The organism is Aliivibrio sp. S10_S31 (assembly GCF_014694495.1).
GTDB lineage: Bacteria > Pseudomonadota > Gammaproteobacteria > Enterobacterales > Vibrionaceae > Aliivibrio > Aliivibrio fischeri.
Map to the genome: position 1 here is coordinate 1 of NZ_JAAUWR010000022.1, position 57671 is coordinate 57671.

At 39.6% G+C, this 57671-nt stretch carries 32 protein-coding genes, 3 tRNA genes and 3 pseudogenes (1 of these 38 running past the window's edge); 16 read left to right on the forward strand and 22 right to left on the reverse strand.

Features of this window, described 5'->3' with window-relative positions:
- Positions 1-39: 39 nt before the first annotated feature.
- The 11 genes from HC728_RS16585 to agaR form a co-directional block, all read right to left on the reverse strand.
- Entirely contained in the window at positions 40-1089 is a 1050-nt protein-coding gene (locus tag HC728_RS16585) for a glycoside hydrolase family 105 protein (RefSeq protein WP_190395770.1), read from the reverse strand.
- Positions 1090-1114: 25 nt separating this feature from the next.
- Positions 1115-1870, reverse strand: coding sequence for a 2-dehydro-3-deoxy-D-gluconate 5-dehydrogenase KduD (gene kduD / locus HC728_RS16590; protein ID WP_005423608.1), 756 nt, complete (start codon positions 1868-1870; stop codon positions 1115-1117).
- 69 nt (positions 1871-1939) lie between these two features.
- Positions 1940-2770, reverse strand: coding sequence for a 5-dehydro-4-deoxy-D-glucuronate isomerase (kduI, locus tag HC728_RS16595; RefSeq protein ID WP_190395771.1), 831 nt, complete (start codon positions 2768-2770; stop codon positions 1940-1942).
- 101 nt (positions 2771-2871) lie between these two features.
- A complete protein-coding gene (nagA, locus tag HC728_RS16600) occupies positions 2872-4014 on the reverse strand; it encodes an N-acetylglucosamine-6-phosphate deacetylase (RefSeq protein ID WP_190395772.1) in 1143 nt (380 codons plus the stop codon).
- A gap of 1 nt (position 4015) precedes the next feature.
- On the reverse strand, positions 4016-4453 hold the full coding sequence (agaF, locus tag HC728_RS16605) for a PTS galactosamine/N-acetylgalactosamine transporter subunit IIA (RefSeq protein WP_005423615.1): 438 nt from the start codon (positions 4451-4453) through the stop codon (positions 4016-4018).
- Between the two features lie 88 nt (positions 4454-4541).
- Positions 4542-5459 carry a PTS system mannose/fructose/sorbose family transporter subunit IID gene (locus tag HC728_RS16610; RefSeq protein WP_005423617.1) on the reverse strand — a complete coding sequence of 306 codons (918 nt, stop codon included), beginning with the start codon at positions 5457-5459 and terminating at the stop codon, positions 4542-4544.
- Positions 5449-6219: a PTS N-acetylgalactosamine transporter subunit IIC gene (gene agaW, locus HC728_RS16615; RefSeq protein WP_005423624.1), complete on the reverse strand. Its 771-nt coding sequence runs from the start codon at positions 6217-6219 to the stop codon at positions 5449-5451. Before agaW ends, HC728_RS16610 begins: the two co-directional genes overlap by 11 nt.
- A 10-nt stretch (positions 6220-6229) precedes the next feature.
- Positions 6230-6730, reverse strand: a complete 501-nt coding sequence (gene agaV / locus HC728_RS16620) for a PTS N-acetylgalactosamine transporter subunit IIB (RefSeq protein WP_065604644.1) — start codon at positions 6728-6730, stop codon at positions 6230-6232.
- Between the two features lie 14 nt (positions 6731-6744).
- The gene (locus HC728_RS16625; RefSeq protein WP_065596991.1) at positions 6745-7914 is read right to left on the reverse strand and encodes an SIS domain-containing protein; all 1170 of its coding nucleotides are present in this window, start codon (positions 7912-7914) and stop codon (positions 6745-6747) included.
- Positions 7911-9212, reverse strand: a complete 1302-nt coding sequence (gene kbaZ, locus HC728_RS16630; protein ID WP_017019584.1) for a tagatose-bisphosphate aldolase subunit KbaZ — start codon at positions 9210-9212, stop codon at positions 7911-7913. Before kbaZ ends, HC728_RS16625 begins: the two co-directional genes overlap by 4 nt.
- A 47-nt stretch (positions 9213-9259) precedes the next feature.
- Positions 9260-10036 (reverse strand): transcriptional repressor AgaR, encoded by a 777-nt coding sequence (gene agaR, locus HC728_RS16635; protein ID WP_005423633.1) that lies wholly within the window; start codon positions 10034-10036, stop codon positions 9260-9262.
- A 410-nt stretch (positions 10037-10446) separates the two neighbouring features.
- Here agaR and HC728_RS16640 point away from each other — a divergent pair, with 410 nt between their 5' ends.
- The gene (locus tag HC728_RS16640) at positions 10447-12003 is read left to right on the forward strand and encodes a sulfatase (protein WP_190395773.1); all 1557 of its coding nucleotides are present in this window, start codon (positions 10447-10449) and stop codon (positions 12001-12003) included.
- A gap of 79 nt (positions 12004-12082) precedes the next feature.
- Complete coding sequence (locus tag HC728_RS16645) at positions 12083-12811, forward strand: oligogalacturonate-specific porin KdgM family protein (RefSeq protein ID WP_012535259.1); 729 nt, start codon at positions 12083-12085, stop codon at positions 12809-12811.
- A gap of 120 nt (positions 12812-12931) precedes the next feature.
- Here HC728_RS16645 and HC728_RS16650 read toward each other — a convergent pair whose 3' ends face one another.
- Positions 12932-15577: a beta-N-acetylhexosaminidase gene (locus tag HC728_RS16650; RefSeq protein ID WP_190395774.1), complete on the reverse strand. Its 2646-nt coding sequence runs from the start codon at positions 15575-15577 to the stop codon at positions 12932-12934.
- 517 nt (positions 15578-16094) lie between these two features.
- Here HC728_RS16650 and HC728_RS16655 point away from each other — a divergent pair.
- Entirely contained in the window at positions 16095-16574 is a 480-nt protein-coding gene (locus HC728_RS16655; protein ID WP_017019587.1) for a DUF1097 domain-containing protein, read from the forward strand.
- Between the two features lie 149 nt (positions 16575-16723).
- Here HC728_RS16655 and HC728_RS16660 read toward each other — a convergent pair.
- The 4 genes from HC728_RS16660 to HC728_RS16675 form a co-directional block, all read right to left on the reverse strand.
- Positions 16724-16799 (reverse strand) — tRNA-Asn (locus HC728_RS16660).
- Positions 16800-16827: 28 nt separating this feature from the next.
- Positions 16828-16903: transfer RNA gene (locus HC728_RS16665), tRNA-Thr, on the reverse strand.
- Between the two features lie 47 nt (positions 16904-16950).
- Positions 16951-17041, reverse strand: a tRNA-Ser gene (locus HC728_RS16670).
- Between the two features lie 158 nt (positions 17042-17199).
- Positions 17200-18099, reverse strand: coding sequence for a diguanylate cyclase (locus HC728_RS16675; protein ID WP_017019000.1), 900 nt, complete (start codon positions 18097-18099; stop codon positions 17200-17202).
- Between the two features lie 166 nt (positions 18100-18265).
- Here HC728_RS16675 and HC728_RS16680 point away from each other — a divergent pair, with 166 nt between their 5' ends.
- Positions 18266-18595 carry an Hpt domain-containing protein gene (locus tag HC728_RS16680; RefSeq protein WP_017018999.1) on the forward strand — a complete coding sequence of 110 codons (330 nt, stop codon included), beginning with the start codon at positions 18266-18268 and terminating at the stop codon, positions 18593-18595.
- 69 nt (positions 18596-18664) lie between these two features.
- Here the strand turns inward: HC728_RS16680 and HC728_RS16685 are convergent, their stop codons facing one another.
- Both HC728_RS16685 and HC728_RS16690 read right to left on the reverse strand, forming a co-directional pair.
- On the reverse strand, positions 18665-20245 hold the full coding sequence (locus tag HC728_RS16685; RefSeq protein WP_190395775.1) for a bifunctional diguanylate cyclase/phosphodiesterase: 1581 nt from the start codon (positions 20243-20245) through the stop codon (positions 18665-18667).
- Between the two features lie 44 nt (positions 20246-20289).
- Complete coding sequence (locus HC728_RS16690; protein WP_155661927.1) at positions 20290-21174, reverse strand: RNA polymerase sigma factor RpoD/SigA; 885 nt, start codon at positions 21172-21174, stop codon at positions 20290-20292.
- A 412-nt stretch (positions 21175-21586) separates the two neighbouring features.
- On the opposite strand from HC728_RS16690, the gene HC728_RS16695 reads away from it, so the two are divergent.
- Together HC728_RS16695 and HC728_RS16700 are read left to right on the forward strand one after the other, a co-directional pair.
- Positions 21587-24181 (forward strand): ATP-binding protein, encoded by a 2595-nt coding sequence (locus HC728_RS16695; protein ID WP_190395776.1) that lies wholly within the window; start codon positions 21587-21589, stop codon positions 24179-24181.
- A 9-nt stretch (positions 24182-24190) separates the two neighbouring features.
- Positions 24191-25909 carry a response regulator gene (locus tag HC728_RS16700; protein WP_190395777.1) on the forward strand — a complete coding sequence of 573 codons (1719 nt, stop codon included), beginning with the start codon at positions 24191-24193 and terminating at the stop codon, positions 25907-25909.
- A gap of 70 nt (positions 25910-25979) precedes the next feature.
- On the opposite strand, the gene HC728_RS16705 is transcribed toward HC728_RS16700, so the two are convergent.
- Entirely contained in the window at positions 25980-26315 is a 336-nt protein-coding gene (locus tag HC728_RS16705) for an Hpt domain-containing protein (protein ID WP_370539794.1), read from the reverse strand.
- Positions 26316-26421: 106 nt separating this feature from the next.
- Positions 26422-41367: pseudogene (locus HC728_RS16710) on the reverse strand (tandem-95 repeat protein); the annotation flags it as partial.
- 939 nt (positions 41368-42306) lie between these two features.
- Between HC728_RS16710 and HC728_RS16715 the strand changes: the two are divergent.
- The 7 genes and pseudogenes from HC728_RS16715 to HC728_RS20150 form a co-directional block, all read left to right on the forward strand.
- Positions 42307-43656 (forward strand): HlyD family type I secretion periplasmic adaptor subunit, encoded by a 1350-nt coding sequence (locus HC728_RS16715; protein WP_190395779.1) that lies wholly within the window; start codon positions 42307-42309, stop codon positions 43654-43656.
- A 3-nt stretch (positions 43657-43659) separates the two neighbouring features.
- Positions 43660-45891: a response regulator gene (locus HC728_RS16720; protein ID WP_190395780.1), complete on the forward strand. Its 2232-nt coding sequence runs from the start codon at positions 43660-43662 to the stop codon at positions 45889-45891.
- Positions 45866-47317 carry a TolC family protein gene (locus tag HC728_RS16725; RefSeq protein WP_190395781.1) on the forward strand — a complete coding sequence of 484 codons (1452 nt, stop codon included), beginning with the start codon at positions 45866-45868 and terminating at the stop codon, positions 47315-47317. The genes HC728_RS16720 and HC728_RS16725 overlap by 26 nt, the downstream gene beginning before the upstream one ends.
- Complete coding sequence (locus tag HC728_RS16730) at positions 47307-48893, forward strand: ATP-binding cassette domain-containing protein (RefSeq protein WP_190395782.1); 1587 nt, start codon at positions 47307-47309, stop codon at positions 48891-48893. Before HC728_RS16725 ends, HC728_RS16730 begins: the two co-directional genes overlap by 11 nt.
- A complete protein-coding gene (locus HC728_RS16735) occupies positions 48890-51028 on the forward strand; it encodes an ATP-binding cassette domain-containing protein (RefSeq protein ID WP_190395783.1) in 2139 nt (712 codons plus the stop codon). The genes HC728_RS16730 and HC728_RS16735 overlap by 4 nt, the downstream gene beginning before the upstream one ends.
- Positions 51029-51177: 149 nt before the next feature.
- Positions 51178-52194 (forward strand): annotated as a pseudogene (locus HC728_RS16740) (hybrid sensor histidine kinase/response regulator); the annotation flags it as partial.
- Positions 52171-52393 (forward strand): annotated as a pseudogene (locus HC728_RS20150) (hypothetical protein); the annotation flags it as partial. The pseudogenes HC728_RS16740 and HC728_RS20150, both read left to right, overlap by 24 nt.
- Here HC728_RS20150 and HC728_RS16745 read toward each other — a convergent pair.
- Together HC728_RS16745 and HC728_RS16750 are read right to left on the reverse strand one after the other, a co-directional pair.
- Positions 52390-52857, reverse strand: coding sequence for a hypothetical protein (locus HC728_RS16745; RefSeq protein WP_190395784.1), 468 nt, complete (start codon positions 52855-52857; stop codon positions 52390-52392). The pseudogene HC728_RS20150 and the gene HC728_RS16745 overlap by 4 nt on opposite strands.
- 15 nt (positions 52858-52872) lie before the next feature.
- Positions 52873-54987, reverse strand: a complete 2115-nt coding sequence (locus HC728_RS16750) for an LruC domain-containing protein (protein WP_017018994.1) — start codon at positions 54985-54987, stop codon at positions 52873-52875.
- 415 nt (positions 54988-55402) lie between these two features.
- Between HC728_RS16750 and HC728_RS16755 the strand changes: the two genes are divergently transcribed.
- The 3 genes in view from HC728_RS16755 to HC728_RS16765 are tightly spaced (at most 48 nt apart) and all read left to right on the forward strand, a layout consistent with a single transcriptional unit that may run on beyond the window.
- The gene (locus tag HC728_RS16755; protein ID WP_012535320.1) at positions 55403-55720 is read left to right on the forward strand and encodes an STAS domain-containing protein; all 318 of its coding nucleotides are present in this window, start codon (positions 55403-55405) and stop codon (positions 55718-55720) included.
- 48 nt (positions 55721-55768) lie between these two features.
- Positions 55769-56593: an OmpA family protein gene (locus HC728_RS16760; RefSeq protein ID WP_012534757.1), complete on the forward strand. Its 825-nt coding sequence runs from the start codon at positions 55769-55771 to the stop codon at positions 56591-56593.
- A gap of 4 nt (positions 56594-56597) precedes the next feature.
- Positions 56598-57671, forward strand: partial view of an SLBB domain-containing protein gene (locus HC728_RS16765; RefSeq protein ID WP_017018993.1) — the 5' portion only. The gene runs 1038 nt beyond the window's last position; only the first 1074 of its 2112 coding nucleotides appear in the window; its start codon is at positions 56598-56600; its stop codon lies beyond the right edge, outside the window.

The window sequence follows — 57671 nt, forward strand, 5'->3', positions numbered from 1 at the left end:
ACATGATCGGCTTTTCTATTCAACATTTCTAAGAAGTATTTATTCAGCTAACTTCGCAACCTCTGTTGCTGCAAGCATGAAAGCACCCGCACCATAATCGATGTTATGCTCAAACTTAACGTCACGTGGATTAAAGGCTGGTAGCTGTACCCAACCAATCATGCCGTTATCGTGAATACATTCAAGTAAAGCTGCCCACGATTTTTCGATAACTGGTAAGTAAGTTTCTTTATCTAACTCACCAGTATTAACGCCCCATGCTAAACCATAACAAAACAGAGCAGTTGCACTGCTTTCAGGTGCAGGGAAGTTTTCAGGAGCTAATAAGCTAGTACGCCAAAAACCATCGTCTTGCTGGTATTTAATGACTTCAGCCGCTAAATGTGTAAATAGAGTAATGTACTCTGAACGATTCATATAGTCTTCAGGCATGTTAGCTAGAATACGAGGAACCGATGCTAATACCCATCCAATGCCACGGCTCCAAAAGACTTTATTGCCGTTTTCTTCTCGTAACTCTTCACCATTTCCATTTGGAATATAACGATAGTCACGATAATACAAACCCGTTTCTGTATCTAATAAATGCTCAGCTGAATCCCAAAAAGCAGTATTCATGTAATCCAAGTATTTTGAATCGCCTGTTTGCTTTGATAATGCAACAAAAGCTGGTGGTGCCATAAATAATGAATCACACCACCACCAATCTTTACGGCCTAGCTCTGGCTCATTAACCATAATATCAAGCGCTTTAATGGTTGGCTCTAAGGCTTCGGGTTGATTAAATTCAGGATAAATATCAAGGTAGGCTTGGCAACAAACATGGTCATCAGCAAAACGAGCATTAGGTCCAGTTCTGAATCCAGTATGTAGAGCGTAATTTTTTACACCATCCAAATATTCAGTGTCTCCCGTTGCTTTCCATGCAGCGGCAGTACACGACCAAAAAACACCACGCTCCCAATCAGTATCTTTAATAAAACGGGTTTTGCCACTGCGTCTTACTACACTTCTTGTTTGGTTTTCAGCTTGGTAACGATAAACTCGCTTCATCGCTTGTAATACGTCTTGCTTTGTTCCTAATGTCATTTTGCTGTTCCTTCTGTACTTTAGATTAACGAGCTAACCAACCACCATCAACCGCAATCGTATAACCATTAATATAGTCACTTGCAGGTGATGCTAGGAAGATTGCAGGCCCTTCAAGATCAGAAGGTAATCCCCAACGATTTGCAGGAATACGTTCTAGAATCGCGGCATTTCTGTCTTCATCTGCACGCAATGCTGCCGTATTATCCGTTGCCATGTAACCCGGAGCAATCGCATTAACATTGATATTATGTTCTGCAAGCTCAGTCGCTAGGGCACGAGTTAACCCCATAACCGCTGATTTACTTGCAGTATAAGAAGGAACGCGGATCCCTCCTTGATATGACAACATAGAAGCAATATTGATGATTTTGCCGCCATTTCCTTGCTTAACAAATTGCTTAGCGACTTTCTGAGAAAGGAAGAATAACGTCTTTTGGTTAATATTAATTACGTCATCCCAATCTTGCTCTGAGAATTTGAGTAAATCTTCACGACGAATAATACCTGCATTATTAATTAAGATATCAACGTGACCCATCACCTCAACCGCTTCAGCAACGAGTTCTTCTAATCCTTCTTGCTTCATTAGATTTGCAGTAATGTAATGAAATTTACGACCTAATGCTTTCACTTGCTCTTCAGTTTCGGGAGCGGCTTGATGACCAACACCAACAATATCTGCCCCCGCTTTCGCTAAACCAAGTGCCATACCTTGACCAAGACCCGTATTACACCCTGTAACAATGGCAACTTTGCCTGTTAAATCAAAAAGTTTCATGTTCTTTCCTACTATTCTTGATATATGCTGCCGATATACACCAGCAACATAATAATAAAATTAAAATGACTATTTAATATCTGTCATTGCTACATGGTCCATATCATGGAAAGTTTGGTTTTCACCAACCATGCCCCAAATGAACGTATATGACGATGTACCAACGCCTGAATGAATTGACCAACTAGGGCTAATAACGGCTTGTTCATTTCGAACGACCATATGACGTGTCTCTTGAGGCTCGCCCATGTAATGGAAAACAATGTTGTCGTCTTTCATATCAAAGTATAAATACACTTCCATACGGCGTTCATGAGTATGACAAGGCATGGTGTTCCATAGACTACCAGGTGCTAATTCAGTCATTCCCATTAATAGTTGGCACGTTGGTAGTACTGATGGATGCAAGTATTTGTAAATGGTTCGAACGTTGCAGTTTTCTTGATTACCCAATGTTTCAGGAGAGGCTTCTTCACGTGTAATTTTACGAGTTGGATAAGCATGATGTGCTGGCGCGCAATTTAAATAAAAACGAGCAGGATCTTGTTGATCAACACTTTCAAAACTGATCTCTTCAGCTCCCATGCCTACATACATGGCTTCACGAGCAGCAATATCATAAGTCACACCATCAACAATCACTCGCCCAGCTTGCCCAATATTAATAATGCCTAGTTCACGGCGTTGTAAAAAGAAATCCACACCAATTTCTTTTCCACCTTCAAATGGAACACTTTCCGATATAGGTACAACACCACCAACAATAATGCGGTCAATGTGACTGTATGTAAGAGTAATTTGGTTTTCTTGAAACATCCCTTCAATAAGGAATTGTTCACGCAATCCAGCTGTATCTAACTGTTTTGCGTGATCGCTATGAATCGGTTGACGAATTTCCATTTTAAACCTCTAAAACATTGTTTTGTGTTATAGCTATCTAAATAATTCATTATTAGATGTTTATTTAGATAGCTATGAATTTTTAATAAAAATGGCGAGAGTTAATAAACCCACTTACCTTTAATCATGGTGTTCTGAACAGCGAAGTCTTGATTTACGACCACAAAGCTTGCTTCCATGTCTGGTGCAATGCTTCCTAAGCGATCATCAATACCTAAATATTTAGCAGGAACTGATGTTGCCATTTGTACCGCTTCCCATTCTGGTACTTCACTTAGCTGAATCATATTTCTTAACGCACTATCTAAACTGCATGTGCTTCCAGCAAGCGACCCGCATTTTGTTCTCGCTTCCCCTTTAGTTACAGTGATGGTTTGTGCGCCAAGTTGGTACTCACCATCCTCTAAACCACCAGCTCGCATACAGTCTGTAATAAGTGCAATTTTCTGATATCCTTTCATGCGATAAGCGAGCTGCATCATTACAGGATGAACATGCACACCATCAGCAATTAATTCAGCAAGCATGTCATGATACAAAACAGCCCCTGTACAACCGGGTTCTCTATGATGTAAACCACGCATACCATTAAACAAATGGACACCACAATCGGCACCTAATTGATGTGCTTGGGTAACTTGATCAAACGTCGAATCTGTATGAGCAACAGAGGTTTTGATGTTTTGACTTTGCAGCCATTGAATGGCTTCCATTGCACCATCAGCTTCAGGTGCTATTGCTACTCGTAATAGTGAATGCGCCGCTACGTCATAAAGTTCTTCTAACTCTTGAATGCTTGGTGATTTTAAATAAGCAGTTGGATGTGAACCTCGATGCACTTCTGTAAAATATGGACCTTCTAGAAAGCTACCTAATAACTCAGCACCACACTGTTGAGGTTTATCTAACCACGTTTTTACAATACCAACTGACCTAACAATACTATCCCAAGGTGCCGTTACCGTTGTTCCAACCCAAGCAATAACCCCAGTTTGAAGCAAAGCATCAGAAATGGTTTGCAATGCTTCAGGCGTCGCGTCCATAACATCAGCCCCTGCTCGCCCATGAATATGAATATCGATAAACCCTGGCAGCAAGGCTTTCCCTTCTAATGGTAAAATCTCGCAATCTGTTGGTTCACATGCTGTTATCGCTTCTATTTCCCCATCATTCACTATGACGTAATGATGTTCTTTAATACCGTCAGCAACAAACACACGTTGTGGATATAAAGCGTAACGCATATTACAACCCATCTTCACATTCAGGTTCTGGTTCCATGAACAATTCAAGCTGTAATCGCATGTCTTGCATACATGAAGAGCCTATTTCTAATAATGTCGTTACTAACTCTTTTACTGTTGTATCATCACGTTCAAATGCAGCATTTGCTATCATTGGTAGATTTGCACCACCAATCAACTCAACATTTTCAGTATCCATTAAAATGGTTAAAGCACGATTTGCAGGTGAGCCACCAGGGATATCAGTTAAGAAAAGTACCCCTTCACCAGAATCAACACGCTTTGCAGCAGCTCGTAAGGCTTGCTCTAATTCATCTGTCGACATAGATTCAACAAAATCGACAAACTCCATTTGTTCTTGTTCACCAGCAATGGCTTTTACTGCTGACTCAACCCCTGTAGCAAAATTAATATGGCCTGAAACTACAATACCAATCATGATTTAATCCTTGTTACCAATGCTTTTATAATGCTTTGAAATTAAGGGGATGGGAGAATCCCCTTATACGACTTCATTTCTTTTTGTGTTACAAAATACCTAGGTAGTGACCAATAACACCACCGGCTAACGTTGAGAAAATCAACACAGGAGGTTTCGCCCAAAAACCAGTACCTTTCACCATTTTCAACATGAAGAACACCAATGCTAATGGCAAAATATTAGGCATTATCTTGTCAAACAGTGCAGTTTGAAGTTCAACGACTTTCCCTCCGAGTTCGAGAGATAAGGTGGTTTGAACTTTAATAAAGGATGCTGACAATGCACCAATAACAAAGATACCCATGATATTCGCTGCTTTGGCTAATTTCTCAGTCGCATCGCTCATGTTAACCATGGCTGCAGTACCGGCTTTATATCCCATAAACATCAAACCGAAATACACAAAGAAGTGCACAATTTGATACAGAATGAAGAAGACAAACGGTCCTGCAATAGAGCCTTGCATTGCAATTGATGCACCTAACGCCAACGTTAACGGCATAAGAGTCATATGGTCGATTGCATCACCAATACCGCCAGTAGGTCCCATACCCGCGACTTTCATTACATTCACTGTAGATGGTTTTTCCTTGTTTTCTTCCATTGCAATGGCAGTACCTAGCAGGAAGGTAAACAGTTTAGGACTCGCATTAAAGAACTGAAGATGGTTCTTAGTTGCCGTTGCTAAATCACGTTTGTTATTACCATGAATCTTCTTCAGTGCAGGAACAATTGAGTAAGCAAAGCCACCACCTTGCATACGTTCAAAGTTGAAGTTCCCTTCCATGAAAAGGCCACGAATCGCACATTTCCAAAGATCTTTTTTCGAGATAACTTTACGAACTTCTTTGTCTTGATATTCGTCGATACCATCAACCAAGCTCTTAGGATTCGCCACTTGAGTACCTTGAAACTCATCAATGCCGTCAATTAGAGCGTTTGGATTTTCTGTTTTAGATACCATCTTCAAAGTCCTCAAATTCTTGATTTGAATTTTTGTTTCCATTTCCACTAAAGAAGTAATATAGAGCGGCTGCTGATGCTCCTAAAATTGCCACGGCCATGATCGGAAGCTGTAAATACGTAGTCATTACAAAACCGATAAAGAACACACCCGCCACTTCTTTTGACCACATGATTTTCAATAGCATTGCAAAACCAATTGCAGGAACCATTTTCGCGCCGATACCTAATCCTTCTAACAATGTTTTCGGAGCATTAGCATCAATCCAAGCGGCGCCATGTTCACCAAAATAAACGGTCAAGAAGGCAATCACCGCGTAGAGCATTGAACGCATTGTAATGGTGGAAAGTAAGAGAAAATCAATGCCATTCGTATTTGCTTCTTCAGCGTATTTATCTGCTTTACCCATGGTAAATGAGGTCATAGCAAAGAAACCGATAACAAGCATTTGCATTAATACTGCGATAGGCATACCAACACCCATAGCAACTTCTGGTGATTGTCCTGTCATTACAGCAAATGCAACAGCGGCAATCGTACCCATAGTTACATCTGGCGGCTGTGCCCCAGCATTAGGCACTAGGCCTAACCATGCGAGTTCCAGCGTTGCACCTGCGATTAAGCCAATTTGCATATCGCCCATAATTAGACCAACAACAGGTCCTGTGATAAGTGGTCTATGGATATTCAACGCGACATCGTATTTATCGATACCACAGAAGAATGCCCACACTGCCACTAAACTTGCTTCAAATAACATAAGTACCTACCTAGGCTGCTGTTTTTGCTAGTTCAAGAACGTTAATTGGTGTTTGATCTGGTGTATTTTGAACCGTGCATGTCACGCCCTTTTCCACCATTTTTTCAAACGCTAAAATATCGGTTTTATCTACAGAAACGGTTTTCGCAATTTGACGTTTGCCATCGTGGTAATGCATATTGCCTACATTACAATGTGTAATTGGAACGCCACCTTCTACCAAACGAGCAACGTCAGTAGGGTTATTACATAAGATAAAAATCTTCTGTTTTGGCGATGCTTTATGAATCACATTAATGGTTTTTTGAATTGAAAAGAAACGCACCGCATATTCACCACCAGCAGAGGCTTTCATTCCAGCTTGCATAAACGCAGCATTAGGGCCTTCAGCGGCATCATCATTAGCAACAAGAATCAAATTAGCTTCAGAATGTTTTCCCCAAGTAATTCGAATTTGTCCATGCAGTAAACGCTCATCAATACGCGTCCAAACGATTTGTGGTCCAGTCATAATATTTCCCTGCTTTAATCTTTATTATTAAAAGTATGAATATTGACGCCTTGAACAACACGATTAACTTCACCTGTAGGGCACGGGTTGTCAGGAGTATTTCCTAGTGCAACAGAACGATGGAATGCGTAAGCTTGAGCAAACAACATGTAAGGAAACAGCAACTCAACATCTGACGCGTTTTCCATCATAGGTACACGAATTACGTTTTCATCTGCAACTACATCATTAAGTTGAGCGGTAATTGCGATAACTTTTTTAGCGATATTGTCACGACGAAGTTCAGCTAAAAGATCTAAATCGTATTGACGGGTGTATGGGTCATTAGAAATGAAAACAACAATCATGGTTTCATTATTAACAATGGACTTTGGACCATGACGAAAGCCAAGTGGAGAATCAAAACAAGCAACAACTTTACCCGCTGTTAGTTCTAATAATTTCAAAGCAGACTCTTGTGCTAATCCTTTCAAACCACCGCTACCTAAATAAATAACCCTACTAAAATCATGGGAAGCAGTATCTCTGACATTGGAATTAATTTCTTTGATCAACTCCTCAGAACACTTACAAATACTTTCGATTCCTTTCGAATTGTTATTTTTGTGCGTTAAAACAGAAAAACAAGCTAAAGTCATTGACGAAAAACTAGAGGTCATTGCGAATGACTTATCATTAGTTTCTTCTGGCATCAATAACACAAGGGCGTTCTCTTGATGTTGAAATTGAGTAAATAACGCCCCTTCACCATTGCAAGTTAGAATAAGATGATGACAGTTGGATAAACATTGATTGGCTAAATCGACTGCCGCAACACTTTCTGGACTATTACCTGAGCGAGCAAAAGAAACCAATAACGTGGGAACATCTTCAGCAAAATACTCCGCCGGATTAGAGACAAGATCAGTCGTTGAAATCGCTTCTACACGTTGTCGCAATACTTTTGATAATGCCGGAGCAACCGCTTGTCCAGCGAATGCTGAAGTACCCGCTCCCGTTAATATAATTCGACGTTCAGAGTTCGTATTCCACTTATCCATAAATGCTGAAATATCTACGATATTGTCTTGAATAATTAAATCTGTTCCACGCCAACTTGTTGGTTGTTGAGTGATTTCTTTCGCAGTCCAAAAACCAGAAAGCGTTTCTAATTCTGATTCTGTGTAACCAAGGTAGTGATTCATAATGCAACGCCTTCTTCTTTATTTTGTTTGCAAGCCTTCGCATAACTACGAAGTGTTTGACGGATCTTATCGAGAACAAGTTCTTTAGGTTCTAAACTCAATTGGCCTTCACGAACTGAGCGAAATTGAGATGATAAATGTTGGCTAAGTAATGGAAGCGGAATGCCATTACGAGATAAATTAGTGAACAGAGTATTCTGCGCCTGATTGATCTTTTCATCTGGCCAGTAATAGCGAATGCGATCACTAAAGCTGTAACTACGAGAGAAACGCTGTTGGGCTTCATTACCTTGGTAATAGGGTTGCCAATATTCAGGAGAATCACACATTTCTTTTTCGATATGTTCACGTAAATCTGAACAGTGTGCTTTTGGTATCAATTGCTCTTCGATATCGCATAGGTTGTATAACGCTTCACGCAAAGCAAAAGTAAGCGCTGGACCTACTTTCAAAATAGCAAAATGATCTCTTACAAGAGCTTGATACGCTTTATCTGTTTGATAATCTGTAGAATGTGCTTCAAAAACCATGTGCTCAAAGTCATCAACCACTTTACTTAACTCTGAAGCTTCTTCTGAGCGATAATCAATCACACCAGTATGATCAAATTCAACACCTGGCTGTACAACTAAACCAACTACACGTTGCCAACAGTCAGCTACGCCAGCTCGTTCAAATGCAAATTGATGAGATTGAATGGTTTTTCTTGCTGCCTCTGGTGAAGTAACTTGAAGTGTATCTAGCTCTTCAGCTGCACCACCCGGTACCGGCACTTCTGTACCAATAACATAAACAAGATCGCTATGACCAAAAGAAGAAATTGCCGTATCTTCTGCTATTTTAGCCAATCTAGCTGCACGTTCGGCGACAATTTCATCAGATAATGGCATTGGATCATCTGCACAAGACATGCTGCAATCTAGGTGGATCTTCTTAAATCCAGCAGCGACATAAGCGGCAATAAGATCATCTGCATTCACCATTGCTTCTTCAGCTGGTAGTTTCTGCCAACGATTTGGACCAAGGTGATCGCCACCAAGAATGAGTTTTTCGATTGGAAAGTTGAGTGATTTTGCTAGCTGTAATACAAAGTCTCGAAAATCAGCTGGCTTCATTCCTGTATAGCCACCAAATTGATCAACTTGATTAGAAGTTGCTTCAATTAGTAGCAAGGAGTCATCACTTAAAGCTTGAGAAAGCGCCGCTTCGATAACTAACGGATGAGCAGAACAAACCGAATAAATTCCGTTTTGTTCACCCGCTTTATGACGCTGTACAAGGTGTTGAAAGGTGTTCATTTACTAACTCCATACTGCATCCGAATGCAGCTATGGAGTTAGGTCGGTTACTTTTCTTTTTCGACGATGATTACTTCAACTTTCATTTCTCGAAGACCTTGTAGGTACTCTTCAGGAATATCAGAATCAGTAACTAAGATATCAATATTTCCGAATTCTCTGATCATATGACAACTGCGTTTACCAAATTTGGTTGAATCTGCAACTGCGATCACTTGCTCTGAAATATCACACATAAGTCGGTTGAGACTTGCTTCTTGCTCATTATGTGTAGTGATACCCGATCTCAAATCAAAACCATCAACACCTAAAAACACTTTATCGAAACGATAATTTTTTAAGCTAGCTTCAGCTTGAGAGCCAGAAAAAGAGAGAGCTTTCTTACGAAGAACTCCACCCGACATCAGTACTTCTATACCAGAAGCTGATGCTAATTCCATAGCTACATCCAGACCATTAGTCATGACTACTGCTTGCTCTAACGACTTTAAGTTAGATGCAATTTCTCGCGTAGTCGTACCAGAATCCAGAATAACGGTGTCACCATTTTCAATCAGCTGTGCTGCTGCGTAACCAATAGAAGACTTTGTCCCAATATTTTGATGACGCTTTTCATGAACCGTAAGTTCAGCAATCACACCAGTATTTGGAATAGCCGCTCCATGAGAACGAACAACATACCCATTCTTTTCTAAAAAGCTCAGGTCACTGCGAATAGTGACACTAGAGACATCAAATCGTGCAGCAAGGTCCTCAACACGTGCTTTACCATCTTGGTTAACCACGTTTACGATTTCCATGCGCCTTTCGACAGCACTCATCATTTTTTACTTGTCTCCTTAAATCAACGAAATCTCTTTCGTTTGATTTCGAATTAACCTTACACCTAAAAATTATTCCTACAATATGGAAGTATGAAACTTTTGATCTCTTTCACATTCTTTCGATAATCTTCGCTTTGTTTTTATCTTACGTTGTTTTTCGTATTTCTTCATATATTACTCTTTGAAAGCAAAAATACCAAATAAATCCCATAGTTAATGCGACTTGCCTTTCATTTATTTTTAGAACTGTAAAAAAAGAAAATAGTGCCCGGTTAAAAATCCATCAGCACTCTCAGGTTTTGTGATCACTAACACAGCAAGTTAACTTTCGATCACTTACGATCCGCAAGCTTTCGAAGAAAAATAAACAATAACGAAAACCCTACAATTCAATTTAGTAAGGAGACTCAATGTCTATTACACGCAGAGACATATTGAAAGGTGCAGCCGCAACAGGAGCTATTGCTGCAACATCAGTATTGTCTGGTTGCCAAAAAACAGGCTCAGTTAACTCAATGGCCGACTTGGCACACAAGATTAAACGTCCAAATTTATTAATCATATTTCCAGATGAAATGAGAGCACAAGCTCTTGGTTTTATGGGAGAAGACCCATCTCTAACGCCAAATTTAAATCGATTTGCTAAAGATAGTGCTGTTCTCAAACAAGCTGTATCTAATTTTCCGTTATGTACTCCATTTCGTGGGATGTTGATGACCGGACAATATCCTTACCGCAATGGGATTCAGGGAAATAGTCATACACCCACACCAGGAATGTTTGGTGGTAAAGATTTCGGTATTGAATTAAAAAAGAATCAATCTACATGGTCTGATATTTTAAGCCAACAAGGCTACAGCATGGGTTATATCGGCAAATGGCATTTAGATGCACCAGAAGCCCCTTTTGTTCCGAGTTATAACAACCCAATGGAAGGTCGTTACTGGAATGACTGGACAGCCCCAGATCGTCGTCATGGTTTTGACTTTTGGTATTCATACGGAACCTATGATAAACATTTAACACCAATGTATTGGACGAACGATACACCTCGTGATCAGCCTCTTCATATCAATCAATGGAGTCCTGAACATGAAGCTGACATAGCCATTAAATATTTACGTAATGATGGGGGCAATTATCGTGATAATGACAAACCATTTACGCTTGTCGTTTCGATGAACCCACCTCATTCTCCTTACGACCAAGTGCCTCAAAAGTATCTTGATCGATTTAAAGATAGCTCAAGAACGTTAAACTCTCGTCCAAATGTTCAATGGGATAAAGAATATCTAGAAGGATATGGCCCCGAATATTTCAAAGAATACATGGCGATGGTCAATGGTGTTGATGAACAATTTGGTCGTATCATCGATGAACTAGACGCCTTGAATCTTACGGAAGACACTTTGGTCGTTTTCTTCTCTGACCACGGTTGTTGTATGGGTTCAAATGGCAACCCGACCAAAAATGTACATTATGAAGAAGCAATGCGAATTCCAATGATGTTCCGCTGGCCGGGGAAAATTGCACCCAAATCCGATGATCTTCTTTTTTCAGCACCTGATATCTACCCAACCCTATTTGGATTAATGAGTATGGACGATTTAATTCCGGATACCGTAGAAGGCTCTGATTTCTCAAAAACAGTTAGAAGTGAAACAGGCGATACAAAACCTACCTCTCAATTTTATACCTTTATGCCTTATGGCGGACAATCTTACGGTCGTCGTGGAATTCGAAATAAGCAATACACTCTGATGATCGATAGAAAAATAGGTAAGCCATTAACTTATGTTCTTCATGATAATCAAGTAGATCCTTATCAAATGAAAAACATTGCTGAGCAACAACCTGAGCTCATCTCTCAATTAATTCAGAACGAACTCATGCCTTGGCTTGAGCATACTGGTGACCCATGGCGTCCAACAGAAGTACCTAAAAACACAGCCAATGCGTACACCTAAATACACATCTAAAAAGTAACAATGAACACAAATTCAAGATTTAGCAGTGAAACACCCATAACAATAAATAGGGAATATTATGAAACAATCTTATAAAGTTATTATCGCTTCTGGTTTAGCAATATTTGCAACACAAGCCCTAGCCAATGACTATAAAACAACAGTGGAATATCGCCATGAATATAAAGATGGCAATAATAAACATGCAGACAGAGTTAAAATGTTCTTAGATACAGGGAAGAATATCGGCTTTGAATTGGATGCAAGATACAACAATAAAGATCAAGACCAAATGTACGATGAAATGAGTATGAATGGTTCAGAGCTTTCGATTTTCTACTACGATAAAATAGCAGAAAACACGACGGGGCTATTGGGTTCATCACTCGATTTTAACCCTGATGGTTTAGTGTATGTTCCATATGTTCGTGTAAACCACTCTTTTGATAATGGTTTTAGAGCGCAAGCACGTTATAAATGGAAAATTTGGGATTACACACAAACTAACGCAGCAGGCGAAAAATACACATCTAAAATCCAAGAGTTAGATACATGGCTTGGCTACAATACGGGGAAATGGGATTTCCAATACGAGTTTCAAATTTGGAATGAAACCGATGATGATGCAAAACCTCAATTTGATAATGAAAGCTACGACTATCTCCACAATTTCCGCATCATGTATAGTTTCGTAAACCCTGATGGTACGAAATGGCGCCCATTTGTTGAAGTGGGTAATGTACGCCAAGACAGCTACAGCGATAACCGTCAAACTCGTTACCGTGTTGGTATCAAATACACATGGTAATTATCGATTTAAGTAAACACATAATATCTTTGTTTATTTAAACTAATAAAAAACGGCACCTCTTAAAAAAGAAGTGCCGTTTGATTATTTAATGACTGAATTTAATGTGTCTAACGTAAATTATTTAACGCTAGTTACTCGGCTAACACGCTCGCCAGTAAATGATGCTGAACGAATTTGAACGTCACCCGTTACTTTTGGTTTATTTGCATTATCGTATTCAGCCCACGTTTTACCGCCATCTACAGAGTATTGTAGCGTTACACCTGGGAATGAAATGTTCATGCTTAGCTCACCGTTCACAACTTCTGCACCTGGGATAGGTAGACGGTAATCAATACCCGCTCTTTCAAGTTTAGCTAACTCACGTTGACCCATTGTGTTTGCAAACTTAGTCCAATCAGCTAATTGTGCTTTCTTATCTACTAGGTTTGTTTGTAGAGAGTACTTAACACCCGCTTTGTATTCATTTTCCCAAGATGCTTCATGCCATGCACGCTCAGCCGCGGCGATAACACGTGGGAACACCATGTATTCATATTGCTCATCAGTACGTACGGTTTCAGACCAAAGTTGAGCAGATAGACCATAGAAAGGTTTCTTAGGTGATACTGTACCCGCACTTTCAAAGCCATTACCGTCACGATCTACAGATGTTTCCGCATTTTGAGGTAGGTTTTCTGGTGCAAAACCAAACATCTTACGAGTATCTGTTGCACGAGTTGCCCAGTAGTAACCACGCTCTTTTGCATCGACTTCGTATGGGAAATCCATGTAAACGTAATCTGGGTTAGAGATAACTACATCGTAACCTTTTTCAGCCCATTCGTAAGCTGAAGCACCGCCGCCCCAGTACAATGTATCCCAGAAGTTTGCACGTACTGATTCAGTTGCGAATGCATTTGCATCTTCAGAGTGTTTTAAACCATCTTGCCATGCTTGGAAGTGTGGAATGCCTTGCTTAGCAACGATCTTAGATACTTGCTCTGCGAAGTGACTTGGTAAATGTTCGAAATCAGCAACTTCACCGGTTGCAATCAGAGACTGACATTGTGGCGATTTAGCAAATGGGAAATCTTGTTTAGATAGATCTAAATCCCCTTTCCATGCAATTTTCTCTTCATCGTTAATGTCTTGGAAGCCAGCGTGAAGTTTGATGTTTTTCGCTTCATCACCACCGAAGTGCCATGTTGATAGAGGAACACCCGCCGCTTTGTGCATTGCTGCAACCTCTGTGATTACTTTATCTACGAACGTTGCAGATGAATCTAAACATGGGTTAATGAAGCTTTGTTTGTTGTAGAACTGAACCGTAGTTACGTTTGATTCATCTTTTGGATCCATCAGACGGTATTGGTTCGCTTCTTCCATCTTACCTTCAGCAGCAAGACGAGCATAACGTGCTTCCATTGACATAACTGCTGCACGTGAGTGAGCTGGCATATCGATTTCTGGAATCACTTCAATGTTACGGTTCTTAGCGTAAGTTAAGATTTCTAGGTAATCTTCTGTTGTGAAGTAACCAGAACCAAAGTTATCTGAATCAGCACCAGAACCTAATTGAGGTAGTAGACAAGAAGTTTCTGTCTCATCAAAACAACGATTACCACCAATATCCGTTAGCTCAGGAAGACCAGGGATCTCTAAACGCCAACCTTCATCATCAGTTAAGTGAAGGTGTAGTTTGTTTAGCTTGTATGCCGCCATTTGGTCAACCGTCGCAAGAATCGCTTCTTTTGAGTGGAAGTTACGAGCGACATCAACCATTACACCACGGTATTCAAAGCGTGGAGCATCTTCTACGTTTAACGTTGGGATTTCTGAGTTATCTAAACTTACTAGAGCAAGTAAAGATTGTACGCCGTAGAATGCACCTGCTTGGTCAAACGCGACAACCGTTGCTTTGCCTTCAGTCACATCTAATTTGTATGCACCAGATACGCCATCTTTAAATTGTTTCTTATCAACAGAAACTGACACTGGATATTCACCCGATGTTTCAAGACCAAGCAGTTCTGCACGTTGATTTAACGCAGCAAGTTGGTCAGCATCAATACCGTTTGCAGTAATAGAGATGCCTTTAGCTAAATCTACCGTTTTGTTCGTTAGTGTTGTTTTTAATGGTGTTGGAATAATGTGAGAAGCCACGTTTTCTTCAACTACATCTGCGTTTTTCTCAAAACGAGTGTTTGCCGTTGCAACAACGTTATTATCAGCAAGAGTACGTTTTAATTGAACACCGATGATTTCATCTACGTATTCGCCAGTATCTTCTGTATCTAAAGAGATGATATTACGAGCTTCTGCACCTGGAGCTGTTACAAATGCACCTGGCATAAAGTCAGTTTCGAATAACTGCCAGTATTCAGCTACCAGTGGAAGAACTACTTCTTCGCCAGCAGCAAAACCATCAAACTTATCTGTTGGTTCAAGTTTGTGTAAATCACCCGTTACGCGAGTAATTTTAAATTGGTCATTTTCAACATCTAAAATTAAACGGATGCTGTGGAAATAAATAGTCCAATCTTTTGAATCAATAGCTTCACCAGTGTTAGTTAGCGTCATGTTTACTTTGTTACATGATGCCCATTCAGCTTGAAGCTCTTTACATGCAAGACCGTCATCAGCACCTTGGTTTGTAATAACTGTGTAGTTAATATCTAGGTTTTCAGCTAGTTGATTAACAGCAGACTGCTCAGATGATGTTGATGAACAGCCTGCAAGGCCAGCTAGTATTAGGGTTGATAAAAGCGTTTTCTTAAACATGATATACAATTCCATTATGAGTAATTTAATTTCTAATCTGGAATTACAATACGAAACTTTTTTGACTTTACAAATTAAGTAAATCCGCAATTTTGCTCTAAATCACACTTATTTTTATATTTTGCGGTATAAATTATTTTAATGCGATTCACGTCAACTTATAACGGAATGCAATTCCATTTAAATATTAAAAATATAACTATCATTATGTGAAGCAAAGCACATTTACTATTAAGTTAGTAATTATCAATACAAATTTTTACGACAAACGCTGCATATAATTGGTGTTAATAGACTTAATTCACTTTGAAATAAAGTTTTACAACTATATGAAACTTTATTCCAAAATAACTCAATATATTCATAAATTAATTTAAAACCCGCAGTAATCGATTGCTATCTCAATTTAAAAGAAAACAGATGTAAGCATAACCATTTTAAGAGATTTACATCACTAAAATAATTTCAAGAAATCACTATTATTACTAATTAGCAAACAGACAACACAGGCAAAGTTATGAGCACATTGATTGCAATCGCAATTACCACAGGTATTCTTTCAGGAGTTTGGGGCTGGGTAGCCATAAGCTTAGGTTTATTAAGTTGGGCCGGATTTTTAGGATGTACTACCTACTTCGCCTCCCCTATTGATGGCATTAAAGGTATAGGATTAAGTATTGCGACAAATTTAAGCGGTGTTTTTTGGGCTATGGTGATCATAAAATTATCATCCATGATGAGCTTAGAGATCCTTGGTTATATCATTACTGCCATTGTTGCTTTCTTTATGTGTGCTCAAGCTAAAAAATCATGGCTAAGCTTTATTCCTGGTACCTTTATTGGTTCTTGCGCTACTTTTGCTTCCAATGGGAATTGGCAGCTTGTCATTCCATCATTAATTTTAGGTGTTATATTTGCTTACGCGATGAAAACATCGGGCTTATGGTTAAAAGAAAAACTAGAAACAAACAAATTAACTGAAGCCAGTAAAAATTAGTCACTTTAGTACTATTGATTAGATACAAAAAAGCCTCTTACATATGCGAGCAGTAAGAGGCTTTTTTATTTGTTCTTTATACCAATGTAATAAATGGCTTAAATGCAAAAACGCCGCTTGATATAACTATCAAGCGGCGTTTTCAAATGTGGCTCCCTTTGCTGGACTTGAACCAGCGACATACGGATTAACAGTCCGCCGTTCTACCGACTGAACTAAAAGGGAACAGATTGTATCTCATAGAGAGAAAAGATGGTGCCGACTACCGGAGTCGAACTGGTGACCTACTGATTACAAGTCAGTTGCTCTACCTACTGAGCTAAGTCGGCACACTTTATCTTTTTACTATCAAGCTATAAGCTCGACAGTGTAATAGTGGCGGAGGGATAGGGATTTGAACCCTAGAAGGGCTATTAACCCTTGCCGGTTTTCAAGACCGGTGCTTTCGACCACTCAGCCATCCCTCCGCGGGACCATCTGAAGCAACTGCCTCATCAAGTGATGTCGCGCATTATAGAGAAAATGAGATCGGGCGCAAGTGTTTTTTGAAAAAAAATGTTTGTTTGATTAAAAAAAAGCCAAACTGATGTAATTTACGCAAAATTGAATGAATTATATCCATTTATCAATTACTTATTAACGATACACAGTTACGCCCCTGTTTTTTTGCTTTATATAACTGCTGATCGGCGGTTTCTAATAAAAATTGTTCCGATTTAATAGATTCCGCATTAATCAAAGCAGCGCCAACACTGATACTTACTCTACCATACGATGAAAATTCATGCGTAATGTTTAAATCATAAATACATTGACGTAATAACTCCGCAGTCTGTCTTAACTGTTCAAGATCGGTATCAAATTGAATTAAAGTAAACTCTTCACCACCGTACCGGTAAACTCTGTCCGTTTTCCTTTGTAAGGTTCTCATTAAAGCTTTCGCGACTCTAATAAGCACCTCATCCCCAGCTGAATGCCCATAGTTATCATTAAAAAGTTTAAAATGATCAATATCAAATATAATTAATCCCAGATTACCCTTTAAGCGTTGGCTTTCAGCCCATCGATTTTCTAAATCAAAATCGAACATACGACGATTAAGTAAATTCGTTAACCCATCTAAGGATGCATGTTTCTCTAATAAATCTGATTTGAGTTTAAGCGCAAGTTGGTTACGAATACGTTTTTGTAAAATAACAGCGTGAAATGGTTTAGTTACAAAATCAACAGCACCAAGATCTAAGGCACGAATTTCATCTTCCGTAGATTGATTCACAGTAATAACAATGATTGGGATATCTTTTGTTTCTTCATTATTCTTAAGTCTTTCAATTACCTCAAAACCGTCCATGATAGGCATATGGATATCCAATAACACCAAATCGATACGCTCTTGGTGAATAACATCAAGAGCTTCCTGTCCATTTGTAACTGAAATACATGTGAATGCCTTTAATAACCGCTGCAGTACAAGACGGCTCACAGGTTCATCTTCTGCAATTAAAATTTTTTGGTCAGTTAACATACATCACCAACTTCCATAGTAAGAACCTCTGCTTTATTGATACCATAATTTTCATAGAAAGAATGTGATTCATAAAAAGAAATCTTAACCTATTGTTTATAAATGATATGTTTTTTATTATTTATCTTCTATAGTTAAAATATATAAAATCAATAGGTGAGTAATAGTGATTAATATTAGCATATTAGAAGAAATGTTTGATGGGGATAAAGAGATCCTCCGCCAATTGTTCGAACTCTATCTAGAAGAACATTCAGCACTTTCACATACAATAGAAGACCAATATAAAAATAATAAATTACCTGAATTATTTCGTACTTTTCATACCCTTTTTGGGGCATTAAGTAATTTATGTGAAGAAGATATTTTACCTTTAGTTAAAACAATTGAAGCAAGTTGCAAAAATCATGAAACGCCGTCTCAGCACTCTATAGATTCAGTAATAGCTGAACTAGCGAAAATAAGGCAGCAAATGATAGATTATTTAAATGATTAGCATCAATTCTCCCATACCAATTAACGATATGGGAGAAGAGTCGTACATGACTTGTACTGAGCAGTCATACTAAGCGATAGCTGACATTTTTTCTCTTTCAATTAACTTTAATGACCAATTTATAATACTGTCAATATCCTGAGGCTTACTAATGTAATAACCTTGGACATAATCACAACCTAATTCTTGCAATTCAGCAAATAAATGTTCATCTTCTACCCCTTCAGCGACCACATTACAGCCTAAACTATGTGCAAGATAAATCGTCGATGCCACTATTGCATAATCACTATTACCAACAGCCATATTCCTAATAAATGATTGGTCAATTTTAATTTGATTAAATGCCAATATTCTTAACAGAGATAAAGAAGAGTACCCTGTACCAAAATCATCAATACTGATGTAAAAACCCAACTCTGATAATTTAGATAACATCAAATAGGCCGCATCTACATCAGACATTAAGGCACTTTCCGTAACTTCTAAAATCATACTCGATGGTTCAAGATGCTTATTTGCTACCATATCAAATAACTGGTTATACAAATCATCATCATATAGATCCAATGTAGAGATATTGATATGAACCTGAAAGTTTAAATTATCATTTTTTAATCGAATAATATCTGAAGCTACTTGACTCACAACCCACTGAGTAATGCCTTTGATATAATTGTTTTTTTCAGCAATTGAAATGAATTTATCTGGAGGGATCATACTGCCATCTTTTTGTGGCCAACGAATCAATGCTTCATAACCATGTAGAGTTTTATCTATACTATTCACAATAGGTTGATAATAAAGCTCAAACTCTTTATTCGGAATAGCATGAACTAGTTTGCTCAAAATATCGACTTCATCATTAATAGATTGCGCATAATTTTCTGAATAAAAATCAATAACTAAACCCAATTTTTTTGCTTTATAACAAGCGATATCTGCTCGTTTAAGTATTTCATCTGCGTTATCAATATCATTGGAGTAGATTACATTACCTATAATAGGTTGCAGTATGAAATTTTTGCCTTTCATTTTAATAGGTTGAATAAGTCGCTCATATACCTCTAAAGCAATACTGTAGATTTTGTCCTTATTCGTTAAATTTCCAATAATTATAATTTCATTGTTATCGTAAAAGATAGAAACATTTCTATCATTACGATGTTTCTTAACCAATAGGGAAGCATAAGATAAAATGCTATTAAATGTTTTATCTGAAGAATATTCAATTAATGTTCTGTAATTTTGTATTTTAATCTTTGTTAAGTTAAACAATTCACCATTATTTATTTTTTCTTCAATAAGAGTTTTATAAATTTCTACTTTATTGGTTATAACTTCTGTTTCATCATTAATAGATACCGTTTTCACTATCTTGTTTGTTATCAATATAAAAATGAATGCTAATTGAGTAAAAAAAGTAACACTAATTAACATTGAGATATCTACATAGTCTCTTAGCCCTTTTTCTAAAAGAATATTTTCAATATATACAAACCCAACAAAGTATATAAACAAAAGTATATAAACTAATATTCTCTTCGAAAGCTCATTATTCTTAACAAGATCATAGATTCCTTTAGATAACAAAACCAAAGAAACAACATTAGCAAACAACAATAATTTTAAAATAACGCCATCATCCATATAAATACAACCTCAAAATCCATGACATTAAATATGAAACAAAATCAACCTAGTGCTATTTCTAAATCCAATTTGTTTTTCTTAAAAATAGTATTCAATTTAATGAGTGTTTCAGATTGTATTTGTCGAACTCTTTCTTTTGATAAATCCAAATCTTTACCTAAATCTTCTAATGTCTTAACCTTACATCCAAACAAACCATATCGATTGATGATGATCTCCTTCTCTCTATAATTTAAAGAATCAATCCAAGATGACAAATTCATTTCTAAGTTATCTTGAGATAAAGAGTTATCAGGTTCTAATGCTTTATTATTTGATGAAAGTTCAAAAAAATTAGGGGATAATTCATCACTACATGCTGAGTGACAAGTCAGTTGGTTAGGTATCAAGCTTATAATCTTACTTACTTTAATTTGTTCCTCTTCACAATAAGTAGAGATGTCTCTAATTGATGGTTCACGTTTTAATGATTTAGATAATTCACGAGCAGCTCTAAGATAAGTATTTAGTTCTTTCGTTATATGGACAGGGAGACGAACGGTTCTAGAATGATTAAATAATGCACTTTCAATGGATTCTCTGATCCACCAAACAGCATAAGTTGAAAAACGATATCCTAATTCCGGGTTAAATTTATCAATGGCTTTGATTAAACCCAAATTCCCTTCTTCAATAATATCTAAAATTGCCAAATCCGTTTGATTTCTTTTTCGATACTTATTCGCAACTTTAACAACAAGCCTCAGATTTGACTCAATTAATGTATTCCTTGCTGACAGATCCCCTTTTTTATACAGTCGGCTATAAACCAACTCCTCTTCTGCAGTAAGTAACTGATAGCGATTTATTTCCTTTAAATATAAAGAATATGAATCTTTTAAACCCTGCTCTTCACAGGCTCTCATATCTAACTTTGCATAAGCCATAACATATCCTTGTACCTAGCTGTTTTATATTTATTGTTATCAACTGTTTTTTCAGTTGTAAATAAACTATGGTACAAACACTAACAAGCAGCAATACCGTAAATTAATTTTCATAAAAAAAAATAAAGATTTGTAGGCAAGGTCACAAGTAATTCAACTATAGTCTCAAATATAAGGTGACAATATATTGACACGTAACTACTTACAATATAAACAATAAAAATATACTGTAGATAACAACATTTAAATAACATATTTATCAATATGAATTCTGATATATTCAATCTTAGTCCAATATCAAATAAACTATTAATTAATGTTTAAAAACAAAAGATAATTACTTGTTCTTACTTTTTCATCCTATGCTTTACTTATAGGTTGGCACTTATGCCTTTATGAACAAGGATTGTTTATGTCACTACTAGATCATTTTTCTATCAAATCAAGAGTTTTGGTCATTACTTTTGTCCCTTTAATTCTTATCTCTCTCTTTTTTAGTAAGGAAACATATGATCATGTTAAAAGTAATAATAACCTACACAACATCAGCGCTAACCTTAAATTAAGTCAATTGTTATTTTCATACATAAACACCATGCACATGGTACGAATGAGCTTTCTTTCAGAAGCAAGCACATCATCAGAAAGTTTGGACTCTGACATTTTGATAAATCGCATGCTATTAAAGACTATAAATATCGAATCAGCTAAGTTACATAAAGAAATAAGCAAATTAGATAGTACAGTAGAACGAGAAAACAATACATTAGATACAATAGTTCATAAAAATGAATCACAGATCAATAGCCTCAATAATGTGTATAGACTTTTAATAAATACTATTTCCACCTCTAGATTTGAGTCCATCAGCCAAAAGCTAACTTTGCTAAATCAACTAGAACTAATACACTATTGGGCTCTAAATGAAAATTGGTACACTCAACTATATTCTCGTTTTCCATCTCAACAATTTGAAAAACAAATAGACCGTTTTTATTACCAACAATACCTATATATTACTGATTTAATTCAAATAGAAGAGTTAAACTCAGATTTTAAAACATTAAAAGCAGCGTTTGATGCAAAACAATCATCTCAAGCTAATACCAATAATTACCTTTCCCAAATCGAAGTAAATAGGAATACAGTATTCTCTGAGTTAGAACAACAAGTTACAAATAAAATAAAAAGCTACCAGCTTGCTATTGCAGGCTACAGCATCTTACTCATTTCCTTATTTATACTCATAATAGGTATTGGTTTATCGTTATCATCACGAATTCGTTCATACTTAAAAATGGTGTCTTTATCAATGAATAATATTGAGAAAAACCATGATTACAGTATACAACTATCCGAAAATGGAAAAGATGAACTCACTGTTTTTTCTAACGAAATGAACATTCTCATTGCCAAACGACACCAAAATGAGAAAAAACTAATCAACGAAAAAGAAGAGGCTGAAAATGCCAATAAAGCGAAAACAACTTTTTTAGCCAATATGTCACACGAGATAAGAACGCCACTCAATGGTATTATTGGTATGTCTGGCGTTCTCGCAGAGACTAAACTAACCCCTATTCAACTTGATTATCTCAATACAATAGAAACCTCATCACAAACCTTGCTTGTTTTGATTAACGATATTCTTGATTTATCAAAGATCGAAGCTGGAAATTTTGCCATTTATTCTCAGCCAAGTAATGTACGTGAAGTGATCTTTGATACGCTTTCAATCGACATTGCTAAGGCAACAGAAAAAAATCTAGACCTACATATTCACATATCACCTGACGTTCCAAACTTCTTAACTCTTGATGAGCATAGGATTAAACAGGTGTTGATGAACTTAACATCGAATGCAATGAAGTTTACACATAGAGGCTTCATATCTATATCTGTAAGTTTTTCACACCGTGTTGATAACGAAGGGTATTTAACTATTGCAGTCAAAGATTCAGGCATAGGTATAAATACTAGTGCAAAAGAAAATATACTTAACCCATTTATACAAGGCGATAGTTCCATTACTCGTCGCTTTGGAGGCACAGGGTTAGGATTAACAATAACCAACCAATTAATTGAATTAATGGGAGGGGTTCTTGATATTGAATCAGAGCAAGAAAAAGGAAGCCGTTTTTCCTTCCGTATAAAAACCAATATTGTTAATAAGAAACTCCCAATCCCAGAAAAACTGGAGAAATTAACAATAATATTAGTTGATGACAATTCTGGTTTATCACGCCCATTAACGGAAGAACTACATCGTTACCGTATCAACAATATCATAGTTAAAAAAGAAACAGATAAAATCACTATTTTTGATAGTAGCAAAGCCATTATCTTATATTGTGTAACCAGCTGTTTAGAAGATAATTGCCGAGAAAAACTAATCAGCATTCATAACAAAAATTTGAACACGCCTTTAATCCTCGTTCAAAAACATAAAAGTCGTATTACTACCCTTGATTCCATCATTGATGGATTAGTCACGTTCCCTATTTTAGGACATCGTTTTATCAAAACCTTGGAGAATTCATTAAGTATTCATCAAGAAAATCAAATATCTATTAATGATGTAATGCATTCACCACCATTACACTTAAAAGCACAAAATGAACAAATTAGTGTAAACAAGGAACATATACTCATTGTTGAAGATAATTTGGTAAACCAAAAAGTTGCATCATTATTTCTTGGTAATTCAGGATACACTTTTGATATTGCGAACAATGGACAAGAAGCGGTAGAAAAGTTCACCGATAGTGAAGCATACAATATCATTTTGATGGATTGTATGATGCCAGTAAAAGATGGATTTACAGCAACTAAAGAGATCCGAAAAGTAGAAAAAAATCAAAAGCGCAAAAAAATACCAATCATAGCGTTAACTGCCAGCATTCTGGATCAAGATATATCAAAATGCTATGAATCAGGAATGGATGACTTTATTGCAAAACCATTTAAAAAAGAAATTTTATTAGAAAAAATCATGACGATAAAATAAGGACGATGCATGACTTCGGTTTTTAATCCAACATCAAATAATTTTAAGCAGTCAAACTTTGATATTCTCATTGTCGATGATTGTCAAATATCGTCCATGTATTTATTTCAGTTGATTAAACAGCTTGGTTTTACACAGATAGATAAAGCGTATTCATACCAAGACGCTATAAAGTGCTGTGCAAAAAAAAGATACGCATTACTTTTCATCGACTTCCATCTTGAACAAGCCATTAATGGCTCTGAATTACATGATTTACTAAAAGAAAAAGGGTTTATATCTCCTTACGCAAGAGTCATAACTGTATCAGGCGACAACACAACACAAACAGTCCTTGGCACTCTCTCAAAAGGTCGAGGGGATTATTTATGTAAGCCAATAAGTAAAGCGACACTCAAAAATAAAGTACAAAATGCTTTTTCAGAGTACAAGTTATTTAAAAAACTCTACACACTTTTAGAACAGCATAAATATGAAGAATTGATATCTAAAACGATATCAATCGCATCTCATAAAAACATTGTTGAACTTGACATGTTTCTTATCGATTTTTTATTTAAGCACGATAAGGAACTATTATTAAAACTGACTCAAACTCCCTCATTTAATAGCAGGAAAAATTACGTTCTTGCTCGTCTAAAAGTTCAAAATGACATTAAATCCGCTACTTCTGATAATCTAATACAGACAACAGTGCAACTGTGTGAAAAATACCCACTATTCGTTCAAGCTTTTGATTTTTTAAGTTTATTACAAATGAATGCTCAACATTATGAGGAGTCATTAAACACAGCATTAGATGCACTGACCCTAACAGCAAGAGATCCACATCGTTCATTATTAGTGCTAAAGCTGTCTTTAATATGTAATGACAAGTGTGAATTTCTGAAAGCAAGTCATCTACTAGCAAATCATTTACCAATTGCCTCTCCTAGCTGGTGTTCGTACCTCTCTGAATGTTTAAGTTACTTTGATAGCTACATCCAACAAACGACATCAGAAGTAGACAAAAAACAACTGATTTTGGAACAAAAAAATTTCGTTCGTCGTTGCGAATATCGTTTAACAGACAAACAGAAAGTGCAGTTAAATATTTTATACAATTATTCAATCAGTAAGCGTTTAATTGAAGAAGGGCATATATCAAAAGCAAAAAGACTGATCTTAAAAGCAACCTCTTCTTTTTATGATAATCTGCACCAACTCAATACGATTGTATTGATCGAACTAGTGTACTTACTGTCTTTTTTGGGTGAACTTTGGCTTATAGCTAAGGTCAATGCAGTATTAAAAACAAAAACAAATTTAGATAATTATTGCCGAGATTGTCTTAACGTATTAAAGAATGATGCAGAGTTAATTCAATCTATAACCCAATTATCCGTTACAATAGAAAAACTTTCAGGCCCTGAAGTTGAACAACCAACATTTGAACAACTCTTGAACGAATTGCAACGCCATCCCTATTCTTCTGAATTGTGTATTAACTTTTTAGAAAAAATTATTAAATTAAGCCAAGATCTTCCTAATAACTTAAACAAAACAATAGATTTAATTAACGAAATGCCGCTTTCATTAGAGCTAAATCTACGTCGTGATACGATATTAAAACAGTTACATGCTCATATTGATATTGATAATGAATTACCATCGCACGTATCTAACCCACCTTCGGCTTTGAACATCCCGTTATTTGTTGTAGACAAAAAACTAAAACAATTAACATAAAAAAAGCCACGTAGTACTACGTGGCTTCTAAGTTGCTCGTATAAATAATTTTTTCACTGAAGTGTAGTGGTCAACCCAAATTGGTCAAATGACTCTCCATTTGCTCTTTTATATTATTTAATCCTTCGACAATTGTATTTATTGTATCTTTATTTGGTCTACTTTCTGTTTTCGCTGCAGCTTCAACCTCTTGTATCGCCGATAAAATATCCATCTCACATAAACTCCCTAAAGCACCAGAAAGCGAATGTACGGTATGGAATAATCCTGATAAGTCATTTACTTTATATTGTTCGAGTATTATGCTCCCCATTTCCGCATTATCGACAAGATATAATTCAAAAACTTGTTGAGTTATTTCTTTATCGCCATCGAACATTTCTTCTAACATTTCTATATTAATCACTTCTACTAACCTATTAACTCAACACATATAAGCACTATAAAACAACGAAAACAAATGATTACATAGTTAATAAGAGTGGCATTACGCCACTCTTTTATCATTTTAATTAAATTGACGTATCAATATCATCGCTATGCTCGGTTCCTGCTTGAGAATCTGAATCGAAGCTTCCAGAGTCGTCCGTGAAGTCAACACCTTGGTCTTGACCACCTGAACTTGTCCAGTCGCTGCCACCAGATTCCATACCCGCCATGTCTGGTTGCTGTTCTTGCGTAGAACCTTGCATGGTGTATTGATCATCGACCTCAACTTCAACAGAACCGCTAGCACCGTCTATTGAGCTACCCAATTCGTCGTAACCTTGGAATTGGATCTCGCTAGTACCTTCATAACCTTCTGGAAGTTCAACGGATACAGGCTGCTCTAGGTTGCCACTGATTGTGAAGCTACCATCACCGTTATCCAGTGCGTTACTCACAGTTACGCCCTCAGGTAAGCCAGACATATCAGCGTAATCAACCGATTCGTTACCACTCACCTCATCTGGAATCGAGATAGAGATGGTATCGCCCGGTGCCGCGGTTACATCTGCTGTACTGTCTTCAGTTTCAGCATCTTGAGCTTGGTCATCAGCTTGTTGAGCCACTTCCACTTGTTGCTCTTCTGTTGCTTGAGCAGCTTGGACTTGTGGTTCATCACTTTGTACTAAATCATCTTCCACTTGGATGCTTAAGCTGTGACTTGATACTTCACCGCCGTCGTTAACTTCAACATTCATCGCTAAGTTGCCATCGAAGTCTTCGTTCGGCCAGTAAGTCCACTCACCTTCACCTGATTCGGCAAAGAAGCCAGCATCGTTCGCGTCTGCAACATCAACAACTTGTGCAGAATCACTCACGCCCAACTCATCCACCAGCTGTGCATCCGTGATAGTTAGTGAACCATCATCAGCTAAGGCATAACCTTCACTCGCCGCTGCTTCATCTCCGCCTTGGATATCCACATTGAAGAAGCTTTCGATGCGATTTTCGCCATCGGTCGCTATAAATCCAACTTGAACATCACCGGTGTAGTCTTCAGCAGGTGTGAATTGATAGTTACCTTGGTTATCGCTCTCAATTACGCCCTGACCTTCCATCAAGCTCACTGACTCAATGCTCAAGCTATCGCCTTCTGCATCGCTCAGATTCGCTAACATGTCTTCATCAGTGAACGACAAGGTTGCATCCGCTGCGATTTCCGTCGTCGTGATGCTGTCAACTTCTGGTGCTGCATTCTCTTGTGAGTCACCTTCTTTCACGACTACGCCAGTTTGCTCATCATGAAGCACGCCATCTTTATCAACTACGTACGCAATGTCTGCTTCGCCAGTAAAGCCTGGTGCTGGAGTGAAAGTCCAAGTGCCATCGCCATTATCGACAATCTCACCTTGGCTGCGGTCGGCAAGATGAACCAGTTTCACTTCATCATCGCAGTCAGCATCCACATTCTCAGCCAAACCGATTAGGTCGTCCGCCGTTAGGATGATGGAATCACCCGCTACGGTTTCGAAATCACCAGAATCGATGCCATCTTCAAACGCTTCCGGCTCATCTCCGTAATCAACCGTTGTTGCGCTTACGGTTACGAAGAACTCACCATGGAAGTCTTCAGGAGGCGTCATTTGAATGTTTGAGATATCCCAGTCGAACAGGTCGATGTATTGACCCGGCTCAGTGATCATCACGGTGTTCACACCATCGGTTACCTCGAATCCAACAGGGAAACCTGTCATCACTAGGTTACTTAGTGTTTCTGAGTCGTCGACTAGGCCAACGTTCAGTCCCAAGTGACCCGTTTCATCTTCACCGAAGACTAGCGGACCGTCATGGTCCGTGGTAATTACCGCGCCATCCGCAACAGGACGAACGTACACAGGAACATCGAGAACCGTTTCAAACTCACCATCACTTACGACAACTTGCAGGTCTGAAACGCCTGCAAAGTCACCCGTTGGTGTGAATGTCCAAGTGCCATCGCCGTTGTCTGTTACTTCTCCGCCATCTTCACCGTCGGCGGTGATAATGCGTGAAACCACAAGGTCAGCCGTATCAATGTCACCGAACAAGTTCATCAAGTCGCCAGCATCGAAGGTGAACGCGCCATCTTCGTCTGTGGTCATCATTGCGTTACCGACATTAAATGGAGCGTCGTTAACTGGAATCACATCCACATTCAGCGAACCATCAACCACCTCTTCACCATCAGTTGCTTGATAACCCAGTTCTACCAAGCCATTGAAGTCTTGAGTAGTCACTAAGTGATACATGCCATCTGGCTGCTGAGTTAAAGTCGCATTAGCTGGAGCACGAACCGTAATGCTTTCGATGCTGATCTCGTCACCATCTAAATCCGTCACTTGATCCGCGATGTAAGCTGGGTCAATCACCATGACCACATCTTCTTCGCCTTGCATCTCAATCGTAGGCGCTTCAGGGGCATCGTTCACTGGCGTGACGTCGATGTTGCCGTCGACTGAGATCGTCTCTTGGCCATCGCTAACGTTAAACGTCATTGGCACATCGCCATTGAAGTTTTCGTTTGGCGTGAATGACCAAGTACCATCTTCGTTGTCCAGCAACTCACCCAAGCTAGGGTCGATTTGTAGACCAGATGCTGACAGCTCATCTGCAGTGTTATCAATGTCGGTAGCTTGAGCTAACAACATGTCTTGTGTGATAAGAATGGTGCTATCTTCGGCTGTGGTTAGTTTCACATCCTCCGACTCAGGTCCATCATTCACAGCCAGAACTTCAATACCTGCCGTTGTTGTTGCAGTTGCACCGTCATCGTCGGTTACAACCACATCTAGGCTGATATCACCGTTAAAGTTCTCACTCGGCGTGAAGGTCACAGAACCATCATCGTTTTGAACCAATGCGCCGTCAGAGCCAGTGTAAGTCACGCTTTCAAGCGACACTTCACCATCAACGTCTGAACTGTTCGCAATCAACTGCTCAGGGCTGATTGTAATCGTGCCATCTTCGTTCATTTGGTAAGACGTTGAACCCGCCACTGGTGCACCGTTAATGTCAGTTACGGTCACATCAATATTGGCATCGACTGTCTCAGTGCCATCAGACACTGTGAAGCCAAGGTTTACATCGCCATTGAAGTTCTCGTTTGGAGCAAAGCTGTAAGTGCCATCACCGTTATCAGTGAACACACCCTCTGCGCCAGTGTAAGACACGTCCGTAATAGACAGGTCATCTCCGTCGATGTCTGCAGCGCCTGCTAGTAAGTCTGCATCCGTGAAGGTTAGCGTTCCATCTTCCTCAACAGTAAAGTTTTGGTCTTCTGCTGTTGGTAGGTCATTGACTGGGTTAACCGTTAGGTCGACTCCAGCTTGAACAGTTTCAAGGCCATCTGACACATCGAAGCTCAAATCAATGTCACCGTTGAAATCAGCATCCGGAGTGATAGTAAATGAACCATCTTCGTTCGCTGTTACGGTCGCATTGTCACCTGCAGATAGGTTGCTTGCGGTTAGTGCATCACCATCAACATCGGATGCGTTAGCCAGCAACTGCTCTTGAGATAGCGTAATTGAACCGTCTTCATCAACCGAGTAAGCCACGTTTCCGGCCACTGGTGCGTCGTTAACTGCAATAACTTCAATACCAGCGGTAGTCTGAGCCGTTGCACCGTCGTCATCAATAACCGTCACATCAAGGTTGATGTCGCCGTTAAAGTTTTCGTTTGGTGCGAACGTTACCGACCCATCTTCATTTTGAACCAAGATACCGTCTGCACCTGAGTAGCTCACGCTATCAAGCGACACTTCACCGTCCACATCGGAGCTATTAGCAATCAACTGCTCAGGGCTCAATGTGATGGTGCCATCTTCGTTCATTTGGTAAGACGTTGCGCCTGCCACTGGTGCATCGTTAACGTCTGTTACCGTTACGTCGATGTTAGCATCGACCGTCTCTGTACCGTCAGATACTGAGAAGTCTAGGCTTACGTCACCGTTGAAGTTCTCGTTCGGTGCAAAGGTGTAGGTTCCATCGCCATTGTCGGTAAACACACCCTCTGCGCCAGTGTAAGACACGTCGGCAACTGAAAGCTCATCACCATCAATATCAGAAGCACCTGCTAGCAGTTGCTCGTCCGTAAAGGTAAGCGAACCGTCTTCTTCAATGGTGTAAGCGACATCTTCTACAACTGCGATGTCATTCACTGGATTCACAGTAAGGTCAGCCGTTGCAACAACCGTTTCAGTACCATCAGAAAGGTCGAAGCTTAGGTCAATATCGCCATTAAAGTCAGCATCCGGGGTAATGGTAAATGAACCATCATCGTTTGCCGTAACGGTCGCGTTATCACCGGCGGTTAGGTTGGCAGCGGTAAGATCATCGCCGTCCACATCCGATGCTTGAGCAAGCAGCTGCTCTTGGCTTAGTGTGATTGAACCATCTTCATCCACTGAGTAAGCCAAGTCACCTGACACTGGCGCGTCGTTGACTGCGATAACATCAATACCCGCCGTTGTTTGAGCGGTTGCACCGTCTTCATCTGCAACGGTGACATCTAGGCTGACATTGCCGTTGAAGTTTTCATTTGGTGCGAAGCTGTAAGTACCATCACCATTGTCAGTAAAGATACCGTCTGCGCCTGAGTAGGAAACGTCGCTAACGGATACATCACCTTCAATGTCTGAGCTGTTCGCAAGAAGCTGTGCTTCAGAGATGGTAATCACGTTATCTTCGTCAACGCTGTAGGTCGTTGAACCTGCAACTGGCAAGTCATTAACGGCAATGACGTCGATACCTGCGGTTGTTTCAGCGGTTGCGCCATCTTCATCCATAACAGAGACATCAAGACTGATGTCACCGTTAAAGTTTTCGTTTGGAGCAAAGGTGTAAGTACCATCACCATTATCAGTGAATACACCATCAGTGCCGCTGTAGCTTACATCGCTGACAAACACTTCCCCTTCAACATCCGAGCTATTCGCTAGAAGTTGTGCATCGCTTAGGGTGATACTGCCGTCTTCTTCAACACTGTAAGTCGTAGAACCCGCTACCGGTACGTCGTTGATTGGAACCACTTGAACATCAATATTCGCCGATACAACATCTGTACCATCACTCACATCGTAAGTTAGGTCGACATTACCATTGAAGTTCTCGTTTGGAGCAAAGGTATAAGTACCGTCGCCGTTATCCGTGAACACACCGTCTGTACCTTCGTAGTTAACCGACTCGACAGAAAGGTCATCGCCATCAATATCCGTTGCACCAGCCAATAGCTGTTCATCGGTAAAGGTCAGCGAACCATCTTCATTAATGGTGTAGTCGTGGTCGTAAATTACAGAAAGGTCGTTAACTGCTGTTACGGTCACGTCTAGTTCCGCTGGAGTAACCCCACCGTTGCCATCGTCTACGTTGTAGCTAATCGAGAATTCACCATTGAAGTTCTCTTCCGGTGTAATGGTGTAAGTACCATCACCATTGTCAGTGATAAGAGCGTTCTCAATGGAAACATCTCCAACACTTGGTTCGTTACCACCCGTTTCACCAGAATCATCACCTTCCTCGCCGGTTAGCAATTCAGAGATATCAATGCCGTTTTCATTCGCGAGCGCTTCTTCTGCCGTTGGTAAATCAAACGCATTCTCGCTGCCTACATCTTGGCTTGGAACAATAACGCCGTTCACGATATCAAATACATGCCAGTGGTCACCCGATGGGCTTTCAGATAAATCAGGGCTAAAGGTTTCAACCAATGTATCGCCAACAAATACCTGAACCTGTACATCTTCAACACCATCTACATCCCAACTTCTGCTGGTGTAGTTGTGTACTGAATAGTGCATGTCAGCATCTTGATAATTTGGAATAGTGATGGTTTCAGGACCACCGCCATTCGTGTCATCTACATCTTGCTGAACGACATTACCTTCACCCAAATCATGGCTCATGTCGCGATAGTAAATATGGTCTAGCTCACTGCCATTCTCTGTATCGTAGAGCCATAGGTGGTTGTCCATATCACGTGGACTGTCACCCCATGTGACCACGATACGCATATCTGTTTCTTCAAGGACTTCAGATATTGCAGTCACGCCACCATTGGTATCTTCGCCTGCTGGAACTAGGAAGCTGCTAGTAATTGAGCCTTCTTGTTCAATCGTAACGGTACCTTGGTCAACAACTGGACCGCTCACAGAGTAGTTACCAGATTGATCGGTCACCGCTGTGTAAGAATGACCTGCGTTGTCGGTTAGCGTAACATCCGCACCTGCGATTGGATTGCCAGTTTCAGCATCCAACACTGTACCGGTTACGGTTGTTTCATCGCCCTGCTCTCCGATAATTGCGGTCATGTCATCGTCTTCGATGTCAGTCGCGAATTGTAGGAGCTCTTCTTGAGTAATGGTGTATGAACCGTCTTCTTCAATGGTTATCGCCACATCAGCAGAAACAATTGGCGCGTCGTTAACTGGGTCAACGGTTAAGCCTAAGTTAGCGGCAATTGGTGTGTCGCCATCGCTGATGCTGTAGGCAACATCGATGTAGCCATTGAAGTTTTCGCTTGGAGTGATTGAGAACGTGCCATCGCCATTGTCGACAATCGTTGCATCGTCGCCCACTAAGGTTAAGTCGGAAGCGACAAGGTCATCGCCCTCAATATCAGCGGCATTCGCAAGTAACTGCTCCTGCGTGATAGTGATGACATTATCTTCATCAACGTTCGCATAAACATCAGATGTCGTTGGCAAGTCGTTGACTGGGTTTACCGTCAGATCGGCGTTCGCCACAATCGACTCGGTGCCGTCCGAAATATCAAAGCTTAGGTCGATATCGCCATTGAAGTTCGCATCTGGCGTTACCGTAAAGGTGCCATCGCCATTATCAACAACGGTTGCATTATCGCCTGCGCTTAAGTTGCTTGCGGTCAGATCATCGCCATCCACATCAGATGCTTGAGACAGCAACTGCTCTTGAGTCAGAGTAATCGAACCATCTTCATCAATGCTGTATGCCAAATCACCCGATACTGGTGGATCATTAATTGGAAGAACATCAATACTTGCGCTGGTGGCTACTGTCGCACCGTCTTCATCTGTCACCACTACATCAAGATTTACATCACCATCGAAGTTTGCGTTTGGCGCGAAGCTGAACGTTCCATCGCCATTGTCAGTAAAGATACCGTCAGCGCCAGTGTAGTTAACGCTATCAATCGCCACTTCACCTTCAATGTCTGAGGAGTTCGCCAACAGTTGTTCAGAACTGATGGTGATAACTTCATCTTCATTCACTGAGTAACTCGTTGAGTCTGCGATTGGTGGATCGTTAACCTCAAGAACGGTAATTCCAGCTGTAGTCGCTTCGGTTGCACCATCTTCATCGGTAACAACAACGTCAAGACTTACTTCACCATTGAAGTTTTCATTTGGTGAGAAGGTGTATGTACCATCACCATTGTCTTGGAACACACCATCACTGCCAGTGTAAGACACACTGTCTATCGCCACTTCACCTTCAACATCTGAAGAGTTAGCCAATAGTTGCTCGTTACTGATGGTGATTGAGTTGTCTTCGTGAACCGTGTAAGACGTGCTGCCTGCCACAGGAGGATCGTTCTCTGGTGTCACGCTTACATCAATATTGGCCTGAACTGTATCTGTGCCATCTGACACATCAAAGCTAAAGTTGACATCGCCATTGAAGTTCTCGTTTGGTGCGAAGCTATAGCTGCCATCACCATAATCAGTAAGCACACCATCGGCACCTGTATAAGTCACACCTTCAACCGATAAGTCATCCCCATCAATATCGGTAGCACCCGTTAGCAGGTCTTCATCTGTGAAATTCAAGATACCGTCTTCGCCAATGCTGAACGTTTGGTCTTGCGGTTGTGGTAAATCGTTAACTGGATTCACCGTTAGGTCTGCGGTAGCAACAAGAGTGTCTGCACCGTCGTTGATGTCGAACGTTAGATCAATATCACCGTTGAAGTTCGCATCTGGTGTAATGGTAAAGCTACCGTCATCGTTAGCGGTAACTGTCGCATCACCATCAACCATTAAGTTGGAAGCCGTTAAGTCATCCCCCTCCACATCAGATGCTTGGGCAAGTAACTGCTCTTGGCTTAAGGTAATTGAACCATCTTCTTCAACGCTGTAAGCCAAGTCACCCGATACTGGTACATCATTAATTGGTAAGACATCTACCGTAATGTAAGTATCAACTTGAGCACCGTCTTCATCTTGAATTGTTACATCCAACTGCACTTGGCCGTTGAAGTTTTCATTCGGTGCAAAGCTACATGTACCATCTCCATTAATTGAGAAGATGCCGTCAGGACCATCGTAGTTAATCTCAACAAGTTCAACATCGCCTTCAATATCTGACGCGTTAAGCAGTACTTGAGATTCATTAAATGTCAGTACAGAATCTTCATCAATTGTGTAAGACGTTGGACCTGCAACCGGCGGATCATTCACCTCAAGAACAGTAATGCCTGCAGTAGTAGCTTCAGTCGCACCATCTTCATCCGTCACTACAACATCTAGGCTAACTTCGCCATTGAAGTTCTCATTTGGAGAGAAGGTGTATGTTCCATCACCATTAATTTCAAGTACACCATCACTACCACTGTAAGTCACGCTATCAATCGCCACTTCACCTTCAACATCTGAAGAGTTAGCTAATAGCTGCTCGTTACTGATGGTGATTGAGTTGTCTTCGTGAACCGTGTAAGACGTGCTGCCCGCCACTGGAGGATCGTTCTCCGGTGTTACACTCACATCAATATTGGCTTGAACTGTATCTGTACCATCTGACACATCAAAGCTAAAGTTCACATCACCATTGAAGTTCTCGTTAGGTGCAAAGCTGTAGCTGCCATCACCATTATCAGTAAGCACACCGTCAGCGCCTGTGTATGTCACGCTTTCAACCGTTAGTGTGTCACCTTCAACATCCGTAGCTCCCGTTAGTAGGTCTTGGTCAGTGAAGGTTAATACGCCATCTTCGTTTACTGTGAAGGCTTGATCTTGCGCTTCAGGACCGTCATTCTCTGGTGAAACTGTTAGCTCTAGGTTGGTAGAGACAACATCATCACCATCAGACACATCAAACGTAAAGCTAACATCGCCATTGAAGTCAGCATCTGGCGTTAATGTGTACGTACCATCACCGTTATCTGTGATAGTTACGCTCTCATCATCGGTTGCTAAATTCAGAGCTGTCAGTTGGTCGCCATCGAGATCACGAGCATTGGTTAACAAGTCTTCTTGCGTAATGGTGATAGAACCATCTTCTTCTACTGTTGCTGCAACAGGAAGTGCTTCAGGTGCGTGCTCAATGTGCGCGCCTGTCGCGTTAATGTAGATGGTTTGAGAGACCGTTTCAGAATCATCATTCGATAACTCTGTTGCGGTTGCAGTTACATGAACTTCAAGCTGTTCGTTGAAGTCTTCTGGTAACTGGATCTGTAGCGCATTTTCGATAGCCGTTGTTGGTAAGTTCACCGTACCATCAGGGCCAACCGTCACTTCACCACTGTAGATTTGGCTGTTCACTTCACCGACATCAATTGTGAAGTTGAAGTCTGAATAGTCAGCATCACCGCCGCCATACAAATCTTCAAATCCGTAAACGAGCTCGCCATCTTCATTAACCGTCGTGCGAGTATGCTCGATACCATCTTGGTTTAGCTGAGAGCTTGAACCACCATGGAAGATCGCATCACCATTCTGCCCTTGAACTACAGTTTCAGTGCCATCGGCAGCAACAAATACAAGTTGAGGATCAACCGTATCCATGTTCGCAGGTGAACCATCTTCAGCACGGAACTCGTACTGACCGTCTTGCATCGCGTCAAAGTCATTGTGCTGATGTCCGTTTGGAATCAAGAACAGATTGAAACTTTCACCTTCTTCAACTTGGAAGCTGAACTGGTCTTGTCCTGGAACAAGGTCACCGCCGCCGCCAACTTGTGACGCGTTTTCGTAAACAACTTCAACACCCGTAATGTTGCCGTCTTCATCGACTTTGTAGTAACCCGCTGCGTTTTGGTAACCTGCCGTTTCACCTTCAAACATTACTGTAATTTCTGTGTCGTTGTAACTGGTGATACCGTTTCCTTGGTCATTCAGAACGCCTTCATTATCGTATTGAATAACCGAGCCTTCTGGAACACCATCTACCGTTACCGTCAGTGTTTCTGATAGATCTTGGTCTACCAGTGCCGCCGCAATGTTCAGTTCAACAATGCCGCCTGGCTCAACCAAAATAGCTTGGTCATCAACGTTAACGCCGTCGCCATCGGTTATCACAAGATCCGGCGCATCCGCGACTGCTTCAATATGAACGTTAAGGTCTTGTTCAACCTCATCCGTACCGTCTGTTACCGTAAAGCTGAACTGCAGATCACCACTGAAGTGCTCTTCAGGAACGAAGCTGAACGTGCCGTCACCATTGTCGGTGACTGTGCCTTCATCGCCAGAGTAATTGATGCTAGTAACGCTTAGGTCGTCGCCATCAATATCAATCGCACCACTCAACAGATCTTCTTGAGTGAACAGGATGCTGCCATCCTCTTCGATGTGGTACATGCCTGGGGCAACAATTGGAATGTCATTCACCGGATTCACGGTCAATGTCATATCATTAGACGTGCTCAGCTCACCATCGCTCACCTCATAAGTGAATGCAATATCACCGTTGAAGTTTTCAGAAGGTGTCACTGTGTACGTGCCATCACCATTGTCTACAATGCTGGCGTTCGGATCATTGGTTTCAAGCGAAGAAGCAAATAGCTCATCGCCATCTTGGTCGCTCGCGTTCTCCAACAGCATTTCTTGTGTAACGAGGATTGAACCATCTTCGTCGACATCTGCCACCATCGGTGTCGCTTCTGGCGCATCGTTGACGAACTCAACTTTTAGGTCGATGTTTGCGGCAACCACATCAGTGCCATCGCTCACATCAAACGCTAAGTCAACATTACCGAAGAAGCCTTGCTCTGGTGTTAATGTGTATGTTCCGTCACCATTGTCTGTGACTTCTACCGTGTCGCTTGCGCTCGTTACATTCACAACTGACAGTTCATCACCTTCAACGTCTGTCGCTTGTGCCAGTAATTCAGCTTCGGTAATAGTAATCGCTTGACCATCTTCCGTAGCGAAAGACATGTCAGGCACGTCTGGGGCATCATTGATTGGATTTACGGTTAGGTTAAGGTCGGCTGCAACTGTCTCAATAGCATCTGTCACATCGTAAGTAAATTCAATCTCACCAAAGAAGTCTGCGCTTGGTGTGATAGTGAAACTGCCGTCGGAGTTTTCTACGATAACCGCATTTGAATCGTTGGTTGCTAAATTAACGGCTTCAAGATTGTCGCCATCGATATCCGTTGCGTTCGCTAACAAGTCTTCTTGCGTAATGGTGATTGAGCCATCTTCATCAACCGCAGCTTCAATTGGGCCGCTCACTTCAGGACCTTCGTTGACAATCTCAACGTCGACTTTTGCAGTGCTTGGTGCGCTTTCTTGACCGTCACTGATATCGAAGCTCAGGTTCACCTCACCATAGAAATTCTCAGCAGGTTCGAAGGTGAATGTGTTGTCACCATTATCTGTTAGCGTACCTTGCGTTTGGTCTGTAAGTATCAGGTTTTCGACATGGAGAATGTCGCCATCAACATCGGTCGCACCAGACAATAGGTCTTTCGCTTCGATGATCATGGAACCGTTTTCAAGCATTTGGGTGTGTAGCGGTTCACCTGGAACTGGAACATCGTTAACAGGTACAACCGTTAGGTCTAGGTGCGTTGCTACTTCATCGGTACCATCGAACACCTTGTAGTCGATGTCGATTTCACCGTTGAAGTTCTCATTCGGCATGAAAGTAAATGTACCATCACCATTGTCGACTAAATCACCGTCATCACCACCGTATGTGATGTCAGAAATAGATAGCGTATCGCCCTCTACATCTGTGGTGTTCGCCAACAAATCATCTGCGCTGAACGTGATACCTTGATCTTCATCTGTCGATAGTACAATCGGGCCAGAAACGATTGGCGCATCATTCACTGACTCGAAATTGATATTAATGATGTTGTCATCAGTTAGCTCACCATCACTAACTTGGTACCCTAGCTCGATTTCACCGTAGAAGTTTTCATCCGGTGTTACTGTCCAAGTACCGTCACCATTATCTGTTAGTGTTGCATGCTCTGAGTTTTCACCCACCAGCTCTAGATTTTGAATATCAAGATCATCACCATCAATATCTGACGCTTGAGCTAGTAATTGTTCTTCGGTAATGATTACAGAAGCAAACTGAGCTGAATCTTCAGTATCAACAGTTATATTTGGAAGATCTGCCGTTAACTCGATTTCGTTATCACCTGCGCGGATATTCAATTCTACCGTTTCAGTAATTTCAGAACCATCAATACCAATTGAAGTAAACACCGCTTCATCATCACAAGTTTGCGATACCGTCATATTTTGAACCACGTAAGTACCGTTACCTTGTACGGTACCAAGTTCAAAGTAAGACACTGGTTCACTTACCGTAAGGGTATAGTCGGTCTCGTAATCACTTCGGTCTTCTTTATGGTAAGTCATCGAATCGATTAACTCACCATCGTCGTTGAAAGCTCGAATTTCTACTTCCGTAAAGTGACGCGACTCTTCCATGAACCAACCACCCAAACCATCGAGGTGGAAGCTGATTTCATTGATGTCTTGTCCTTGAACGGAAACCGTCAGTTTCTCATTACCACTCAGCCCTTGACGGTCAGTATCACCAATACCATGACCAATGTGCGTATTACCATTCCACGCACCAAGCGGATCATCGTTACTTTTCACCGTAACCGTTAAATCGCCATCCGAGAACTCGCGAGTGTATGGGTCAACTTCTGTACCCCAGTCGTCCACGCTCGCATTATCATCGAAGGTACCAATTTGTGTAGTATGCGTACCGTTCGCTAAAGCGTCTTCACTTGGTACAAAGCGTACTTCTGTATCAGCAGGGACTTCTTGTCCAACTTCCAGTACTACCCACTCATTATCAAGATTCACTTCGATAATGCCATTTTCTGGCGCTTGATCTAGACGCAGTGCAGGCTCTTCACGAAGCGTCACACCAACCGTTTGGTCTTCTTGTGCTTGAATGAAGATCTCTTCGCCTGCTTCTGGCGCATCATTGACAGGATTAACGGTTAGATCAAGTGTGGTCAGAACTTCATTTTCGCCATCACTCACACTATAGGTGAAATCCAATTCGCCATTGAAGTTCTCAGTGTGCGTGATAGTGAATGAACCATCGTCATTAGCAACAATCGTCGCGTCAGGGTCGTTGGTTTGAAGATTAGACGCCGTTAACTCATCACCTTCAACATCGGTCGCATTCGCAAGTAACTGCTCTTGAGTAATGGTGATCGAATTATCTTCGTCGATTTCAGCCTGAATACCTGACGTTTCAGGACCGTCGTTCACAGCAATAACATCAATGCCTGCTGTGGTAGTTGCAGTAGCGCCATCTTCGTCAACGACAACAACATCCAGTGAAATGCCACCGTCGAAGTTTTCAGTTGGTATGAAGGTGTATGTGCCGTTACCGTTATCAACGAATGAGCCGTCATCACCAGTGTAACTAACACTTGATAGAGCAACATCACCTTCAACATCAGAAGAATTCGCTAATAACTGCTCATCACTGATAGTGATTTGGCCATCTTCTTGCACTGTGTAAGACGTTGAGCCCGCAATTGGCGGATCGTTCTCTGGCGTTACTCTAACATCGATGACAGCAGGGGTTACGTCTGTACCATCAGAAACGTCGAATGAGAATTGAACATCACCATTAAAGTTCTCGTTTGGTGCAAAGCTGTAAGTACCGTCACCGTTGTCACTAAGAACACCATCTGCACCTGTATAGAGCACGTTTTCAATCGACAGTTCATCACCATCAATATCCGATGCTCCAGCAAGTAGATCTTCATCGGTAAACAGTAATGTGCCATCTTCTTCAATGGTGAACTGTTGATCTTGTGCTTGTGGCAAGTCATTAATTGGATTTACGGTAAGGTCTGCGGTTGCTTGTACCGTATCAGTACCATCAGTAATATTAAATTGAATATCAACATCACCGTTGAAGTTCGCATCGGGTATAATAGTAAAGCTACCGTCATCATTTGCTGTTACTGTCGCATTACCGTCAACAGTTAGGTTAGATGCCAATAGGTCATCGCCATCAACGTCACCCGCTTGAGCAAGTAACTGCTCTTGGCTTAAGGTAATTGAACCATCTTCGTCCACGCTATACGCCAAGTCACCCGATACTGGAGCATCGTTTATTGGTAAAACATTAACATTGATAACGGTGTCTACTGTCGCACCATCTTCATCTTGAATAGTAACGCTTAACTGTACTTCCCCATTAAAGTTTTCATTGGGTGCAAAACTACATGTACCATCACCATTAATTGAGAAGACCCCATCAGGGCCATCGTAATTAATACCAACAAGTGATACATCTCCCTCAATATCTGAGGCATTAGCAAGAACTTGAGACTCATTGAAGGTAAGTACACTATCTTCATTAATAGTATATGTAGTTGAACCTGCTACAGGGATATCATTAACCGCATCAACAGTCACATCAATGTGTGCTTCCGTTGTGGTTATGCCATCGCTAACTGAAAAACTTAAATCAACATCACCATTGAAGTTCTCATTTGGTGCAAAGGTATAAGTTCCGTCACCATTATCAGTAAACACACCGTCAGTGCCAGAATAAGAGACATCAGAAACAATTAGATCATCGCCATCAATGTCCGAAGCTCCTACCAATAATTGTTCATCAGTAAAGGTTAGTGAACCATCTTCTTGGATCGTATACGCCACATCATCGACAACGGCAGCATCATTTTCAGATTCAACTTGAATTTTAAAGGTTTCACTGATTGTCGTTGAGTCAAAGTCGTCTTCCACTTCAGAGACAGTAACATCACTTGACTCTTGCACATCAACTGCAAAGGTTTCTTCAATAGTTTCGGAATCAAAATCATCAACACCTTGTGACATTTCTGTATCAGAAGAAGGGCTGCTTTGAACTGCAGAGGTTTGAGCAGTTTGAGCTTGTGCATCATTTCCTTCAGCATCAGTTCCTGAGCCAGCACCAGATACATCACCACCTACCGACTGAGCGCCTGTTCCATCAGTAGAACCACCACTACCTGAAGCAGTCTCTTCATCCGCAGTTTCAGCAGCTCCGCCCACAACATTAGATTGCTCAGCATCCCCACTTTCATTATTAGGAGTCCCTTCTTCCTGAACAGCTCCACCAATTTCTCCAGATTCAGAGTCATCATTTGCACCAGCACCACTTGGATCATCGGTCATCGCTTGATTAACTTCATCCGCAATATCAGTATTTTCAGCACCGGTGGCGATGGTAGATGCAATAGAGTTTTGCTGATTTTGTTGATTCTGCTGTTGTGAAGATGAACTAGCCTCATCCGTTTCCGCTTGCTCTACAGCTTCATTAAGATTTTGATTATTTTGATTCTCACCTGCCATTACAGCCTCCGATTCCATTTCCAACTGATGGGTTTTATATTAATTACGCTAGATGTTTTTATATTTACTATCCTTAATTAAAAGCAAAATTAACCCTGCTCAAAGCTATTAAAGGATAAAAGTTTCAAAAATCAATTTTTTAATTAATTAAATTCTCATACTGAATCTCAATCAAACTTATTAAAAATAACCACAATAAATTCTTGTTATATTTGCTGAACTACCATAGGTTAAAAAGAAAATTGCACTGTAGTAATAATTAAAATAATCCATTAGAAAAAAATAACTAAATATCCTATAACTTAGATATTTAGGTAATATTGAGAGAAAAATTCAAATCTAAATATATGACAATTTCCTAAGCGCTTACTTCAAGACAGCAAATGAATAGAATGAATCATGAATAACAAAAAAATTGAACACCACTTAAAAAAAGCACTCGTATCTAATAACGAGTCATCTAATGTGACCGCAGACGACAACATTGTCCTTGCGAGTGCGATGACGAGTGTGCATAAAACCTTGTTAATCATTTTTCTTGTTTCTATCATTTCTATTGCCGTTGCCTCACAGGCTCGTATCGATATTGTTGTCTCAGTCAGAGGGGAGTTATTGTTGGAATCCGATGTTGAAAAAGTTCAACATTTAGAAGGGGGGATTCTAGATGAAATGTTAGTCAGAAAAGGAGACGTAGTTTATGAAGGGCAACCTATTGCTCGTATACGTTCACTCGACCGAAATACACAACTTGATACCGTAGAAACTGAAATTATCCAATTAGAGCTAGATAAACTGCGTTACGAAAGTTTACGTGATATGAAAGAACCTGACTTCACTTCCTATCTAGATAAATACCCAGAACTCGCACAGATAAATATTAATACATGGAAACAAGAATTTTCTAAAAATCAGTCAAACGAAGATCTCATCACTCACGATATTAAACACAAAAACTCTCTAATTAAATCAATGCTGAAGCGTCGAATAAGTTCTAAAAATCAACTCTCTTTGATCCGAAAACAACTTAATATCAAAAAGACTCTGTATAAAGAAGAAATGGCCTCTTATGTCGATGTTCTGAGTATGCAAGTTCAAGAATCTAACATGGTACGAGAAATTGAAAACCTCGACGAGTCCATTATGAATGAACGTTTCCAACTTGATAAACTTGAGAAACAACACCATGACCTAGTCACAAATCGTAATTCAGAATATCAAGCACAAATTATTCAAACGAATAAAGACCTTAAACTGAAACGCATTCTTCTTCCTCAACACTCAGATAAAGTTAATCGACTCATTGTGTATGCTCCAATCAATGGTGTTGTCGATAAAGTTCACTTCAATTTTCACTCTGCCGTTATCCCACCGGGTGAAAGTATCGCAGACATTGCACCAATTAATAACACATTACACGGCGAAGCTAAGATCCCGCGTAAAGACATGGGCTTTGTAGAAATAGGTCAAACGGTCAAAGTCAAAATGGACACTTATAACTTTGCTAAATATGGTTTTTTAGACGGACGAATTGCTTCAATAAGCCGATCTTCTTATGAAGAAGAAGACGCTGAATTCTACTTAGCAGAAATTCAAATTAATCAAAATTACCTCGAACGAGGAGGCACTCAATACAAACTTTCACCCTATATGGAATTTACTGCAGATGTAAAAACTGGCTCACGTCGAGTTATCGAATACGCTGCAAAACCTGTTATGTCAGCTATCGAAAATGCATTCGATGAGAGGTAATGTGTGAAAGTTAAAACATCACATAACATAATCATTCCTGTTATTCGTCTAAGTATAGCTTTTAGCATAGGGCTAGCTGCCCTCGCCATTTATTTATTTATTTCATGGTCTCGCTCCGATACTGTGGAACAAGTACAAAGCGCCCCTTTGTTAATACAAGCTAAGAAGCTTAATCAAACAATAGAAACTAACATCAATATGCTTCAGAGGTGTTTAACGCTTCTAGATTGCAATATCAATACATTAACACTGGGTAAGATCAAAAATGACTTATATGAATTTAAGTCTCTCGCTTCCTTAAATAAAACTGAATTCAGTCTTGTTGGCGCTACTGAATACATACAACTTGAACTCGCTATTAATAGATTTGAAAACAACTCTATTACAGAGAGCAACATACAGGTTTTATACCTTGCTCTTACTACCAATTTGGTCCAATTAAATGAGAACTACCAAACTATGTTTAGTAATCACGCTAACAATATTATGGTAGAACGAAACCAATACTTTATTTGGCTGACCATTGTCGTTATCTGCTTAGCCCTTATTGCCATCATTTCCAATCTTATTGCTGTATCTAAACTTAAAAAGTCCAACACCAATAAACATGCTGTTGATCTAGAACTAAATAACTTAGCTAATGAATTAGAAAACTTAGATTTAGAAAAGCTCAACGCACTTTTGAATGACGTCAGTACCGCACCAAAACAACGCCGTATTTATTCAAGCCTACAACAAAAATTTACCAAATTAGAAGCTCAAAAACGTAATAACGACCTTTATAAACAGCTATATGTATTAATCGGTTATGAAATCAGAGGTATCACTAATACCATTCAAGGAGGCGTTCAATACCTTGTCCAAGAAACTGACGAAAGCGGGGTCTTAATGGCACAAGATATTACCTCTGCGGCAAATACTCTTTCAGAATTAGCCGAAAACTATAACCGATTAATATCACAAGGAACGGAAAGTAAAGCCAAAGACTTCTCGCTATTAAGTTTACTGTCTGAACTTATGATTCATTTAAGTTCAAAAGTACAACGCAACGAAAGTCAATTAGACTGCTTCTTCGCCGATAACCTTCCTAACCGAGTAGAAGGTCAGTCTACAAGCCTATTCTGGGTTTTGTTTTTACAACTTTCCAATGCGATCCAATTGAAAGCCACTCATAAACTATTAGTTACCATCAAATCAGGAGCAGCGCTTGATATCGAAAACACACGCTTAACTATTAACCTTAATTTTCTAACTTCACTAGATATACCGCTAGCAAAACTGAATAAACTTCATTGGAGTGATCACAAAGAGTATTCAACGAACAAAGACAGTTTAGCAAAAAATTTATTGAACGATGACAGACACTATGAAAGCCGTTGGTTCCAATCTGGCAATCAAGAACGGTTTCAAATTGAACTCGATCTCAAGGCAAAAAATTTCTACACAGAAAAAACACGCTTCGATAATAAGCGCCTGCTTCTATGTGCCAACTCTCAGTTACGAATAGATATCATGAGAAACATGCTAAGTAACTTAGGACTAGATATCACAACAGTAAGAACACCAAATGAACTGTTTTCGTTAGCAAAAACCTTTGGTGAATATGACGCAGTTATGCTTACCGATACCTTTGAATCAAACAAACTTCCATCACTCAGCAAAACAGTTAAATCACAATTGCGTAACCACCCTAACACCAAATTATTGTTATCAGTGACCAACACAAAGCAAGCGCAAGAGAGCCACAACTTCGTCGATAAAATTATTAATTCACCCGCTATTCCCCATGAGTTTATTCCGAATCTACTCACAATTATGGAAGCAGAAGCAACAGAAGATCAATTGGGAAATAGCTCATTCCTCATAGTCGAAGATGATCGCGTTCAGCAGTTCTTGCTAAAACGGATCTTAGTGAAACAAGAATATGACCCTGAGACAGTAAATGATGGTGCTGATGCCGTAGAGCACTTCATGAAGCATCGCTCAGATATTATTTTTATGGACTGTATTATGCCAGGTATGGATGGCATGGAAGCAACAAAACGCATACGTGAATACGAACAAAAAAACAACCAAAAACCCTGTACGATAATAGGTGCAACCGCATTGACCAGCAGTAATGAACATCAAGCCTGTATTGAAGCAGGGATGGATTACGTGATCAGTAAGCCTTATAAAAACGAAGAAATCATAAAGGTGATCAATAAGTATGTTGCAGTACAAAAACTTAACTAATAGTGTATTCATTGTCTTAGCACTTAACATAGCCCCTTTAGCAACGGCTGCAACCCTGCTTGAGGCAGTTACACTCGGCCTTGAAAACAATCTATCTTTACGTGCGAGTAACAAAGGCGTTGAAGAGAGTCAAAACAACATTGGTATTAGCCGCTCTAAGTTTTTACCTTCACTTAACGGTGCAGCCGATACCGCATGGAATGAAAATGAAACCATATTAACTAGAGAAGCAAACACTACATCCAGCTACAACTCAAACAGCTATAGCCTTTCTTTAGCACAAACTTTATTTAACCTTGGTGATATATTCAAATACGGTACAGCTAAACTTGATTTCAATATTGAAGAAATCAAACACCAAAATAAAATACAAAGTACCATTTCAGAAATCGCAACTCAGTACTTTGAATACCTTAAAAACAATGCTCAAATTAAAGCAACTAAAGTGGAACTCAAATCCTCAAAAACCCGAACTCGTCAGATGCAAAGAAATGTAGAGTTAGGTAATACCGCAGCGAGTGAACTATACGAAGTGATAGCTCAAAAAGAAGGGATTGCAAATCGATTAAGAACGCTACAAAAAGATCGTCGTGTCATTCTTAATACTCTCTCAATTCAAATTCAGTATCCTATTACCCCCTCACAAGACATTTATGAAAGTGTACCTTTGTTAGCAATAAGTGACTCAGAACAACGCGCGATTCTCGAACAAGCTTTGCGACTCAATAACGATTTATTAATCGCAAAGAAAACCGTAGAGCGAAGCCGTAGAGCACTTAAAGAAAGCAGCTCAAATTTCTTACCCACCGTCTCTCTTTCAGCGAACTACCGACACGATGATACAAATAATTATGACAGAGCCGACCCAAGTGCGACTGGTGAAAGTAATTCATCAAACGTAAAACTTAATTTAGCGGTACCAATTCTATCCGGGGGCTCTGATTACTACGATTACCAAAAGTCATCATCAGCTATCGATAGAACCGAGCTGCTTTATCAAGACTCTCTGTTCTCTACTCGCAATGACGTTAATAACTCTGTTCTAAACATTAATGATTACTCTCAATCAATTGAAAGTTATGAAAATATTATTCGCGCTAACTACTCTTCCTATAAAGGCATACAGCGTGCCTACCAATTAGGTACTCGAACCATCACTGATTTACTGTCTGCTGAAAGCAAACTATTTAGTGCGCTGCGAGACTACGAAAGTGCGCGTTACGATTACATTATCGAACTCATTAGGCTTGAACAGATCAAAGGGATTCTAACCATTTCATCAATTGAACGTATCATGGCATTAATGGGTGATATTGAGGGACGAGATAAACAAGATTTAATTCCTAAGCACCTACTGACTAACAGAACGAATCAAAGCAGTACAAAAAATGGAACGAAAAATAATGGTGACTTAAATGCAAACTGAACTGTTTTCGCAAAAAATTAATCTTGCGGATAAGTGTTACCTTGTCTTCTCAACGGTCATTTCAACTCTATTGGCTTTGGTATTGCCCTTCTCAATCCTGATCATTTTTGACCGCGTATTACCAAATCAATCACAAGATACCTTATTCTTACTGTTTGCTATTATCTTGTTCTCCATTTTTCTCGATTATCATATTAAGAATCAAGAAGAAAAAATCTCATCGGTCATTATGAAGCAGTTTGAAACCAACCTAACCAACAAGGTGTTTCAATCCATTTGCTTAGCGGAAATTTCCAAATTTCGAAACCTAGAATCTGGAGAATACCTAGAGCGAATCGCAACTATTCCAGAAATTAAATCATTTTTTGGTGGTGAGTCTGTTCGAGCCATAATTAACCTTTCTGTCAGTGTCATAACCATTCTACTAATTGGCGTCATCAACGTATGGGCTGGTTTAACGCTTCTGGCTGCATCCTTAGTGTTACTCATTTTTGCCTTAATGCTTTCTAAGCAAAAAATCGACAGCTTGCAGAATAAATCTGATATCGAAGGTTTAACCACATCCAAAATCATCGAAATCATTTCTAGCCCACTCGATATAAAAGCTCGAAACATGGAATACCGAGTCGAAAGTTTAATGACTCAAATGGTTGAAGAACGAGAAGTTGAAAGCATCAAATACGAACAAATCGAGTCGAATTTCAATTTGATCTTAGCACTCATTCAACAGCTTTCTATTGCAGGTGTTGTTGTTGTTCTAGCGATAGCTGTCATCAATATGGAATCAAGCCAAGGTATCATGGCCGCCATCATTATGCTCACCAACCGATACTTTGCCCCCTATCAACAGGTAATGCGCACTATAGGCCGCTGGAAACTAAATAAACTGCAAATTCAACGTATCGCAGAACTCTTAGAGCTAGCCGCATCAGTCGACCAACAACATGCAACCACCGAAGTTGAACATATCTTGGTAAAATATTCAGAAAAACAACGAATTGAGTTTGAACGAGGACAGGCATATCTGCTTACAGGAGAAAGTGGCAGCGGCAAAACACATTTAGCAAACTGCATTACTCGCCAAACTGCAGGTCAACAACTCGATATTTTAATCAATGATATTCCACTCACTAATATCAATTATAACGTTTGGCGTAATAGTGTATTAATGGTTGATAAAACCAGCTCTTTTGTCGAGGGTACAATCATTGATAATCTGACTTGTTTTCGTCCGAGTCTCAATAATACTGCTTTTGCCTTATGTGAAACGATGAACATCAAAACCCAAATTGATGCTCTACCTTCTGGTTTCTACACTGAGCTTAAAGGTCATACGAGAAACCCTTTTTCACGCCAAGTCGGTTATGCACTTTTACTGGTACGCGCTCTACTTGCCAATAAACAAGTGTTAATCTTCGACGACATAGACTGTGTATACGATGATGATTTTGCACGACTGATACTCACCAGTACTGCTTATCGAGCAAGCGATAAAGTCTTCATTATCATCAGTAATAAAATAGACAAGCTCAATCATCGCCTTAAGCGTGTTAAACTCTCAGGATGCAACCAATGAGTATTTTAGTCGATTTCAGTAATATCATTCAGCGACTACAAGATTTTGATTCGCCAAGTTATGACGAGCGCTATGCTCAATCTCCATTAATTCACGGTTTAGCTTATACGTTAATCGCCTTAGAATGGGAAGGGACCCCTGAAATCCTAAGTGATGCATTTATTTCAAAATCAAAAGATAACGACAGCTTTATCGCCACAATGGAGCGCCTTGGCTACCGCTGTGAGACAACGAAACTCAAGACCTTAGAAACTATCGAAGCTCACCCCCACCCTTGCTTTATTGAAATTGAAAATCTCACCGCAATTTATTTAGGTACGCAAGATGGAAAACTGATCCTCTTTGATTACATCAATAACAACACCATCGAATATCCACTATGTAATAAAGCATGTGTATTGGTGTCAATCAGCGAATACTCCAGATTATTCCGTGAACCACCACCCGAATCTCAAGACAGAAGTAACTGGGTTAAATATGCCTTTTATCGATACACTAACGAACTAAAAAGCCTAATCATACTGAGTTTTGTGATTAGTGTATTAGGAGCACTCCAACCTTTTTTCATCATGAGTGTTTACAACTTTGCCTTAACCTCTAGCTCTCAAGCAACGCTTTACTGGTTAACTCTGTTTGCGTTCATTATCGGTTTTTCAGAATACTTTTTTAAAAAGATGCGAGTTAATATTATCGCCACCTCAGGTAAAGACTTAGCTGTACATATATCTCAGAACGTAATATCTAAACTACTTTGGTTGCCCTATGCCATGACCTCTACCGCTGGGGTGTCATCACAATTAGCTCGTTTAAAAGACATCGATACATTCCGTCGCCTAGTTACCGCAGAATCAACGCTAAGCTATTTTGATATGCCGTTTGTGATTGTATTTATCATCGCAATTGCCATCATGTCAGGTACCGCGGCATTAGTTGTGATGGGGGGATTAGTCTTGATGCTCGCTTTCTGTGTGTATTCTCGCTATATCTACTCACAAGCAACATCAAAGAGTTCACGAGCCAATGCAATGGTCTCTTATCAATGGAACGAAATACTTCGAGGTATCAAAACTATTCAAGGTTTACCATTGTTGCGAGTTGTTCAATCTCGATTTAGTGCTTCCCATATGCAAAGTACTAATGACGCTGAAAACGTCGCAGTAACCAACAGTAAAATTCAAGCTGCTGGTGGTGGTCTTATCCAAGTTATCGGTACCGCCAGTATTGTCACCGCAGTAATTGGCGTAATGGATGGAACCTCCGATGCGGGCGCCATGCTTGCCACTGTTATTTTGGTTTGGAAAGCTCTTGGTCCTATCATGGGCATCTATAATTCCATTTCGAAATTCCAATCAATCAAAGCATCCTCAGCACAAATCAACAATTTAATGTCAATGAATGACGATAAGCTCTCACTTGAAAAAAGCCCGCCAATTCGTTCATTTCAGGGGGGGATTATTGGCAGTGGAATAACTCACCGATACGCAGGAGCAGCGACAGGATTGACCAACTTAGGGTTCAAAATCCCACCGGGAGCTAAAGTGGTAATTTGTGGTCCAACAGGCTGTGGTAAAACAACACTGCTCTCCATCATCGCAGGATTAGAAGATCGTTATCAGGGTGCAGTATCAATTGACGGCTACAATATCAAGCAATTCAATAACTATCGCTATAGAACATCAATCAACTATATTCCGTTCAACTTACATATTTTTGAGGGCTCATTAGAAGCTAATTTCATTCTTCATAACGGGCTAATCCCAACAAAAAAGATGAGCGAAATAATTAGCTTCTTTGAGTTAGACAAATGGCTACCTGAAGGATTAGACACACAATTAAGTCAAGACAAGTGCAGAAACCTACCAAATGGTATCCAACAAAAACTCCGACTTGCTCTTGGTCTAGGGGCTTGTGAGCAGTCCGTAATTATTATTGATGAACCTTTTAATGGTGCAGAGCAAGAAAATGCTCATTACTTTAATCGCCTTTTTAGTGATAAGTTACTCAATAAAACAGTACTATTCTCAACAAATGACCCAAGATTAATCGCAACCTCAAGCATGAGTCTTGTATTAGAATCTGACGGTAATTCGAAATACTTTGGTTTAACAGACAAGTATTTAAGCAGCTTAAGCTAAAAATAGTGAGCAATAAATGAATGACAAAACAATAAAATAAGCAAAGCAAACCAACTTAATATTTTATTTTTTAAACATTTTTCGTTTTAAAATATCTACAGCCCCATTCTCATCCTATGCTATAGAAAAGAAAGTTAAATGAATGTTATATGACAATATTTAAGGCTTGGAATAACCTATCAGTCAAACACAAACTTTTTGGCTTAGTTCTACTCCCTATCTCATTGCTGCTTTTTCTGGCAGGTAGGCAGGCTTACACTTTAACAACTCAGTTAAACGATTTTGAAAGAACGAATCAATTAGTCATATATCTTGAGGATATTTAATTATTATATCGAAGTACCTTGACGCACAGCCCTAATAAATTTATAGGAAAAAGTGAAAAGGTTAATGCCGAATTAAAAGCACTCTCCCCAAGTCTTTTTAAAGATGCCCCTGAAGAGGTAAATCAGCTTCTCGTCGACTTCAGCGAAGCAGCATTATCAACAATGGAAGCGACGGATAATTTTGACAAGCTCGACGCGATTGAATGGCAAGGTGATTTATATCAAGAACTGTTATTAGCAATAGAAAAAGTGCCTTTCGATGTGACTAAGCGAGAGATCCAGCAACACCTAACGGTCTTACAACAATTAGAATAGTTAATGTTTTGGTCAAATGAAGAATTTAAGCTCAGTACATTATTAATTGATATCTACCAAACAGAACAAGAATACGATTCTGAACTTGCAGAAATGATCGAATCGCTTAGTGCACGCCAACTACTTTTTTTAGAGCGCTTCGTATCATTAAATGCCAATGAACACCAAGTATCACTAACGGTGGAAGTGTTTAGAAACGATGTGTTCATGCAAAGCCAAGAAATTCGTCATGCGCTTCACAACGTTTCTACCATCAATCAACTCACACCTGAAAATATATCCGTTGGACTAAAGGCAATGAGTTCTCGGTTAAGCCTATTACAAAACCTTGGCAATGTTATAAAACAAGAATTTCAGGTAGAGGTTGCTCAAGCTATCTCTAATGCTCAAATACAACGAACCCTATTTATCTCAATCGTTACTTTACTTACCATGATCGTGATGGGATTAGCGCTTAGCTTAGCAAGACAAGTAACCAATAATCTTAAATTAGTGCTTAATTTCTTAGAGAGTGAACATTTGGAAGGCAACAGCTACCTAACTTGGTATTGATTACGATGTACTCCCAAATGTATCAATCAATGGTGAAATTTAATACTTTGAAGCTCGTCAATCTAACGGATCCTTTATCGAAAATTTCACTGCATCCAATCATTATGATAGTAAAGAAGCCACGTTGAACTACGTGGCTTCTAAGTTACTCACATGTATTATTTTAAGTTAATACCATTCCCATTGAGTGCCATCTACAACAAATTTTTTCTGCTGTGGATCACTGCCATCATATAACCAAATTTCAACAACGCTTTCATTCAAGCTATCAGCAATTGCGAACTCAATATCAACAGCTCCATTAGTTAATGGTACATCTATAATTTTACTTCCATAATCAACAATATACCTACCATCATCTTTCTCACTAAAACTCGAATAAACAGATAAATGTGCACGAGATGGTAAACTACCACTCAAATCGACAATTAACCGTTGATCGTCTATTGGATTAAATGAAAACCCTTCAGGAGCAACTAGGTCTTGTGTTTTTATTGGTTCAGGTTGTTCATCTGCGGCTGGAGAACTTCCACCAACACTCCCACCAGATGATGAACCTCCGCTATCACTACATGCCATTAAGAACAGTGCTGTTATTGATACAATAGCTATCTTATCCAACATAATATTTTTCATAATAACGTCCTTTTCTTAATAGTATTTGTTCGCAATAGCATTAGTGATGTCATACCAATCTGTATGAGTTTCACCACCTGATGTTGTGTAATCTGCGAATTGAGGATATGCCACAACTAAATCAACACGCTCTCTTGGCCATTTCCACTCATCATAAATAAGCAGAGCCCATGGCATATTATTGCTAGTTTTAAAATAACGAGACGTATTAGGATCACTGGTATCTTCTGCTAACTGATAAAAATTAGTATCAAATTTCTCAGTCGGTGCTTGGTCTGCTAAGTGAACCTCATAACTTCGTCCTGGCGCTTGAGCAAAGCTTGGACCATGGTAATAGCCAGGAGTCGCATATAAGAACGGGTCATAAGGCATAGCTGGCATAGTACTGGTTGTAACAGGTGTGACAAGACTAAAGTGCAACTCAAACTCAACACCTACATCTTCTCGACAGTCATCTTGGGTTCTAAAGAAGTAGCAACTATAACTAGAAACTTCGATCGCATCATTAATTAAGATAAAGCTTGCTTCCGTCATTCCAGACTCTTGAGCATCACCATCTTGCAGTGTCGAGTTGTAATATAAGCGAGTCTTATCTGAATCGATGTTAGTGGCATCAATGCCGGCTAATCGTACTGCAAAGCCACTGTGATAACTTGCACCAACAGCAACTAACTGGCCACTAATACTTACTTTAGCAACATCACCATCTTTTAATGTTTCAGTGATTCGATATCTTAAAACCATATCATTCATATCGTAATCAGCAGTTTCTGGCCAATTATCCTCATAAGCAATTGTTACGTAACCATCCGCTGATGGGAAATGACGTTGTGATGTATTTGCATCAACGATTGTAGCAACATGATCCTCTACTTCACCTGAAGTTGAACCACCATAATAAGCTAATCCAGTTTGTTGACTAAAACGGAATCTTGACCAAGTTTCACCAACCGTAGCGCCAAATGGCACACTGATAACTAAATTATTACTACCAGCTTCTAGTGCTTTATCTGCAATAACTTGTTCGCCATCATCAGAGAAGTCACCATCGTCATTCCAGTCGAACCACGCTGATAAATAACCAGTTGTTGATGCACTCACCGTAATAACAGAATCAAGTCCCGGCTCTAAAGCGGTAACAAAACCCACTCCATCTTCGTCATCACTGGTAATTGAATCATCAGAATCTGGAGACTGCGCTGCATAATAATCACCATCTACTGAAGCACCTAACCACGTAACCCCATCCATTTCATGACGTGCACCATTAGAAGCTAATGTGGTTCCATAATTTGAATCTGGAGCATCACCGAAATCAATCGTAGCGGGTTCATCGGTATCAATAAGAGGAGCATTAGCACAGCGAGCACCATCATTTTGGTTAGAATAAGGACCATCGGCAAATTTGACAGCAGGAACAACGCCTGAATCAATAATCGTTTGAGTAGATAAATTTACTCGATAAATTTGACCATCTTGGTTACGAGATAAATATAAATAACCATCAACATCAAAATACATAGCACCAAAAGTACCTAACTCACCAGTATCACCAATATAAGTCGCAGCACCTGTATTGATATCGAATTCATATAATCCACCACTACCATTATCTACACCATATAGACGACTGTTACTTGGGTGAAAAGCAAAATCCGTTAATGACACAGAGGCAGTTGAAGTAATTAACTGCGCCGTTAGAGTGGAGTTCACATTCGAATCTAAAGGAGATAAATCGATCTTATATAAACCCGTTCCACTACGATATACATAGTAATGATGGTCATATACATCACCGACATAAAATGTTTTATCCGAAGGTAATCCATTTACATTTAACGTCGTTGCTTGAAAATTTTGTCCTAACCGAACCACGTTATAATTTGTGGTATCAAAGCCATAAATATATCGGTCAGTTTCATTAAAACCCACCCCATTTATATTAGAAGATAATCCCGTATCATCTTGCAAAAGACTATTGGTCCCGGTAACTAAATTAATACCATAGACAGATACAGGTTTACCTTGAAATAAATATGCCTTACTTGGACACGAATCAAAAGCAACAGCAAACACTTTTGAGCTGACTAATAAAAGTATTAGCATTGTTATCTTAAAAAATTGATACATAGCTTCTTCCTTATAGTTATGATGTTACTTTTTATAACTATTCAAAAGGCATGCCAAAAATAAGATATTGTTTTTAAAGGATTTTAATTTACCATACCTCTGTTTTTTTATTCTGATTATCAGATTGCACTCAATTAATTTCATTTTAATAAATAAAAACACACAGTAAATCCATCTTATTCATTCAAAAATAGGCGTATCAAAAACCACCTCTTTTTTAATCTCTTTACCTATCTGATCTTAAGTCGATTCTCATTCTGCAAACTGCATTGCAAATTGAGAATATATCACCACAACACCAAAAAAAGAGAATCATTAAATTTAAAACACTGATAAATAAGAATTTAATTTTTGGCACGTATACTGCTCTAGTAACCTTATCAAAACAACGAGGATTATTCCCTAGGAGCTTATTATGGAACTACATCAATTCGAATCAAACGCAGATATTTTGGTGCTATCAGTTCAAGGTGATATGGACGCTATCGGTTGTCGAGATATTCAACCATCCATCGATAGTGTAATTGAGCAAGAACATCATCAAGTTCAAATTGACTTATCGCACGTAGCCTTTTTAGATTCATCAGGTATTGGCGCCATTGTTTATCTATATAAAAGACTTATTGAAAAAGACCGTACCATGCAAATTAAAAATGCACATGGTCAGCCTCTGGAATTACTGAAACTTCTACGTATTGAAAACGCAATTCCTGTTAATAAAACAACGCATTAATTAACACAGAACACCATATTAACTGTATGACACATGGAGAGTTATAAAATGAAAAAAATATTAGGATTAGTTTTTGGATTACTTTCTGTGTCTGGTTGTACATCTTTTGCCGAGCCTGGCAAAGGTGGAGAAGCTGAAAATTACCCGCAAGCGGCTTTTAGCCCTGTCATGCCAGACCAACCTCTTGGACCTGAGCATGGACTTAGATTTGATTGGGAATTAGCAGCTCGTCATTTAGATATTCTCATTCTAGAAAAAGCAGAATGGTGTTTTCCTGCGACCGTGCATCAAGCCAAACAAAATGAAGCTCGTATTGCACGAGAATTAGAAGGAGGCTTACAGCTGGATGCGGCAAATGACTTGGTTATTCAACGTAACTTGCTAAAACGATTAGAACGTCAGTTAGATTATGTGAAACGCCAAGAAACCTGTCAGCCACCAACAGATTCAAACAATGGGAATTCAGATATTGAATTAGCTCAAAAAATCCATGATCTTCTAAATAGAGACAATCAATTTGCTTTTAATTCTGCTGAATTAAATCCTAAATACATTGTTAACTTATCAGAAGCCTCACAATTACTAAATCAACATAAAGACTTTAAATTGCTTATTACAGGTCATGCTGATGCGTTAGGTGAAGAGGATGCGAATCAGAACCTAGCTCTTGAGCGAGCCAAACAAGTAAAACGTTACTTAAGCATTTTTGGTCTTTCACAACAAAGAATCCATGTTGATTCAGTAGGCTCAAATGATCCTTACCTAAGCGGTACTGAGCCTCATGTACGCCTAACCAATCGCCGAGTAACTATCGAGCTATTACAACTCGATCAACCACTAATGCTTGAAAACCCATCACACAATGAGGGCTAAGAACATGCGTATTATTCAAGTTCTACTTATCATAGTAATGCTGTCTCCCCTTTCTGTTTCTCAAGCGAAAGAGAAGAAGGATGTAGTTCGTGTGGGTGATATCATTTCAATCATGCTGCCCGGTGAGGACTCATTAAATAAAGGTTTTCAGGTCGATAAACAAGGACGTTTAATCTTACCTGAAATTGGACCAATCTCAGTGGTAGGCAAAACCGAAGCACAAATGGTTTCAACCGTAACATTAAACTTAAAGACCATTTTACAAGACTTAACTAACCTACAAGTGTTTATCAGCAAGCGTCAGTTGATTGTGAATATTCAAGGGTATGTGAAGCAACCTGGTGAATATACACTGTCTGATGGCGACTCAGTACAACTGGCACTTTACGCAGCAGGTGGTTTACGTTCTGGTGCCCAACTTAACCGTCTACAACTGCGTCGTTCAAACAAAGTAACGACCTTTAACTATAAGGCGTTCTTAGATTCAGGTGATCAAGCTCTTCTACCCACTCTGCAATCATTAGATACTCTATTTATCCCAGCCTCTCCTATGGTTGGTAATATTGAACAAGAATTTGACCCCGCAAAATTATCACAAGCAGGTGATGCTGCTGATGGAAAAAAAGCCATTAAAGTATTTGGTGAGGTAAATTCTCCGGGGACATTCTCTTACAAAGATGGCAGTAACCTTGTTGATGTTCTAATGAGAGCGGGAGGGGTTACTCGCTATGCCGGTGTTGAACAAATCCGAGTAATTTCTAAAAACCAACCTGCTTTGTTTAATCTTAAGCGTTATTTAGATACTGGGGATTCTAGCCTACTACCACCACTAGAAGTTGGCTCAACCATTTTCGTTCCTAAACAAGAAGAAGAAATCAAATCAGGCTCTAATATGGTGTACGTCATGGGTGAAGTCGCAAAACCCGGTGCTTTTGAAGGAAAAAAAGGCGCAACGTTTATGGATATCCTAGCCAATGCAGGTGGTCCAACTCGTTTTGCTGAATCTCGTCAGATCCGAGTAATTAAAGCTAACGGTGCAGTGATTAATTTTGATTTATCTGGTTATACCGAAGGAACT

Coding starts and splice junctions, on each gene's coding strand:
- kbaZ (WP_017019584.1), bottom strand. CDS start 9,212: ATGAACACCTTTCAACACCTTGTACAGCGTCATAAAGCGGGTGAACAA.
- HC728_RS16700 (WP_190395777.1), top strand. CDS start 24,191: ATGACTTCGGTTTTTAATCCAACATCAAATAATTTTAAGCAGTCAAAC.
- kduD (WP_005423608.1), bottom strand. CDS start 1,870: ATGAAACTTTTTGATTTAACAGGCAAAGTTGCCATTGTTACAGGGTGT.
- HC728_RS16730 (WP_190395782.1), top strand. CDS start 47,307: ATGCAAACTGAACTGTTTTCGCAAAAAATTAATCTTGCGGATAAGTGT.
- nagA (WP_190395772.1), bottom strand. CDS start 4,014: ATGCGTTACGCTTTATATCCACAACGTGTGTTTGTTGCTGACGGTATT.
- HC728_RS16690 (WP_155661927.1), bottom strand. CDS start 21,174: ATGGCTTATGCAAAGTTAGATATGAGAGCCTGTGAAGAGCAGGGTTTA.
- HC728_RS16625 (WP_065596991.1), bottom strand. CDS start 7,914: ATGAATCACTACCTTGGTTACACAGAATCAGAATTAGAAACGCTTTCT.
- agaV (WP_065604644.1), bottom strand. CDS start 6,730: ATGACTGGACCACAAATCGTTTGGACGCGTATTGATGAGCGTTTACTG.
- agaF (WP_005423615.1), bottom strand. CDS start 4,453: ATGATTGGTATTGTAGTTTCAGGCCATATTAATTTTGCTACAGGGGTT.
- HC728_RS16640 (WP_190395773.1), top strand. CDS start 10,447: ATGTCTATTACACGCAGAGACATATTGAAAGGTGCAGCCGCAACAGGA.
- HC728_RS16645 (WP_012535259.1), top strand. CDS start 12,083: ATGAAACAATCTTATAAAGTTATTATCGCTTCTGGTTTAGCAATATTT.
- HC728_RS16745 (WP_190395784.1), bottom strand. CDS start 52,857: ATGAAAAATATTATGTTGGATAAGATAGCTATTGTATCAATAACAGCA.
- HC728_RS16715 (WP_190395779.1), top strand. CDS start 42,307: ATGAATAACAAAAAAATTGAACACCACTTAAAAAAAGCACTCGTATCT.
- HC728_RS16750 (WP_017018994.1), bottom strand. CDS start 54,987: ATGTATCAATTTTTTAAGATAACAATGCTAATACTTTTATTAGTCAGC.
- HC728_RS16725 (WP_190395781.1), top strand. CDS start 45,866: ATGTTGCAGTACAAAAACTTAACTAATAGTGTATTCATTGTCTTAGCA.
- HC728_RS16585 (WP_190395770.1), bottom strand. CDS start 1,089: ATGACATTAGGAACAAAGCAAGACGTATTACAAGCGATGAAGCGAGTT.
- HC728_RS16755 (WP_012535320.1), top strand. CDS start 55,403: ATGGAACTACATCAATTCGAATCAAACGCAGATATTTTGGTGCTATCA.
- HC728_RS16695 (WP_190395776.1), top strand. CDS start 21,587: ATGTCACTACTAGATCATTTTTCTATCAAATCAAGAGTTTTGGTCATT.
- kduI (WP_190395771.1), bottom strand. CDS start 2,770: ATGGAAATTCGTCAACCGATTCATAGCGATCACGCAAAACAGTTAGAT.
- HC728_RS16735 (WP_190395783.1), top strand. CDS start 48,890: ATGAGTATTTTAGTCGATTTCAGTAATATCATTCAGCGACTACAAGAT.
- HC728_RS16760 (WP_012534757.1), top strand. CDS start 55,769: ATGAAAAAAATATTAGGATTAGTTTTTGGATTACTTTCTGTGTCTGGT.
- HC728_RS16655 (WP_017019587.1), top strand. CDS start 16,095: ATGAGCACATTGATTGCAATCGCAATTACCACAGGTATTCTTTCAGGA.
- agaR (WP_005423633.1), bottom strand. CDS start 10,036: ATGATGAGTGCTGTCGAAAGGCGCATGGAAATCGTAAACGTGGTTAAC.
- HC728_RS16685 (WP_190395775.1), bottom strand. CDS start 20,245: ATGGATGATGGCGTTATTTTAAAATTATTGTTGTTTGCTAATGTTGTT.
- HC728_RS16650 (WP_190395774.1), bottom strand. CDS start 15,577: ATGTTTAAGAAAACGCTTTTATCAACCCTAATACTAGCTGGCCTTGCA.
- HC728_RS16675 (WP_017019000.1), bottom strand. CDS start 18,099: ATGTTAACTGACCAAAAAATTTTAATTGCAGAAGATGAACCTGTGAGC.
- agaW (WP_005423624.1), bottom strand. CDS start 6,219: ATGTTATTTGAAGCAAGTTTAGTGGCAGTGTGGGCATTCTTCTGTGGT.
- HC728_RS16610 (WP_005423617.1), bottom strand. CDS start 5,459: ATGGTATCTAAAACAGAAAATCCAAACGCTCTAATTGACGGCATTGAT.